The organism is Gemmobacter nanjingensis (assembly GCF_014652195.1).
GTDB classification, from domain to species: domain Bacteria; phylum Pseudomonadota; class Alphaproteobacteria; order Rhodobacterales; family Rhodobacteraceae; genus Gemmobacter; species Gemmobacter caeni.
Genome location: NZ_BMYI01000006.1, coordinates 114,822 through 171,706, shown reverse-complemented (window position 1 = coordinate 171,706; position 56,885 = coordinate 114,822). Strand labels below are relative to the sequence as shown.

At 65.0% G+C, this 56,885-nt stretch carries 51 protein-coding genes and 1 riboswitch (1 of these 52 only partly in view); of the genes, 24 read left to right on the top strand and 27 right to left on the bottom strand.

Annotation, left to right across the window (positions count from 1 at the left end):
• Positions 1-39: 39 nt before the first annotated feature.
• A complete protein-coding gene (locus IE126_RS12180; protein WP_229825440.1) occupies positions 40-1,116 on the bottom strand; it encodes a GlxA family transcriptional regulator in 1,077 nt (358 codons plus the stop codon).
• On the opposite strand from IE126_RS12180, the gene IE126_RS12175 reads away from it, so the two are divergent.
• The 6 genes from IE126_RS12175 to IE126_RS12150 all read left to right on the top strand — a co-directional run bounded on the left by IE126_RS12175 (position 1,085) and on the right by IE126_RS12150 (position 8,076).
• Positions 1,085-1,999: a BKACE family enzyme gene (locus IE126_RS12175; RefSeq protein WP_189381131.1), complete on the top strand. Its 915-nt coding sequence runs from the start codon at positions 1,085-1,087 to the stop codon at positions 1,997-1,999. The genes IE126_RS12180 and IE126_RS12175 overlap by 32 nt on opposite strands.
• Before the next feature lie 8 nt (positions 2,000-2,007).
• Complete coding sequence (locus IE126_RS12170) at positions 2,008-2,316, top strand: hypothetical protein (RefSeq protein WP_189381130.1); 309 nt, start codon at positions 2,008-2,010, stop codon at positions 2,314-2,316.
• Between the two features lie 27 nt (positions 2,317-2,343).
• Entirely contained in the window at positions 2,344-3,801 is a 1,458-nt protein-coding gene (locus tag IE126_RS12165; protein WP_189381129.1) for a carnitine 3-dehydrogenase, read from the top strand.
• A 38-nt stretch (positions 3,802-3,839) separates the two neighbouring features.
• Positions 3,840-5,003 (top strand): acyl-CoA dehydrogenase family protein, encoded by a 1,164-nt coding sequence (locus tag IE126_RS12160; RefSeq protein ID WP_189381128.1) that lies wholly within the window; start codon positions 3,840-3,842, stop codon positions 5,001-5,003.
• 284 nt (positions 5,004-5,287) lie between these two features.
• The gene (locus tag IE126_RS12155) at positions 5,288-7,276 is read left to right on the top strand and encodes an acetate--CoA ligase family protein (protein ID WP_189381127.1); all 1,989 of its coding nucleotides are present in this window, start codon (positions 5,288-5,290) and stop codon (positions 7,274-7,276) included.
• On the top strand, positions 7,273-8,076 hold the full coding sequence (locus IE126_RS12150) for a carnitinyl-CoA dehydratase (protein ID WP_054301107.1): 804 nt from the start codon (positions 7,273-7,275) through the stop codon (positions 8,074-8,076). Before IE126_RS12155 ends, IE126_RS12150 begins: the two co-directional genes overlap by 4 nt.
• A gap of 76 nt (positions 8,077-8,152) precedes the next feature.
• Here IE126_RS12150 and IE126_RS12145 read toward each other — a convergent pair whose 3' ends face one another.
• Entirely contained in the window at positions 8,153-9,139 is a 987-nt protein-coding gene (locus IE126_RS12145) for a 2-hydroxyacid dehydrogenase (protein ID WP_054301108.1), read from the bottom strand.
• A 198-nt stretch (positions 9,140-9,337) separates the two neighbouring features.
• Here IE126_RS12145 and IE126_RS12140 point away from each other — a divergent pair, with 198 nt between their 5' ends.
• Positions 9,338-9,973 (top strand): SH3 domain-containing protein, encoded by a 636-nt coding sequence (locus tag IE126_RS12140; protein ID WP_054301135.1) that lies wholly within the window; start codon positions 9,338-9,340, stop codon positions 9,971-9,973.
• A 24-nt stretch (positions 9,974-9,997) separates the two neighbouring features.
• Here the strand turns inward: IE126_RS12140 and IE126_RS12135 are convergent, their stop codons facing one another.
• Positions 9,998-10,630, bottom strand: coding sequence for a GntR family transcriptional regulator (locus tag IE126_RS12135; RefSeq protein WP_189381126.1), 633 nt, complete (start codon positions 10,628-10,630; stop codon positions 9,998-10,000).
• 127 nt (positions 10,631-10,757) lie between these two features.
• On the opposite strand from IE126_RS12135, the gene IE126_RS12130 reads away from it, so the two are divergent.
• The 4 genes from IE126_RS12130 to IE126_RS12115 all read left to right on the top strand — a co-directional run bounded on the left by IE126_RS12130 (position 10,758) and on the right by IE126_RS12115 (position 14,415).
• On the top strand, positions 10,758-11,873 hold the full coding sequence (locus IE126_RS12130; protein ID WP_108130141.1) for a cupin domain-containing protein: 1,116 nt from the start codon (positions 10,758-10,760) through the stop codon (positions 11,871-11,873).
• Positions 11,874-11,880: 7 nt separating this feature from the next.
• On the top strand, positions 11,881-12,771 hold the full coding sequence (locus IE126_RS12125) for a fumarylacetoacetate hydrolase family protein (protein ID WP_189381125.1): 891 nt from the start codon (positions 11,881-11,883) through the stop codon (positions 12,769-12,771).
• Between the two features lie 87 nt (positions 12,772-12,858).
• A complete protein-coding gene (locus tag IE126_RS12120; RefSeq protein WP_189381124.1) occupies positions 12,859-13,785 on the top strand; it encodes a carbon-nitrogen hydrolase family protein in 927 nt (308 codons plus the stop codon).
• Positions 13,786-14,415 (top strand): flavin reductase family protein, encoded by a 630-nt coding sequence (locus IE126_RS12115; RefSeq protein ID WP_189381123.1) that lies wholly within the window; start codon positions 13,786-13,788, stop codon positions 14,413-14,415. It abuts the gene before it with no gap.
• On the opposite strand, the gene IE126_RS12110 is transcribed toward IE126_RS12115, so the two are convergent.
• A complete protein-coding gene (locus IE126_RS12110) occupies positions 14,399-16,009 on the bottom strand; it encodes a GMC family oxidoreductase (protein ID WP_189381122.1) in 1,611 nt (536 codons plus the stop codon). The genes IE126_RS12115 and IE126_RS12110 overlap by 17 nt on opposite strands.
• An 88-nt stretch (positions 16,010-16,097) precedes the next feature.
• A complete protein-coding gene (locus IE126_RS12105) occupies positions 16,098-16,565 on the bottom strand; it encodes an OsmC family protein (RefSeq protein WP_054301114.1) in 468 nt (155 codons plus the stop codon).
• A gap of 58 nt (positions 16,566-16,623) precedes the next feature.
• On the opposite strand from IE126_RS12105, the gene IE126_RS12100 reads away from it, so the two are divergent.
• On the top strand, positions 16,624-17,244 hold the full coding sequence (locus IE126_RS12100) for a GntR family transcriptional regulator (protein WP_189381121.1): 621 nt from the start codon (positions 16,624-16,626) through the stop codon (positions 17,242-17,244).
• Here the strand turns inward: IE126_RS12100 and IE126_RS12095 are convergent.
• The 9 genes from IE126_RS12095 to IE126_RS12055 all read right to left on the bottom strand — a co-directional run bounded on the left by IE126_RS12095 (position 17,232) and on the right by IE126_RS12055 (position 27,527).
• The gene (locus IE126_RS12095; RefSeq protein ID WP_189381120.1) at positions 17,232-18,236 is read right to left on the bottom strand and encodes an NAD-dependent epimerase/dehydratase family protein; all 1,005 of its coding nucleotides are present in this window, start codon (positions 18,234-18,236) and stop codon (positions 17,232-17,234) included. The two genes, IE126_RS12100 and IE126_RS12095, sit on opposite strands and share 13 nt — an antisense overlap.
• Positions 18,237-18,300: 64 nt before the next feature.
• Positions 18,301-19,545, bottom strand: a complete 1,245-nt coding sequence (locus IE126_RS12090) for an NAD(P)/FAD-dependent oxidoreductase (protein WP_189381168.1) — start codon at positions 19,543-19,545, stop codon at positions 18,301-18,303.
• A 48-nt stretch (positions 19,546-19,593) separates the two neighbouring features.
• Entirely contained in the window at positions 19,594-20,754 is a 1,161-nt protein-coding gene (locus IE126_RS12085) for an iron-containing alcohol dehydrogenase (RefSeq protein WP_189381119.1), read from the bottom strand.
• Positions 20,751-22,136 (bottom strand): aldehyde dehydrogenase family protein, encoded by a 1,386-nt coding sequence (locus IE126_RS12080; protein ID WP_108130150.1) that lies wholly within the window; start codon positions 22,134-22,136, stop codon positions 20,751-20,753. The genes IE126_RS12085 and IE126_RS12080 overlap by 4 nt, the downstream gene beginning before the upstream one ends.
• A gap of 42 nt (positions 22,137-22,178) precedes the next feature.
• The gene (locus IE126_RS12075; protein ID WP_189381118.1) at positions 22,179-23,543 is read right to left on the bottom strand and encodes a glutamine synthetase family protein; all 1,365 of its coding nucleotides are present in this window, start codon (positions 23,541-23,543) and stop codon (positions 22,179-22,181) included.
• 201 nt (positions 23,544-23,744) lie between these two features.
• On the bottom strand, positions 23,745-24,779 hold the full coding sequence (locus IE126_RS12070) for a TRAP transporter substrate-binding protein (RefSeq protein ID WP_054301121.1): 1,035 nt from the start codon (positions 24,777-24,779) through the stop codon (positions 23,745-23,747).
• A 61-nt stretch (positions 24,780-24,840) separates the two neighbouring features.
• Positions 24,841-26,184: a TRAP transporter large permease gene (locus tag IE126_RS12065; RefSeq protein WP_108130153.1), complete on the bottom strand. Its 1,344-nt coding sequence runs from the start codon at positions 26,182-26,184 to the stop codon at positions 24,841-24,843.
• A complete protein-coding gene (locus IE126_RS12060) occupies positions 26,184-26,729 on the bottom strand; it encodes a TRAP transporter small permease subunit (RefSeq protein ID WP_054301123.1) in 546 nt (181 codons plus the stop codon). The genes IE126_RS12065 and IE126_RS12060 overlap by 1 nt, the downstream gene beginning before the upstream one ends.
• Before the next feature lie 3 nt (positions 26,730-26,732).
• Positions 26,733-27,527, bottom strand: coding sequence for an N-formylglutamate amidohydrolase (locus IE126_RS12055; protein ID WP_229825435.1), 795 nt, complete (start codon positions 27,525-27,527; stop codon positions 26,733-26,735).
• 141 nt (positions 27,528-27,668) lie between these two features.
• On the opposite strand from IE126_RS12055, the gene IE126_RS12050 reads away from it, so the two are divergent.
• Positions 27,669-28,538: a MurR/RpiR family transcriptional regulator gene (locus IE126_RS12050; RefSeq protein WP_189381117.1), complete on the top strand. Its 870-nt coding sequence runs from the start codon at positions 27,669-27,671 to the stop codon at positions 28,536-28,538.
• 48 nt (positions 28,539-28,586) lie between these two features.
• Here IE126_RS12050 and IE126_RS12045 read toward each other — a convergent pair whose 3' ends face one another.
• The 8 genes from IE126_RS12045 to gltX all read right to left on the bottom strand — a co-directional run bounded on the left by IE126_RS12045 (position 28,587) and on the right by gltX (position 37,180).
• Positions 28,587-28,844 carry a YjhX family toxin gene (locus IE126_RS12045; protein WP_189381116.1) on the bottom strand — a complete coding sequence of 86 codons (258 nt, stop codon included), beginning with the start codon at positions 28,842-28,844 and terminating at the stop codon, positions 28,587-28,589.
• Positions 28,845-29,009: 165 nt separating this feature from the next.
• The gene (locus IE126_RS12040; RefSeq protein WP_189381115.1) at positions 29,010-29,939 is read right to left on the bottom strand and encodes a 2-hydroxyacid dehydrogenase; all 930 of its coding nucleotides are present in this window, start codon (positions 29,937-29,939) and stop codon (positions 29,010-29,012) included.
• A 29-nt stretch (positions 29,940-29,968) separates the two neighbouring features.
• Positions 29,969-31,108 (bottom strand): rod shape-determining protein RodA, encoded by a 1,140-nt coding sequence (rodA, locus tag IE126_RS12035; RefSeq protein ID WP_054301128.1) that lies wholly within the window; start codon positions 31,106-31,108, stop codon positions 29,969-29,971.
• Between the two features lie 15 nt (positions 31,109-31,123).
• Positions 31,124-33,067: a penicillin-binding protein 2 gene (gene mrdA, locus IE126_RS12030; RefSeq protein ID WP_189381114.1), complete on the bottom strand. Its 1,944-nt coding sequence runs from the start codon at positions 33,065-33,067 to the stop codon at positions 31,124-31,126.
• A complete protein-coding gene (locus IE126_RS12025; RefSeq protein WP_054301130.1) occupies positions 33,064-33,603 on the bottom strand; it encodes a hypothetical protein in 540 nt (179 codons plus the stop codon). Before IE126_RS12025 ends, mrdA begins: the two co-directional genes overlap by 4 nt.
• Positions 33,596-34,513 carry a rod shape-determining protein MreC gene (mreC, locus tag IE126_RS12020; RefSeq protein WP_054301131.1) on the bottom strand — a complete coding sequence of 306 codons (918 nt, stop codon included), beginning with the start codon at positions 34,511-34,513 and terminating at the stop codon, positions 33,596-33,598. Before mreC ends, IE126_RS12025 begins: the two co-directional genes overlap by 8 nt.
• 35 nt (positions 34,514-34,548) lie before the next feature.
• Positions 34,549-35,583: a rod shape-determining protein gene (locus IE126_RS12015; protein WP_054301132.1), complete on the bottom strand. Its 1,035-nt coding sequence runs from the start codon at positions 35,581-35,583 to the stop codon at positions 34,549-34,551.
• A gap of 268 nt (positions 35,584-35,851) precedes the next feature.
• Positions 35,852-37,180, bottom strand: coding sequence for a glutamate--tRNA ligase (gltX, locus tag IE126_RS12010; protein WP_189381113.1), 1,329 nt, complete (start codon positions 37,178-37,180; stop codon positions 35,852-35,854).
• An 89-nt stretch (positions 37,181-37,269) separates the two neighbouring features.
• Between gltX and IE126_RS12005 the strand changes: the two genes are divergently transcribed.
• Both IE126_RS12005 and IE126_RS12000 read left to right on the top strand, forming a co-directional pair.
• Entirely contained in the window at positions 37,270-37,680 is a 411-nt protein-coding gene (locus IE126_RS12005) for a metallopeptidase family protein (protein ID WP_054301134.1), read from the top strand.
• Positions 37,681-37,749: 69 nt separating this feature from the next.
• Positions 37,750-38,682, top strand: coding sequence for an MBL fold metallo-hydrolase (locus IE126_RS12000; RefSeq protein ID WP_189381112.1), 933 nt, complete (start codon positions 37,750-37,752; stop codon positions 38,680-38,682).
• Positions 38,683-38,758: 76 nt separating this feature from the next.
• Here IE126_RS12000 and wrbA read toward each other — a convergent pair whose 3' ends face one another.
• Both wrbA and IE126_RS11990 read right to left on the bottom strand, forming a co-directional pair.
• Positions 38,759-39,352, bottom strand: coding sequence for an NAD(P)H:quinone oxidoreductase type IV (wrbA, locus tag IE126_RS11995; protein ID WP_054303161.1), 594 nt, complete (start codon positions 39,350-39,352; stop codon positions 38,759-38,761).
• Positions 39,353-39,460: 108 nt separating this feature from the next.
• Positions 39,461-41,122, bottom strand: a complete 1,662-nt coding sequence (locus IE126_RS11990) for an NAD+ synthase (RefSeq protein ID WP_189381111.1) — start codon at positions 41,120-41,122, stop codon at positions 39,461-39,463.
• Positions 41,123-41,234: 112 nt separating this feature from the next.
• Here IE126_RS11990 and IE126_RS11985 point away from each other — a divergent pair, with 112 nt between their 5' ends.
• On the top strand, positions 41,235-42,707 hold the full coding sequence (locus IE126_RS11985; RefSeq protein WP_407646030.1) for an MORN repeat-containing protein: 1,473 nt from the start codon (positions 41,235-41,237) through the stop codon (positions 42,705-42,707).
• A 37-nt stretch (positions 42,708-42,744) separates the two neighbouring features.
• Here IE126_RS11985 and IE126_RS11980 read toward each other — a convergent pair whose 3' ends face one another.
• Positions 42,745-44,085: an ATP-binding protein gene (locus tag IE126_RS11980; protein ID WP_189381110.1), complete on the bottom strand. Its 1,341-nt coding sequence runs from the start codon at positions 44,083-44,085 to the stop codon at positions 42,745-42,747.
• Positions 44,082-44,630: a heme NO-binding domain-containing protein gene (locus IE126_RS11975; RefSeq protein ID WP_189381109.1), complete on the bottom strand. Its 549-nt coding sequence runs from the start codon at positions 44,628-44,630 to the stop codon at positions 44,082-44,084. The genes IE126_RS11980 and IE126_RS11975 overlap by 4 nt, the downstream gene beginning before the upstream one ends.
• Before the next feature lie 97 nt (positions 44,631-44,727).
• Here IE126_RS11975 and IE126_RS11970 point away from each other — a divergent pair, with 97 nt between their 5' ends.
• From IE126_RS11970 to IE126_RS11955, 4 genes are all read left to right on the top strand, one after another.
• Positions 44,728-45,756 carry a lysine-2,3-aminomutase-like protein gene (locus IE126_RS11970; RefSeq protein ID WP_189381165.1) on the top strand — a complete coding sequence of 343 codons (1,029 nt, stop codon included), beginning with the start codon at positions 44,728-44,730 and terminating at the stop codon, positions 45,754-45,756.
• 59 nt (positions 45,757-45,815) lie between these two features.
• Positions 45,816-47,003 carry a hypothetical protein gene (locus IE126_RS11965; protein ID WP_189381108.1) on the top strand — a complete coding sequence of 396 codons (1,188 nt, stop codon included), beginning with the start codon at positions 45,816-45,818 and terminating at the stop codon, positions 47,001-47,003.
• On the top strand, positions 46,940-47,545 hold the full coding sequence (locus IE126_RS11960; RefSeq protein ID WP_189381107.1) for a hypothetical protein: 606 nt from the start codon (positions 46,940-46,942) through the stop codon (positions 47,543-47,545). The genes IE126_RS11965 and IE126_RS11960 overlap by 64 nt, the downstream gene beginning before the upstream one ends.
• A gap of 208 nt (positions 47,546-47,753) precedes the next feature.
• Positions 47,754-49,331, top strand: coding sequence for a 2-isopropylmalate synthase (locus IE126_RS11955; RefSeq protein ID WP_108130166.1), 1,578 nt, complete (start codon positions 47,754-47,756; stop codon positions 49,329-49,331).
• Positions 49,332-49,385: 54 nt separating this feature from the next.
• Here IE126_RS11955 and IE126_RS11950 read toward each other — a convergent pair whose 3' ends face one another.
• Positions 49,386-53,138, bottom strand: a complete 3,753-nt coding sequence (locus IE126_RS11950) for a calcium-binding protein (RefSeq protein WP_189381106.1) — start codon at positions 53,136-53,138, stop codon at positions 49,386-49,388.
• Between the two features lie 165 nt (positions 53,139-53,303).
• On the opposite strand from IE126_RS11950, the gene IE126_RS11945 reads away from it, so the two are divergent.
• From IE126_RS11945 to gcvP, 4 genes are all read left to right on the top strand, one after another.
• Entirely contained in the window at positions 53,304-54,695 is a 1,392-nt protein-coding gene (locus IE126_RS11945) for an MATE family efflux transporter (protein ID WP_189381105.1), read from the top strand.
• Between the two features lie 8 nt (positions 54,696-54,703).
• Positions 54,704-54,807, top strand: a riboswitch (glycine riboswitch).
• 164 nt (positions 54,808-54,971) lie between these two features.
• Entirely contained in the window at positions 54,972-56,090 is a 1,119-nt protein-coding gene (gene gcvT, locus IE126_RS11940) for a glycine cleavage system aminomethyltransferase GcvT (protein ID WP_189381104.1), read from the top strand.
• A 16-nt stretch (positions 56,091-56,106) separates the two neighbouring features.
• Entirely contained in the window at positions 56,107-56,466 is a 360-nt protein-coding gene (gene gcvH, locus IE126_RS11935) for a glycine cleavage system protein GcvH (RefSeq protein ID WP_189381103.1), read from the top strand.
• Positions 56,467-56,573: 107 nt separating this feature from the next.
• Positions 56,574-56,885, top strand: the start of a protein-coding gene (gene gcvP / locus IE126_RS11930; RefSeq protein WP_189381102.1) for an aminomethyl-transferring glycine dehydrogenase. Its footprint extends 2,526 nt past the window's final position; the window shows 312 of its 2,838 coding nt (coding positions 1-312); the start codon lies at positions 56,574-56,576; its stop codon lies off the right edge, out of view.

The following is a 56,885-nucleotide window of genomic DNA, read 5'->3' as shown; positions in this document are numbered from 1 at the left end:
TATTTTTTGCAAGAAGCAAGACCCGTTGGCGCGTGCGCGTCAGCGGGTTTTGCGAAACTGGCTGGGCGGGGCACCGAATTTTCGGGTGAAGGCGCGCGTCAGCGTGGCGGCGCTGGAAAAGCCGGTGCGCAGCGCGATTTCGGTCAGCGGGTGGCGGGTGTCGGTCAGCAGCCGCCGCGCTGCCTGCAAGCGCAGGCCAAGCGCATGAGCGGCGGGCGAGAGGCCAATGTTTTCGCGGAACAGTTGTTCCAGCCGGCGGGGAGAGAGGCCAAGCGCGGCGGCGGTCTCGGCTGCCGTTTCGGGGCTGTCGAGCCGCGCCTCCATCCGCGCGATGGCGCGGGCGACGCGGGCGTCGAGCCTCGGGTCCGGTCGGGTCGCGGTGATCTGCGGCTCGGTTCCCGGGCGGGGGGTGGTGACGAAGCTGGCCGCGACCTGGAGCGCGGTGGCCGGGCCATGGCGGGCGCGGATCAGATGGAGCATCAGGTCGGCGGCGGGGGCGGCGCCCCCTGCGGTGAAATAGCGCCCGGAAAGCGTGAAGCGGTCAGGGGTGACCTCGATTTCGGGAAAGGTGGCGGCGAAATCCTCCAGATCCTCCCAATGCACGGTGGCGCGCTGGCCGTCCAGCAACCCGGCGCGCGCCAGCACCCAGCCTCCGGCGTCGATGCCGCCAAGCGCGCGAAAGCGCGGGGCGATCCGGCGCAGGTCGCGCAGAAGCGGCTTGGTGGTGACTTCGGATTGCCGGTAGCCCGCAATGACGATCAGCACATCCGCGCCCTCGGCCGTGGCCAGCGCGCCCGATGAGGGCAACTCGATCCCGCATGTCAGCGGCACCGGCCCGCCATCGGGGGAAACCACACGCCAGCGGTAGGCCTCGGTTCCCAGATGCCGGTTGGCCGAGCGCAGCGGATCGAGCGTCGAGGCGACTTCCAGAATGGAACAATGCGGCAGCACCAGAAGCGCCAGCGAAAGCGGCTGCTGCGATGCGGCGAAGATCGTTGCGGATTTTGCCATGCGGATTTCGTAAACTGCAAAGCGCGACCCGACAAGCCCGCTAATCTCGCCGGGAACGAACAGGAGGAATGCCATGCCCTTGGCCATGAACCGCGAAGTCTTCATCACCTGCGCCGTGACCGGCTCGGGCGGCACCCAGGACCGTTCGCCGCATGTGCCGCGCAGCCCGGTGCAGATCGCCGAAAGCGCCATTGCGGCGGCAAAGGCAGGGGCGGCGGTGGTGCATTGTCATGTGCGCGACCCCGAAACCGGCAAGCCTGCCCGCGACCCGGCACTGTATCGCGAAGTGACCGAGCGGATCCGCGACAGCGCAACCGATGTGGTGTTGAACCTGACTGCCGGGATGGGCGGCGACCTGCTGTTCGACGGCACGGAAAACATGAACCGCATGTCGGCACGCAGCGATATGGCGGGTGCGGCGGAGCGCGTGGCGCATGTGGTGGAGTGTCGGCCCGAGATCTGCACACTCGACTGCGGCACGATGAACTTCGCCGAAGCCGATTATGTGATGGTCAACACCCCCGGCATGCTGCGCGACATGGCAGCGCGCATGGTGGCGAGCGGCGTGCGGATCGAGATCGAGGCCTTCGACACTGGCCATCTCTGGTTCGCCAGGCAACTTGCGGAAGAGGGCATCATTCCCGATCCTGTGCTGGTGCAACTGTGCATGGGCGTGCCGTGGGGCGCGCCGGATGACCTGAACACTTTCATGGCGATGGTGAACAATGTGCCGAAGCATTGGCACTGGTCGGCCTTCGCGCTGGGGCGGCATCAGATGCCCTATGTGGCGGCCTCGGTTCTGGCGGGCGGGAATGTGCGCGTGGGGCTGGAGGATAACCTCTGGCTCGACAAGGGTGTGCTGGCGACCAACGCGCAACTGGTGGAACGCGCGGTGACCGTGATTTCCAACATGGGGGCGCGGGTGCTGACGCCCGCCGAGGTGCGCGCGAAGCTGAAGCTGGAGAAGCGCGCGCCGGTGGCGAAATGAGGCGACGGGTGGCGCTGGTCCTTCTGGTGCTGGCGGCTTGCCAGCCCGAGGCCGAAGCGCCACCGCGTCCCAGCATGTCGGCGGCCGACAAGGCCGATTGCATCGCGAAGGGCGGGCAGGTCGGTGTCGCGGGCCTTCTGGGCGGCGAGTTCTGCGTCAAGCGCGCGCCGGATGCAGGTAAGTCCTGCACAAGGGCCAGCGACTGTGCGGGAGATTGCCTGTCGGCCAGCCGGACCTGTGCCCCCACGCTCAACCCCTTCGGCTGCCGGGATTATCTGGACGAGACCGGCCAGCCGCAAAGCATCTGCGTCGATTGACGCGAACCCATCAGGACGAGGACGAACATGGCGCGCAAGGCGGCAATCATTGGCGGCGGGGTGATCGGGGGCGGCTGGGCCGCGCGCTTCCTGCTGAACGGCTGGGATGTGGCGGTCTTCGACCCCGATCCGCAGGCGGAACGCAAGATCGGCGAGGTTCTGGCCAATGCCCGCGCCGCGCTGCCGGCGCTGTCGGATGTGCCGATGCCTGCCGAGGGAAAGCTGAGCTTTGCGGGCACCATCACCGAAGCGGTGGAAGGGGCAGAATATATTCAGGAATCGGTGTCCGAACGGCTTGAACTGAAGCACCGCGTCTTTGCGCAAATCCAGCAATCGGCGCCCGAAACGCTGATCGGATCGTCCACCTCGGGCTTCAAACCCTCGGAATTGCAGGAACATGCGGCCAATCCCGGCACAATCTTCGTGGCGCATCCGTTCAACCCGGTCTATCTGCTGCCGCTGGCCGAAGTGGTGCCCAGCCCGAAGAACGCAGCCCGGGACATTGAACGCGCCAAGGAAATCCTGCGTGAGATCGGCATGTTCCCGCTGCATGTCCGCAAGGAAATCGACGCCCATATCGCCGACCGCTTTCTTGAAGCCGTCTGGCGCGAGGCATTGTGGCTGGTGAAGGACGGCGTAGCCACCACCGAGGAGATCGACGAGGCCATCCGCATGGGCTTTGGCCTGCGCTGGGGCCAGATGGGGCTTTTCGAAACCTATCGCGTTGCGGGCGGTGAAGCCGGGATGAAGCATTTCATGGCGCAGTTCGGGCCCTGCCTGCAATGGCCCTGGACCAAGCTGACGGATGTGCCGGAATTCAATGACGAGCTTGTGGACCTGATCGCGGGCCAGTCCGATGCGCAATCCGGCCACCATTCGATCCGCGAGCTGGAGCGCATCCGCGACAGCAACCTGATCGGCTTCCTGCGGGCGCTGAAGGATCGCAACTGGGGCGCGGGCAAGGTGCTGCGCGAGCATGACGCCCGCCGCGCCGTGGCCTTCCACGATGCGGCGCCGACGGGTGCACCGCTGGTCATGGCACAGATGCAGGTGCTGCCCGGCTGGATCGACTATAACGGCCACATGACCGAAAGCCGCTATCTGTTCGCGGCCTCCGAAACTTCGGATGCCTTCCTGCGGCTGATCGGGGCCGGGATGGATTACGTTGCCGCCGGACACAGCTATTACACTGCCGAAACGCACATCATGCATCTGGGCGAATGCAAGCTGGGCGACCGGCTGACCGGCACGCTTCAGGTGCTGGGCGCCGATGAAAAGCGGCTGCATGTGTTCATCCGTATCCAGCGTGGCGACGAGGTGGTGGCGAGCCTTGAACAGATGCTGCTGCATGTGGACATGAAGGCCAACAAAACCTGCGCCGCCGCGCCCGGGGTGCTTGCGAAGCTTGATCCTATCACTCAGGCCCACAAGGCGCTGCCCCGGCCCGAGGCCGCCGGGCGCTTTGTCGGCCAGCGCAGGGCCTGACGGGCCGCTTCTTTCCTCAAGACCCGAAGGGCAAACAGATGGATTTCGGACTGACCGAAGAACAGCGCATGATCGTGGAAACGACCCGCGCCTTCGTCGAGAACGAGCTTTACCCGCATGAGGCCGAGGTGGAACGCACCGGCCATCTGCGGATGGACCTGATCCGCGAGCTTCAGGCCAAGGCGATCGAGGCCGGGCTTTATGCTGCCAATATGCCCGAGGAGGTCGGCGGCGCCGGTCTCGATACGCTGTCATGGCTGCTATACGAGCGTGAACTGGGCCGGGCGAACTATGCCCTGCACTGGACCTGCGTGGCGCGGCCCTCGAACATCCTGCTGGCGGGAAGCGCCGAACAGCGCGAGAAATACCTCTTTCCCTGTATCCGGGGGGAGAAGTGGGATTGCCTTGCCATGACCGAACCCGGTGCCGGGTCGGACCTGCGCGGCATGACCGCCAGTGCAAAGCGCGAGGGCGGCGACTGGATACTGAACGGCACCAAACATTTCATCAGCCACGCCGATCTGGCCGATTTCGTCATCGTCTTCATGGCTTCGGGCGAGGAAGACACCCCGCGCGGCAAGAAGAAGCTGATCACCGCCTTCTTCGTCGATAAGGGCACACCGGGCTTCACCGTCCGCGATGGCTATCGCAATGTCAGCCACCGCGGTTACACCAATTCGGTGCTGGAATTCGACAATTGCCGTTTGCCGGATGCGGCGGTTCTGGGCGAGGTGCACAAGGGCTTCGAGGTGGCGAACACCTGGCTCGGCGCGACGCGGCTGCAAGTCGCCTCCACTTGCCTCGGTCGCGCCGACCGGGCGTTGCAGCACGCCATCAGCTATGCCGCCGAACGCAAGCAATTCGGCCAGCAGATCGGCAAGTTTCAAGGGATCAGCTTCAAGCTCGCCGATATGGCGATGGAGCTGAAGGCGGCGGAGCTCCTGACCCGCGAGGCAGCCTGGAAGTTTGACCAGGGCTCGGTGACCGAGGCCGACATGTCCATGGCCAAGCTGAAGGCGACCGAGGTGCTGGCGATGATCGCCGATGAGGCGATCCAGATTCACGGCGGCATGGGGCTGATGGATGAACTGCCACTGGAACGGATCTGGCGTGACGCCCGCGTCGAACGGATCTGGGAGGGCACCTCCGAGATTCAGCGGCATATCATTTCGCGCGAACTTCTGCGTGCGGTTGGCGGCTGAGACCACGGCAGGGGGGCTGTCTGCCCCCCTCGGCGCATGCGCGCCTCACCCCCCGAGGATATTTTCCGACAGAAAATGAGCCTGATCTTGCGCGTTAACCACTTCTTCATTGGATTCGGCCAGTGTGGCCTTGCGGAACAGGCGGGGACGCCGATGGCCGTGACAGGAAATGGCACCTCGTTTGCCAAGGGCGAGCGGGGTGCTTACATTTTCTGTCGAAAAATATCCTCGGGGGTCCGGGGGCAGACAGCCCCCGGCCTCGGGCACGGGGTGGAGGGGCGGATATGATGCGCCTCCATCGCCTGTTGCGCCCACGCTCCATTGCTGTTCTCGGTGCCGGATGGGCCGAGAATGTCATCGAGCAATGCCGCAAGATGGGGTTTGATGGCCCGGTCTGGCCGGTACACCCCAAACGCGAGACGATCGGCGGATTGAAAGCCTATCCCTCGCTCGCTGACCTGCCTGAACCGCCCGATGCCACTTTCATTGGCGTCAACCGCTTCGCCACGGTAGAGGTGGTGCGCGAACTGGCCGCCATGGGGGCCGGCGGTGCCATCTGCTTCGCCAGCGGCTGGGAAGAGGCGGGAGAGGCCGGTTTGCAGGCCGATCTGGTGACGGCCGCGGGGGACATGCCGATCCTCGGGCCGAACTGCTATGGCGTCATCAACTACCTTGACGGCGCGCTGCTGTGGCCCGACCAGCACGGCGGGCAGCGGGTGGAGCGGGGCGTCGCACTGCTTTCCCAATCGTCGAATATCGTCATCAACCTGACGATGCAGGCGCGCGCCCTTCCGGTGGCCTATGTTGCCTGTCTGGGCAATGCCGCGCAGGTGGGGCTCGCAGAACTGGCCGGGGCGCTGCTGGCCGATGAGCGGGTCACGGCGCTGGGCCTTTACATCGAGGGCATAGACGACGCCCCGGCTTTCGCTGCACTGGCAGAAGCGGCGCGGGTGGCGGGCAAGGGGATCGTTGCGGTGAAATCCGGCAAGACCGAAGCATCGCGCGCCGCTGCGGCCTCGCATACTGCCTCGCTGGCAGGGGGCGGGGCTGCCTCCAGCGCCTTCCTGCGGCAATGCGGCGTCGCCGAAGTGGCCAGCCTTCCCGCGCTGCTGGAGGTGTTGAAAGTATTCCACACCCACTGCCCCGGACTGGGTGAACGGCTCTGCTCGCTCTCCTGCTCGGGCGGTGAGGCAGGGCTGGTCGCCGATCTGGCCGATCCCGCCGGGATCACCTTTCCGCCGGTGCCCGAAACGACCCGCACCCGGCTGGCCGATATTCTCGGCCCGATTGTCACAATATCCAACCCGTTGGATTATCATACCTTCATTTGGGGGGACGGGCCGCGCACCACCGATGTGTTCAGCACGATGCTGTCCGCTTATGACGCTGGTATCTTCATCATCGACCCGCCACGCCCCGACCGCTGTGACCCATCCAGTTTCCGGCCCGCGCTTGAGGCCGTGGCGGCCGCGCAGGCGGCGACCGGCCGCCCGGCCTTCCCCGTCGCTTCGCTGCCCGAGAATTTCGACGAGGCACTGGCGACGGATTTCATGGCGCGCGGCGTCGTGCCAATGATGGGCCTTGATACCGCGCTGGAGGCGCTGAAAGCGGCACAGGTTGCGCCGGGTCAGCCTGGCTGGCGCCCGGTCCCGGCGCTTGCCATAAGGGAGACCCGCATGCTTGACGAGGCGGCGGCCAAGGCCCTGCTGGCGCAGGCGGGCGTTCCTGTGCCGCGCGCGGTCAGCGCATCCCGGCTCGCCGATCTCGATACCAGCACGCTTACCGCGCCTTTCGCGCTGAAAGGTCTTGGCTTTGCCCACAAGACCGAGGCGGGGGCCGTGCGCCTTGGCCTCGCCACGCTGGAGGGCCAGGCCGAAATGCCCGGCGCCACCGGCTATCTGGCCGAGGAAATGGTGACTGGGGTGCTGGCTGAAATGCTGCTGGGTCTGCGGCGCGATCCGGTCTACGGGCTGACGCTGACGCTGGGCATGGGCGGCGTCACCGCCGAGGTGCTGGCTGATACCGCCACGCTGGTCTGGCCAGTCACCGGCGCACAGATCGACAGCGCACTGCGGGGCCTGCGGCTCTGGCCGCTGCTCGATGGCTATCGCGGCCGCCCGCGCCCCGACATCGGGGCCTTCGCTGACATCGCGCTGCGCCTTGGCGCACTGATGGCGGGCGACGATACGCTTGAGGAAATCGAAATCAACCCGGTGCTGCTGCGCGAAAGCGGGGCGGTGGCGGTGGACGCATTGATACGGAGGGCCGAATGACCGAAATGACCATGCTGACCGAGGGGCCGATCCGCACCCGGCGCGAGGGTGCGATCCTCGAAGTGACGCTCGACCGGCCGAAGGCCAATGCCATCGACCTTGCGACCAGCCGCATCATGGGCCTCGCCTTCCGCGCCTTCCGCGATGATGACAGCCTGCGCGTGGCGATTTTGCGTGCCGAAGGCGAGAAGTTCTTCTGCCCCGGCTGGGACTTGAAGGCCGCCGCCGATGGCGATGCGGTGGATGGCGATTATGGCGTCGGCGGCTTCGGCGGGCTTCAGGAACTGCCGAACCTCAACAAGCCGGTGATTGCTGCGGTCAATGGTATCTGCTGCGGCGGCGGGCTGGAACTCGCGCTCTCCTGCGATCTGATCCTCGCCTCCGCCAACGCAACCTTCGCGCTGCCGGAAATCCGGTCGGGCACCGTGGCCGATGCCGCCTCGATCAAGCTGCCGAAACGTATTCCTTATCACGTCGCCATGGACCTCTTGCTGACCGGCCGCTGGTTCGACGCCGACGAGGCGCTGCGCTGGGGCCTGCTGCGCGAAATCACCACCTCGGAAGACCTGCTGCCGAAAGCCTGGGATCTGGCGCGGCTGCTCGAATCCGGCCCGCCGCTGGTCTATGCCGCCATCAAGGAGGTGGTCCGCGAGGCCGAGGCGCTGCGCTTTCAGGATGCGCTGAACCGCATCACCAAACGGCAATTCGTCACGGTGGACCGGCTTTATTCCTCGGAGGATCAACTGGAAGGCGCGCGCGCCTTTGCTGAAAAACGCGATCCGGTCTGGAAGGGGCGCTGACCGCCCCCTTTTGCTTCTTGCAAAAATACTCAAAATTCCCCGGCGGCCGCCAGGCGCGCACCGCCGGGGGAGCGTCTTACAGCATCCCCGGCACCACCTGATCCGGCGGGCGGTGACCATCGGCGAAGGTTTTGATATTGATCAGAACCTTCTCGCCCATCTCGATCCGCCCCTCGACGGTGGCAGACCCCATATGCGGCAGCAGCACCACATTGTTCATCTCGCGCAGGCGCGGGTTCACCTCGTGGCCATGCTCGAACACGTCAAGCCCGGCACCGGCGATCTCGCCCGCCCGCAACCCGCGCGTCAGGGCATTTTCGTCGATCACCTCGCCGCGCGAGGTATTCACCACCACCGCCGTGGGTTTCAGCAGTTTCAGCCGCCGCGCGTTCAGCAGATGGAAGGTCGAGGGCGTATGCGGGCAGTTGACCGAGATGATGTCCATGCGGGCGATCATCTGGTCGAGGCTTTCCCAATAGGTTGCCTCCAGTTCCTGCTCGACCGAAGGGTGGACCTTGCGGCGGTTGTGATAGTGGATCTGCATGCCGAACACCCGGGCCCGCCGCGCCACGGCCTGTCCGATTCGCCCCATCCCGAGGATGCCAAGGCGACGCCCGCCGATCCGGCCCCCCAGATGCGCCATCGGTGACCAGCCGCTCCAGCGTCCGGCCTGCATTTCGGCCATGCCTTCGGGAATGCGGCGCACCACGCCCAGAATCAGCCCCATCACCATGTCGGCGGTATCTTCAGCCCCGACGCCGGGAGTGTTCGACACCAGAATCCCGCGCGAGCGGGCGGTGGCCACGTCAATGTGATCGACCCCGGCGCCGTAGTTCGCGATCAGTTTCAGCCGCTCGCCCGCCTGTCCCAGCAGGCCCGCGTCGATCTGGTCGGTCACGCAGGGCACCAGCACATCGCAGCGTTTCATCGCATCGGCCAGTTCATCGCGCGACATCCGAATGTCCGGGTCGCGCAATTCGACGTCGAACAGTTCCTTCATCCGGGTTTCGACGACCTCGGGCAGTCGTCGCGTCACGATGACGCTCAGGCGTTTGGCGGGCATGGATCCTCCCTCGACTTTCGAGACCGGCACTTCCAAATCGGTCTTCTTGCTGGCAAAGTGCCGACTTACGGGGCGGGCTACAAGCCCCGAGTAACAATGTTGCGTCGATATGCGCGAAACATGGGCAGATTATTCTGCCGGGGGCGGCCCGTCCGGTCCCGGTGGCACGAATGGCGGGCGGAACTGGACGATATGGATATGCGATCAGGTGGCGGCATGCGGCTGGCAGCGGCAGTATTGGTAACGGGATGGATGGTGCTGGGGCAGGCGGCCTGGGCGCAAAGTTCGACCGAGGGCGGGCTTGAGCCGGTTGAAGGCAGCGACACTGTTGCGGAACCGGCGCCGCCCGAGCCACAGCCCGATGCGGTGCCTGCCGATGCCACGGTGCCGCAGGTCGCACTGCCGGGCCGGGGGCAGGTCACTAATCTGCCGTTGCCGCGCTATGTCACGCTCAAGACCGGCGAGGGCAATGCCCGGCGCGGGCCGGGGCTCAGCCATCGGATCGACTGGGTTTTCAAGCGGGCGGGCATGCCGCTGAAAGTCACCGCAGAATACGAGAACTGGCGTCGCGTCGAGGATCAGGAAGGCTTTGGTGGCTGGGTGCACTACTCCCTGCTGTCCGGGGTGCGGTCCGTGGTCATCGTGGCGGAGCTGGCCGATTTCCGCGCAGCGCCCGATCCGCAGGCCGAAGTGGTGGCGCGGGCCGAACGGGGCGTCGTGGCGCGGGTCCAGCAATGCGCGCCCGACTGGTGCAGGATCAGTGCCGAAGGCGAAAAGGGCTGGGTGATCAAGGCCGCGCTCTGGGGTGTGGACCCCGGCGAAATCATCGACTGACCGGACGCGCGGACCGCCTAAGGCTCAGGCGGCCATGCGCGCGGCGATCCGCTCTCCCGTGCGGCGGTAATGCGCGGCCAGCAGGGCCGGGGCCTCTTCCGCCCGCCGGGCCAGCGCCGCCTCGGCCAGTGCCGCATGTTCGCCCTGCACGTCGCGGGGCGCGGTATCGCCTGCCAGAACAGGCGCCCGGTATCGTTCTGTCGCGGCCGAAAGCTTGCGCGCGAAATCCAGTAACCAGCCTGATCCGCAGGCCGCAATCAGCGACAGATGAAACTCCGCATGGCGGGCCTCCAGCGTTTCGGGTTCGCCCCGTGCCGCAGCCAGACCCAGCGCATGCAGTGCGGCAACAACGCCCGCCTCCCAGGCGTCATCCCCGCGCAGGATCGACAGGCGCAGCGCCTCGGTTTCCACCAGAACCCGCGCCTCGATGGCCTCCCACATTTCGGGTAGTGACAGCGGCGCCACGATGAAGCCCTTCATTGAGGCCGATACCACCAGCCGTTCGGACTGCAACCTGTTCAGCGCCTCGCGCAGGGGCGAGAACCCCATGTCATAGCGCGCGCGCAGCGCCTCCAGCCGCAGGGGCTGACCCGGCGGCAGATGGCCGCGCATGATGTCGCGGCGCAGGCTGTCATAGGCGGTATCGGCGAGTGTCATGGCATCCTCCTGTCTGACATTGCTACGCTGCCGCAGTCTCCGCCACAACAAAATTTTCGAAAATTTATGTTTACATCGCAAATCTCATGCCGCAGTCTGTCGGCAGCCTTGAAGGAGGGGCTCCGCGATGAAGCACGAGAACCACCGCGAAGACGTGGCCGGTCGCGCCAATGTCGAAGACACGCCGGAACTGCTGGCCTATTACGACGATCTGAACCGTTTCAGCGCGGGCGCGCTTTGGACGGTGGCCAACAAGATCGAACCGTGGGAGCCGAAAAGCCAGTCGGTTCCGGTGGTCTGGCGCTACAATGATCTGCGGGACAAGGTTCTGCGCTCGGTCGATCTGGTGACGCCGGAAAAGGCGGGGCGCCGGGTGATCTATCTGCGCAATCCGGGGCGCGAAGATGTGGCTGCGGCGGTCGGCTGGCTTTACGCCGGGCTTCAGGTCATGCATCCGGGCGAACAGGCCAGCGCGCATCGCCATTCCGCCAGCGCGATCCGCTTCATCATGGAAGGGGCAGGGGCCTACACGGTGGTCGATGGCCACAAGATGACGCTGGGCGCCAATGATTTCGTGCTGACGCCCAATGGAACCTGGCACGAACATGGCGTCGCGGCCGAGGGCAGCCCCTGCATCTGGCAGGACGGGTTGGATATTCCCTTCGTCAATGCGATGGAGGCGAATTTCTACGAGGTCCACCCCGATCTTTCGCAGGCCGTGGGCTATGCGGTTGACGACATGACGAAAACCTGGGGTAATCCGGGCCTCACGCCCTATGGCGAGAGCTGGACCAAAAGCTACAGCCCCATGTTCAAATACGAATGGGCGCCGACCTACGAGGCGCTTCTGAAACGCGCGCAATGCACCGATGGCTCTCCCTTTGACGGGGTGATGATGGAATATGTGAACCCGGTCACCAATGGCCCGGTGATGCAGACCATGGGCGCCAGCATGCAGATGCTGCGTCCCGGCGAACACACGAAGGCGCATCGCCATACCGGCAGCTATCTTTACCACGTCGCCAAGGGGCGCGGGCATTCCATCATCAACGGCAAACGCTTCGACTGGCAGGAGCGCGACATCTTCTGCGTGCCCTCCTGGGCCTGGCACGAGCATGTCAATGCCTCGGCCTCTGACGATGCCTGCCTGTTCTGCCTGTCCGACATTCCGGTGATGCGGGCGCTCGGTCTCTACCGCGAACAGGCCTTCGGCGAAAACGGCGGCCATCAGCCGATACTGTGAGGAAAGAATGAAACTTGTGACCTACCGCGCCTCGGTCGAGGCGGCAGCCCGGCTGGGCGTGATCGACGGCGGCTTCGTGGTGGATGCGGGCCGGCTTGGCCTGCCCGACAGCATGCTGGGCCTGATCGAGGCCGGCCCCGCCGCCACCGCAGCACTGCGCGACGCGCTGCCCGCTGCGCCCTGGCAGGCAAAGCTGCCGGTTGAGAATGTGACCCTGCTGGCGCCGATCCCGCGACCGAAAAAGAACATCTTCGGCATCGGCCTCAACTATGTCGAACATGTCGCCGAAAGCGCCAAGTCGCTGGACACGTCGAAGGATCTGCCGAAACAGCCGGTGATCTTCTCGAAACCGCCGACCACGGTCATCGCGCCGGGCGAGCCGATCCGCCACAATGGCAAGCTGACCCAGCAGCTTGACTGGGAGGTGGAGCTTGCCTGCATCATCGGCACCCGCGCCACCCGTGTGGCGCGCGCCGATGCCCTGGCGCATGTCTTTGGCTATTCGGTGATGATCGACGTTTCCGCCCGCGACAACCGTCGCGCCGGGCAATGGATCGTCTCAAAAGGCATGGACAGCTTCGCCCCCTTCGGCCCCTGCATCGTCACCGCCGACGAAATCCCCGACCCGCAGACATTGGACCTCTGGCTGACGGTGAACGGGGTTGAAAAGCAGCGCTCCAACACCCGGCACATGCTGTTCAAGGTTGATGAGCTGATCGCCGACATCAGTGCGGGCATCACGCTGGAGCCGGGTGACATCATCGCGACCGGCACGCCGGAAGGTGTGGGCGCAGGTCGCACGCCACAGGAATGGATGAAGCCCGGTGATACCATCGTGGCCACGGTGGAAGGCATCGGCACCCTGCGCCACCCGGTGATCGACGCAATCAACCTCTGATCCTTGCCCTTCTCATCTGTTCAAAAATATCCTCGGGGGGGGCTCGGGGGCGGACAGCCCCCTGGCCGTTTTAACGGGAAGCACCACATGACCCTGAAAGTCGCCGTCGCACAACTTGCCTCCGATCCGCTGTCGGCGCTGAACGCCGCGGAAAAGGCCGCTGCCGCTGTCCGTGAGGCCGCAGGGCAGGGGGCCCGCCTGATCGTCTTTCCCGAAGCCTATCTGGGCGGCTACCCCAAGGGCGCCAGCTTCGGCGCCCCGATCGGGATGCGCAAACCCGAGGGGCGCGCGGCCTTCGCCCGTTATCACGCGGCGGCCATTGATCTCGACGGGCTGGAACTGGCGCTGCTGGCCGAAGCCTGCGCCGATACCGGCGCCTTCGTCGTGGTCGGCGTGATCGAACGCGATGGCGCCACGCTTTACTGCACCGCCGTCTATCTGGACGGCGCGAAAGGCGTGGTCGGCAAGCATCGCAAGCTGATGCCCACCGCCGCCGAGCGGCTGGTCTGGGGCTTCGGCGACGGCTCCACCATGCCTGCTTTCAAGACCGATTTCGGCACCATCGGCGCGGTGATCTGCTGGGAAAACTATATGCCCGCCCTGCGGATGCATATGTATGACCAGGGCGTCACGCTTTACTGCGCCCCCACCGCCGACGACCGCGACACCTGGCTGCCGACCATGCGCCACATCGCGATGGAAGGCCGCTGCTTTGTGCTGACCGCCTGCCAGCACATCACCCGCGCCGCCTTCGGGCCGGACCATGAAAGCGCGCTGGGTGACGACCCCGATACGGTGATGATGCGCGGCGGATCGGCCATTGTCGGGCCGCTGGGGCAGGTGCTGGCCGGGCCGGATTTCAACGGCGAGACCATCCTTTACGCCGATCTCGACACCGCCGAAGTGATGCGCGCCAAGTTTGACTTCGACGTCACCGGCCATTACGCCCGTCCCGATGTGTTCCGGCTGGAGGTGGATACCCGCCCGAAACGCGCCGTGACAAAGGTGGAATGAATGCGCTTTGACCTCGACAAGATCGACACCGCCGTTGCCTATAAGCTGATGGCGGCGACGGTGGTGCCCCGGCCGATCGGCTGGGTTACGACATTGGACCGCGAAGGCCGGATCAACGCCGCGCCTTACAGCTTTTTCAACGTCATGGGGACCGAGCCGCCGGTGGTGGCGCTGGGTATCCTTGGCGACGCGCAGCGTGGCTTCAAGGACAGTGCGCGCAATATCCTCGACACCGGGGAGTTTGTGGTGAACCTCGTGCCCGAGGCGCTGGCGCCGCAGATGAATGTGACCGCCGTCGATGCCCCGCCGGGGGTGGACGAGCTTGAACTCGCGGGCCTCACCCCGGCGCTGTCCGCTCATGTGAAGCCGCCGCGCATTGCCGAAAGCCCGGTCAGCTTTGAATGCGTCAACCATTCAACCGTGGTGACCGGCCCGCATCAGGCGCTTGTGGTGGGTCGGGTGCTCGCCATCCATATCGCCGATGCCTTTGTAAAGGACGCCGCGCGCGGCCATGTCGACACGCCCGGCCTGAACCTCGTCGGCCGTGGCTTCGGCGCGACCTATATCCGCAGCCAGGATACGTTTGAAATGCCGCGCCCGACCTGGGCAACCTTCAAACGCTCGTCATGACCTTTTGCGCGCCCAGCCAGCCCATGAGGATGGCGGGCGCATTGGTATTGCCTGCGATCAGATTGGGGAAGCTGGAGGCGTCGATGACCCGCAGCGCCTCTACCCCCCGCGCGCGAAGCAGCGGGTCCAGAACGCTGGTCGCCGCATCGCTGCCCATCCGACAGGTGCAGGAGGGGTGATAGACCGTGCCCGAACGTTTGCGGAAATCCTCGATCAGTGCCGCATCGGTGCGGACCTCCGGCCCGGGGCGCAGTTCCTCGGCGATCACCGCCGCCATGGCGGGCTGTGCCGCCAGATGCCGCAGGTATTTCACTGCCAGCAGCATCTCCGCCACATCGTGATCGGTGCTGAAGGCATTGGCGACGATTTCAGGATGGGCAAGCGGATCGGGCGATTTCAGCCGGATATGCCCGCGCGAGGTCGGACGGCAGTTCGACAGACCCAGTGACAGGCCGGGGAAGGGATCGGGCGTCAGGATCGGGCGCTCACCGTCCCTTGGCAGCAGCGTGGAAAACGCCTGCATGTAAAGCTGCATGTTCGGGCGCGGCTCGGCGGCGCTGGTGCGAAAGAAACCGCCCGCATGGTTGATGGATTTCGCCAGCGGCCCGCCGCCTCCAAGGAAATACTGCATTCCTGCCCGCAGCTTGCCCCACCATGGGCGCAGCTCGTCATTATAGGTCGGCACCTTCATGCGGAAGGTGTAGTTGATGCCCTGATGGTCGCTCAGATGCGCGCCGACATTCGGGTTGTCATGCAGGACCGGGATGCCCAGCCCCTGCAACAATGCGCCCGGCCCGATGCCCGACAGTTGCAGAAGCTGAGGTGAGTTCACGGCACCGCCTGACAGGATGACCTCGCCTTTCGTCCGCAGGCTGCGGGTCACACTACCCTGCCGGTATTCCACCCCTACCGCGCGGCGGCCCTCGAACAGCACCCGTGTCACCTGCGCCTTTGTGATGACTCGCAGGTTTGGCCGCTTCATGGCCGGGCGCAGAAAGGCCCGCGCCGCCGAATTGCGCCGCGCGCCCTTGATCGTCATCTGATAGACGCCGGCACCTTCCTGTGACAGGCCATTGAAATCGGGGGTGGTGGGCAGCCCCGCCTCGGCGCAGGCTTCCAGATAATTATGGACCAGCGGGTGCAGGCCCTTCCGGTTGGCCGAGATGAACAAGGGCCCGCCCCGGCCACGAAACACATCCGCCCCGGCCTCGTTATCCTCGATGGCGCGATAGGCGGGCAGGGCATCGGACCAGCCCCAACCTGGTGCTGCTTCCCCCCATTCCTCGTAATCGGCGTGATGCCCCCGGATCCAGACCATCGCATTGATCGAGGATGAGCCCCCCAGCAGCCGCCCCCGCGGCCAGTGATCGCGCTGGCCCGCCAAACCTGGGTCAGGTTCGGTCTTGTAAAGCCAGTTCACGGCTGGATCATAGAAGAGCTTGCCATAACCCAATGGAAGCTGAACATAAAAACGCTGATCTGTTCCACCCGCTTCGATCAGTGTGACACGGTACTTGCCGGATTCTGTCAAGCGGTAAGCCAGCGCACAGCCCGCCGAGCCTGCCCCTACGATAATGAAATCGCTGTCGTCCATGGCGCCGTCACCCTGCCGTTTCAGGCAAGACTAACGGTTTGCCTGACGCCGGCCTTCCTTGTCTGCGACGTAAAATGTCGCAGACGGGTCAGGGTTCCACCGCGAATTCCGGTGCATGATGAACTGGGAAATTCACCGATCGCGCGATGAAACACACCTCCGGGATACGATGATGCAGGGCTTCGGCGCGGGCCAGATCGGTGCCCGCCGCGACGCGGATGCGGGGGCGCAGCGTTGCGGCGATAAACCGGCCGGCGCCGCCCGGCCCGACCTCGCCCTGGCCGACCGGATCATCCTCGTAGCCGGTCACAATAACCCCGGCCTCTGCCGCATAATGCAGATACCATAGCATATGGCACGCGCTCAGTGCGGACAGAAGCAGATCCTCCGGGTTCATTTTGCCCCGGTCACCGCCCAGAAGCGGATCGTTGGAACAATGCACCACCGGCTTGCCTGGCACCGCGATATCCCAGGTCCGGTCATAGCCGCGATAGGTGGCCGTCCCGGCACCGCGATTGCCGGTCCAGCGGATATGGCTGGTGTAGTCATGCGTCATGGTCGCTTCCCTCCCCGGTCGAATCGTGTATACATGTATACATAACGAAAGAACAGCCATGGCCCTGATCGAAACCCTGCGCCGCGATATTCTCGCCGGAACGATCCCACCCGGCAGCCTGCTGATGCAGACCGAACTGGCCGCCCGCTTTGGCGTCAGCCGCATTCCGGTGCGCGATGCCTTGCAGGCGCTGGCGGCGGAGCGTCTGGTGACTGTGGTGCCGGGCAAGGGTGCGCGGGTGATCCGCCTCGGGCCACAGGAACTGGCCGAGGTTTATGATCTGCGCATCCTGATGGAATGTGATCTGATCCACCGCGCGGCGCGTCGCACCACAGAGGCGCAGCGCGATGAGGCTGCGTATGTGCTGGCCCGGTCAGACCTTGAAGCCGGGCGCCCGGGGTGGGAGGCGGGAGATCGCGCCTTCCACATGTCGCTTTATGCGCCCGCGGAACGCCCGCGCCAGATCGCGCTCGTCCACGAACTGCGTGACACCGCAGCGCTTCATCTAGCACAATATCAAGTACTTGCAGAAAATACCTCGCGCTGGCTGGACGACCATCACCAGATATTCAACGCATGGCAGGCCGGGCAGGCCGCCAGCGCCGCGGCCTTGCTTGCAGCGCATCTGACTGCCGCACGCGATCACCTGCTGCAGCTGGTTACCGCTCAGACGCGGTAGTAATCGCGATACCAGTCGACGAAGCGCCGCACCCCCTCGCGGATGTCGGTCCGTGGCAAGGGCCCGGTCAGCGCCTCGATCAGCGTCGCATCGGCCCAGGTTGCAGGGACGTCGCCGGGTTGCATCGGCATCAGGTTCTTCCGTGCTTCGGCTCCCGTCGCGGCCTCGATGGCTGCCACGAACTCCATCAACTGTACCGGCGCGCCGTTGCCGATATTCACCACGCGCCACGGAGCCACCGGCGACAGGCTGTCGAACGCGCCTGCGGCCTTAGTTCCCGGCACTGCTGCGATCAGCCGCTCGATCCCGATCGCCAGATCGTCGATATAGGTGAAATCGCGCCGCATATCGCCATGGTTATAAACGTCAATGGCCTCGCCCGCGAGGATCGCCTTCACAAACTTGAACAGCGCCATATCGGGCCGCCCCCAGGGCCCGTAAACCGTGAAGAAGCGGAACATTGTGGTCGGCAGCCCGTACAGATGGGCATAGCTGTGCGCCATTGCCTCGGTCGCCTTCTTGGTCGCGGCATAGAAGCTCATCTGATGGTCGGCCTTATGCGTTTCGGCATAGGGCATCTCGGTATTCGCGCCGAAAACCGAAGAGGTCGATGCCAGCAGCAGATGCTGTGGCGGGAAAGCCCGCGCGGCCTCCAGAACCTCGAAAGTTCCGATGAGATTGGCATCAACATAGGATCGCGGTGCCTCGATGGAATAACGCACCCCGGCCTGCGCCGCGAGATGCACGATCACATCGGGGCGGAACTCCTCGACCAGGCCGCGCACCAGCCCAGGTGCCTCCAGCAGCCCTTCGACCGCCCGAAAGCCCTGATTCTGCCGCAACATCGCGTGGCGGCGCTCTTTCAGCGCCACATCATAATAATCGCTCATCCCGTCGAGGCCCAACACCTGCCAGCCCGCGTCGAGCAACCTCTGACTCAGGTGATAGCCGATGAATCCGGCCGATCCGGTGATGAAAATCTTGCCCGCCATGCCTTGCCCCTGCTTCTTGTCACAAATACTCTGGGGTCCGGGGCAGCGCCCCGGGGCCTCCGTCTCAGAACCGCGTCACCGCATAGGGCGCCACGTCCAGATCCGTCTGCCGCCCCGCTGCAATATCCGCCACGATCCGCGCCGTGATCGGGGCCAAAGTCAAGCCGATATGGCCATGACCATAGGCATGGATCACGTCATTGCCTGCGCGCGAGGGCGAAATCACCGGCAGGCTGTCCGGCATCGAAGGGCGGAAACCCATCCAGTCCCGGCTGGGCGTGCCCAGATCGGGGAAAATCGCGCGAGCGCCTTCCACCAGCCGGGCGATGCGATGGGGCGAAGGTGGTGCGGTCAGCCCTCCCAGTTCCACCGTGCCCGCCACCCGCAACCGCCCCGACATCGGACACAGGTAGAAGCCCCGCGTGGTGGGGCAGGTGGGGCGGGTCAGGCGCGGGCGCTCCATGTCCCATTCCACATGATAGCCACGTTCAGTATCCAGCGGCACCCGGTCGCCGGCCTGCGCGGCCAGTGCGCGGCTATGGGCTCCGGCGGCGATGACCACCTGTCGCGCATGCAGCCGCAGGCCCGGTCCCTGCACCAGAATCCCGTCGAACTGCCGTGAAAGGTTTTCGGCCCGGTGGTGCAGATGCGGCACCCCCAGCGCGGTCAGCCGTGCCGCCAGCCGCCGCATCATTTCGCCGGGGTCCGACAGGAAGGTGGCCTGCGGGAAATAGGCCGCGCCCCCCTCTACCACCGGCAGACCCGGCTCCATGGCGCTGAACGCCTCGGGGCGCAGCAGTTCCACCTCGATCCCCAGCGTGCGGCGGGCGGTCATGTCGCGCCCGGCAGCGCGGAAGGCGGCGGCAGTTTCGTAAAGGTAAAGGCAACCACGATGCTGCAACAGCGCGCTGCCGCCGATCTCGGCCGCGAAATCGCGCCAGCGCGCATTGGCGGACCCCACCAGCGCCGCAATTGCCTGCGCATTGCGCGCGGCTGCACCTGGCAGGCTCTGCCGGGCAAAACGCAAAAGCCACGGTGCCAGAGTCGGCAGTGCGGCATGGCGGATCGCCAGCGGCGAATTGCGGTCAAACAGCAGCGCGGGCAGGTTTTTCAGCACATCGGGCGTGCCGACTGGCTGCACGGCGTAATCGGCGATGGTGCCCGCATTGCCGTAAGACGCGCCCATTCCCGGCGCACCGGGATCGACGATGACGACCTCGCGCCCCTCCTGCACCAGTTGCAGCGCCACGGCCATGCCGATGGAGCCCGCACCCAGGACGGCGATGTCGGTCGTGTGATGTTCGGTCATCTTCGCCCCGGAATGGCCGGGTGACGTAGGCGTCACCCGGCGCTTTCCTTACATGCAGGCGGCGTAAAGCGCACGGGTATTCTCGCGCGTCATCTCAATCGGATTGCCGCCGCAGGACGGGTCTTCCAGCGCCATTTCGGTCAGCTCGTCCAGTCGCGCGGCCTCGACGCCCATTGCGGTCAGGTTGGCCGGGATGTTGAGCTTGGTGCGCAGGTCCATCACGGCGGCGCGGAAGCCATCGAACCCGCCTGCGATGCCCAGATAGGCGGCGGCTTTCCCGATCCGGTCCTCAATGGCGCTGCGATTGAAATCCAGCACCATCGGCATGACGACGGCATTGGTGGTGCCGTGATGGGTGTTGTAGACCGCGCCCACCGGATGCGACAGCGAATGGATGGCGCCAAGCCCTTTCTGGAAGGCCACCGCGCCCATGGCGGCCGCGCTCATCATATGGGCACGGGCGTCCAGGTTGCCGGGATTTTCATAGACTTCCACAAGGTTTTCGAACACCAGCCTCATGCCTTCCAGCGCGATGCCCTGCGACATCGGGTGGTAGAACGGGCTGCAATAGGCCTCAAGGCAATGCGCCAGCGCATCCATGCCTGTGCCTGCGGTGATGAACTTCGGCATCCCCACGGTCAGCGCCGGGTCGCAGATCGTGACCGCCGGCATCAGCTTCGGATGGAAGATGATCTTCTTCTTGTGGGTCTGCGAATTGGTCAGCACGCCCGCGCGCCCGACCTCGGAGCCGGTGCCGGCGGTGGTGGGCACCGCGATGATCGGGGCGATCTTGTCGGCATCGGCGCGGGTATACCAGTCGTCGATGTCTTCCAGATCCCAGACGCTCAGACCCGCGTCCTGATGCGCCATCAGGGCGATCATCTTGCCCAGATCCAGCGCCGAGCCGCCGCCAAAGCAGATCACGCCGTCATGGTTGCCCGCAAGATAGGTCTTGATCCCTGCGGCCATGTTGATTTCGTTCGGGTTCGGGTCCACGTCCGAAAACAGCGCCTCGCCCAGACCGGCGGCCTTGAGAATGCCAAGCGCCTCGGCGGTGATCGGCAGGCTGGCCAGTGCGCGGTCGGTCACCAGCAGGGGCCGGGTGATGCCCGCTGCCTTGCAATGATCGGCCAGTTCTGAAATCCGGCCCACGCCGAATTTCATGGCCGTCGGGTAAGACCAGTTCCGGTTCGGAACGTTATGGGTCATTTCGTCACCTTTTTCAGATGGTAGGATTTCGGCCGCGTGACCGAATAGAAGCCAAGGAAAGACAGAGAGCCACCGCGCCCGGTATCCTTGCAGCCGGTCCAGCACAGGGCCGGGTCAAGGAAGTCGCAGCGGTTCATGAAGATGGTGCCGGTTTCGATCTGCGCGCCGATCTCGGCGGCGGCTTCCGCATCTGCGGTCCAGATCGAGGCGGTCAGGCCATAGGGGGAATCGTTCATCAATTTGATGGCCTCGGCATCGTCCTTCACCGGCATGATGCCGACAACCGGGCCGAAGCTTTCCTCCATCATTACCCGCATGGAATGATCGACGTTCACGAGGATCTGCGGCGCGAGATAGGCGCCGCCGTCATCGGCGGGGAAGGCGGCCGGGTCGATCAGGGGCTTGGCCCCTGCTGCGATGGCCTCGGCCACCTGCGCGCGCACCGTGGCGGCGAAGCGCTTGTTCGCCATCGGCCCGAGCGTGCTGGCGGCATCGAACGGATTGCCAAGCTTCAGCCCGTCGACCCATTTCACCGCCTTTTCCACGAAGGCATCGTAAAGGCTTTCGTGGACATAGATGCGCTCGATCCCGCAGCAGCATTGCCCGGCGTTATACATTGCGCCGTCCATCAGGCTGTCCACTGCCGCATCCAGATCGGCGTCGGCGCGGACATAGCCGGGGTCTTTGCCGCCCAGTTCCAGCCCCGTCGCGGTAAAGGTGCCCGCCGCTGCCTTCTCGATGGCAGCACCCCCACCGACCGAGCCGGTGAAGTTGATGAAGTTGAACGCCCGCGCGCCGATCAGCGCCTCGGTGGTGGCGTGGTCCAGCACGACATTCTGGAACACATCTTCCGGTACGCCTGCGGCATGGAAGGCCTCGGCCAGACGCTCGCCGACCTTCAGGGTCTGGCTGGCATGTTTCAGCACCACACTGTTGCCGGCGATCAGCGCCGGGGCCAGCGTGTTGATGGTGGTGAGGTAGGGGTAGTTCCACGGCGCGATGATGAAGACCACGCCCACTGCCTCGCGCGCGAGGTAGCGGGTGAAGCGCTCACTGTCCTCGACCACCACGGGCGCAAGGGTCTTGGCCGCAATCTCGGCCATGTAGTTGGTGCGGTCGATCACGCCGCCCCATTCGCCACCGAACCGGGTCGGGCGGCCCATTTGCCAGGCCAGTTCCTCGACCAGAACGTCTTTCTTTTCCATCAGCTTGTCGACACCGGCCTTGACCAGCGCGATGCGATCCTCCAGCGGGCGCGCGGCCCAGGCCTTTTGCGCGGCCTTCGCCCGCGCGGTGGCGGCAAAGGCATCGTCCCGCGACAGTGGCTGGCGTTCCAGCCAGACCGAGCCGTCCACGGGCGAGATCAGTTGAATCGGTTTCATCCTCGTCGTCCTTCAAGCGCGCCCGCAGGCGCCGGTTGTCTCTTACGCCCGGTCAAAGCCGCGCTGGCGTTCCCAGTCGGTCACCACGCGGTTCTGTTCGTGCAATTCCCATTCGGCGGCGTGGACATAGTGGTCGACCACCTCGTCGCCAAAGGCCGCGCGCAGCATGGCCGACCCACGCAGCGCCGCCGCAGCCGCGCCCAGCGTGTTCGGGATCTCGCGCACATTGTCGGCGGCATACATGTCGCCCGTCATTTCGGGTTCCAGTTCCATCTTGCCCTCGATCCCCGCAAGGCCCGCCGCCAGCAGGGCGGCACAGGCAAGATAGGGGTTCAGATCGGCGCCGCCGATGCGACATTCCACCCGCACGGCCTTTGTATTCTCGCCGCAGACGCGGAATCCGGCGGTGCGGTTGTCGCGGCTCCAGACCGCCTTGGTCGGGGCGAACATGCCGACGACAAAGCGTTTGTAGCTGTTGACATAGGGGGCGAGGAAATAGGTCAGCTCCGCCGCATGGGCCAGTTGCCCGGCCATATACTGCTTCATCAGCGCGCTCATGCCATGCGCATCGGCCTCGTCGCGGAAGGCGGGCTTGCCGTCTTGCCACAGCGACTGGTGGACATGGCTGCTTGAACCCGCCTTGCGGTGGTCATATTTGGCCATGAAGGTGACGCTGGCGCCATGCCGAAGCGCAATCTGCTTCACCCCCAGCTTGATGATGGCGTGCATGTCCGAGGTATCGAGCGCGTCGGAATATTTCGCGTTGACCTCCTCCTGCCCGGCATCGGCCTCACCCTTGGAGCATTCGATCGGGATGCCCGCGTTCCACAGTCCGTTGCGGATGTCGCGCATGATCGGCTCATCCGCCGAGGTGCCCCAGATCGAATAATCGACATTGTGACGCGCTTTCGGTGTGGGAAGCGGAAAGCCGCGGTCGTGCAGATCGGCGAAGGTTTCGTCGAAAAGGAAGAACTCCAGTTCGGTCGCCATCATGGCGTCAAAGCCCATGGCCCTGGCGCGCTCCACCTGACGTTTCAGGATGGCGCGGGGCGAATGCGGCACCGGCTTGTGGGTGTGGTGGTCCAGCACGTCGCACATCACCATGGCCGTGCCCGGCGCCCAGGGCAGGCGGCGCAGCGTGGCCAGATCGGGCTTCATCACATAATCGCCATAGCCCGCCTCCCAGGAGGTGCTGCGATAGCCCGGCACGGTATACATCTCCATGTCCGTGGCGAGCAGATAGTTGCAGCAATGTGTCTCGTCATGGGCGCCGTCGATGAAATGTTGCGCGACGAAACGCTTGCCCATCAGGCGCCCCTGCATATCCACGATGCAGGTGGCAACGGTGTCGATTTCTCCGGCCGCGACGGCGGCTTTCAGGGCGTCGAAGGTGAGGTTGGCGGGCATGTCTGGCCTCGTATCTCAGAAAAGGGGGAGGGGGTTCAGGCGGGTGCGGAAGGCGCCACCGCCGAACTCGGGCTTTCTGGGCCAGCAACAGGGGCGCAGCAGGGCCAAGGCCATCTCTCTCCTCCACCGGGTCACAAGGGACCGGAATTTGATCATATATAGTGCGGGGCGGGGGCGCGCAATGGCGCCCCCGGCCCGGTGTCAGTAGCGATAGGGCGGGCCTGCCTGCACCATGGTCTCGTTGTATTTCTTGATGATCTCGACGACCTTGGCCTTGGTTTCGCTTTCGGTCGCGACCTCGTCCCAGAACTTCACGGCGGCATCCTGAACGGTCTGCCATTCCGCATCGGGGATGGTGGTCAGCTTCAGCTTGCCCCCATTGATCCGCAGATCGGCCTCGCCCGCCCAATACCAGTGCTGGCGATAATAGTGCGACTGCTCGAAACAGGTTTCCAGCAGCTTTTGCAGATGCGGCGGCACGGCATTCCAGCGGTCCATATTGGCGAAGAAATGCCCGATCCACGCGCCCGAGATGTTGTTGGTCAGGAAGTAGTCGGTCACATTGGCCCAGCCCACCGTGTAAACTTCGGTGATGCCAGACCATGCCAGACCGTCCAGTTCGCCGGTTTGCAGCGCGACTTCCACGTCTTCCCACGGCAGGGTGACCGGCACGACGCCGAATTGCGCAAGGAAGCGCCCGGCGGTCGGGAAGGTGAAGATGCGCAGGCCCTTGAGATCCTCAAGGCTGTTGATCGGTTTCTTGGTCGAGAAGTTGCAGGGGTCCCACGACCCGGCAGAAATATGCTTTACCCCGACGGCGGCATATTCCTCTTCCCAGATCTGCTTCAGACCGTATTTGTTGAACAGCGCCGGTACGTCGAGGCTGTAACGCAGCGCCATCGGGAAATAGCCACCGAATACGGTGACTTCGGTGGGCGAGGCCATGGAGTCGTCATCCGACTGCACACAGTCGATGGTGCCCGACTGCATGGCCTGAAACAGCTCTGCCGTGGGGACAAGCTGGTCTGAATAGTAAAGCTCGATCTCCATCTGGCCTTGCGCGATTTCGTTGAACGCGTCGACCGCCGGTTTCACCACATGCTCGCCCAGGGCAGCACCGGCATAGGTCTGCATGCGCCATTTGATCGGCGCCTGCGCGCGCCCCACCGAGGGGGCGGCAAGGGCCGCCGCGCCGCCAAGCGCGCCGGTGGTCAGGAACTTCCGTCTCGTCGTCATCGTGAACCTCCGTTGGGATTGTCAGGATGCGGGGGCGGTGCGGCCGCCCCTCGCCGGGTTGTTATTGGCCGTAGATCGTCTGTGGCAGCCACAGCGCGATCTGCGGAAAGATCATCACCAGCGCCAGCGCAATGGCCATCATCACCACGAAGGGCGTCACCGAACGGTAGATGTCCAGCATGGTAATCTCGCGCGGGGCGAAGGCCCGCATCAGGAACAGGTTGTAGCCGAAGGGGGGCGTCAGATAGGCGATCTGACAGGTGATGGTGTAAAGCACGCCATACCAGATCAGCACCTGATCGGGCGGCAGGCCCAGATCCAGCTGCGCCACCAGCGGCACATAAAGCGGCGCCACGATCACCAGCATGGCGGTATCGTCAAGGAACATCCCCATCAGCAGGAACGAAAGCTGCATCAGGATCAGGATGGTCCACGGGCCCATGTGCAGGCGGTCGACGAACAGGCCCTCAATGGCCTTCACCGCCCCCAGCCCGTCAAACACCGCGCCGAAGGACAGGGCCGCGAGGATGATCCACATGAACATGCAGGAAATGCCCAGCGTGTTGCGGGTGGCGACCTCGAACACCTGACGGGTGAAGCGGCGCTTGATCACGGCGGCCAGCGTGGTCGTGGCGACCCCGATGACCGAGCTTTCCACCAGCGAGGTATAGCCCTTCACGAAAGGCACCATCATGGCGGCGAAGATGAACAGCGGCAGCAGGCCGGCCCCGAGGAGGCGCATCTTCTCGGCGCTGGTGATGGCCGCGCGTTCCTCGGCATCGAGGGCCGGGCCAAGGCGCGGCGACAGGCGGCAGCGCAGTGCGATGTAAAGGATGAACAGCGCCGCCATCAGCAGCCCCGGCACGATCCCGGCAAGCCAGAGCTGGCTGACCGGCGCGCGGGCGATCATCGCGTAAAGCACCAGCACGACCGAGGGCGGGATCAGGATGCCAAGGCTCGACCCGGCCTGAATGACGCCGGTCACCATGCGCTTGTCATAGCCGCGCCGCAACAGTTCGGGCAGGGCAATGGTCGAGCCGATGGCCATGCCCGCCACCGAAAGCCCGTTCATCGCGGAAATCAGCACCATCAGCAGGATCGTCCCGATGGCAAGCCCGCCGGGCACCGGCCCGAACCAGACGTGGAACATCCGGTACAGGTCTTCTGCGAGCCGCGTTTCGCTCATGACATAGCCCATGAAGACGAACATCGGCAGCGTCAGCATCGGATACCATTTCATCAGCTTCATGGCGGCCGAAAAGCCCATTTGCTGCCCGCCGGTGCCCCAAAGCGCCAGCGAGGCTACCACGGCGACGAAGCCGATGATGCCGAAGACCCGCTGCCCGGTCATCATCAGGAGCAGCATGGTCGAGAACATCAGAAGGGCAATCATCTCCTGCGGCATCAGATCTCCTCCCCGCGCAGGGTGGCAATGTCGCGGATGAGATAAACGAGCGATTGCAGGAACATCAGGATGAAGCCCAGAAACATGGTGATCTTGATTGGCCAGAGATAGGGGCGCCAGGCGGTCGGCGACCGCTCCAGCCGGCCGATCTGCGGCAGAAGCGCGCCTTCAGGCCATTTCAGGGTCAGCGAATAGGCCAAGCTTTCCCAGGCCCCCCAGACCATGACGGCCAGATAGAACATCAGCGCCAGCACGGTGAAGGCATCAAAGGCGGCGCGGGTGCGGTCGTTCCAGCGCGAATAGGCAAGATCCATCCGCACATGGCTGCCCATCTGCATCGAATAGGGGCCACCCAGGATGTAATAGGCGACCATGATGAACTGAGCCATTTCCAGCGTCCACATCGAGGGCGTGAACGCGGCCTTGGAAATGGCCGACCATGCCAGAACAGCCATCAGCGCGAACAGCAGATACATGGCGAAGCGGCCGATGCCGTGGTTCAGCTTCTCGACCCCGTGCACGAAAGCGACGATCCAGCGCGGCAAGGCTCAGCCCTCCTTCTTCAGGTCGGTCAGGGCGGCGGCGATCACCGGCGCCAGCCGGTCGGCCATCGCCTGTTCCGCCTCGGGCGAGGCGATCAGGTCGTTGCGGATTTCCAGCATGGCATTCGCCAGGCCATAGGGCGTGGCATGCAGGCGCAGCGTATGGGTCACGTCATCGGCCGCCGAATAGGGCGCGTTCAGCCCGCAGGCCAGACCCGATGTCGCCTCGGCCCCGGCGAGGATGGCGCGGGCCAGCCGGTCGTCGGCATCATGGATCACACCGAATTCCACCGCGCGCTTCTGTCCGAAGTAAACCGGGGTGAAGCTGTGGATGGTGACAAGGACGGGGCGGCGCCCCAGCGCGATCCGTTCGGCAATCAGCCCGTGCAGCGCGTCGTGAAACGGCACATAGATCGCCGCAGCCCGCGCTGCGCGTTCCGCGGGCGTAATCGCCGCATTGCCCGGAACCTCGTACACCTCGGATTTCGCAGGCATTGCGCCCGGCATGTCAGGCGCGCGGTTGCAATCATAGATCAGGCGGCTGACCGTGGCGGCAACCGTGGTCGCCCCCAGTCGCACCGCCAGCCCCTGCATCAGCCCCAGCGCGCCGGGGTCCCAGGCGATGTGCGCCTGCCGCTGTTCTGCCGTCAGCCCCAGATCGCCCCAGAGCGCCGGAAAGGTATTGGCGGCATGTTCACAGACGAGGATCAGGTCACTGCCTGCCTCGGCCCGCCCGGTGATCACGGGGGTAAAAATCGCCGGAGCCACGGCCCCGGCCTGCATGTCTGGCTGTGCAGTCATTGCTGCGAGTCATCCCTGTTGTTGCCTTCAGGGTTCACCGCCGACCCGGTTCTGTCAAGAATTTTTCTTCTGCGTAATTTCTGTTACAAATTTTTCCAAACGGGTGCAGAATGATCCCGAACCGGCAGCCGGAGGGCCGCGATGGACGAACAGATCACCATTGAGGACCGGATGCGCGCGGCGCTGCCCGATCTGACCCGCGCGGAACGCCAGCTTGCCACCCATGTGCTGAAGAACTACCCGGTCGCCGCGCTGGGCTCGATCACCACGCTGGCCAAGGCGGCAGAGGTCTCCACGCCCACGGTAGTGCGGCTCTGCCAGAAGCTGGGCTACAAGGGCTATCCCGATTACCAGTCTGCCCTGCGCGGCGAGGTGGAGGCGATGTTGATGTCACCCATCGCCAAGCATGACCGCTGGGCGGGCGGGGTGCCGGATACTCATATCCTCAACCGTTTCGCCGATACGGTGGTGGGCAATCTGCAAGCCACGCTGGGCCAGATCGACCATGCAGAATTCGATGCGGCGGCCAGCCTGCTGGCCGATGGCGACCGTGCGATCTTCGCCATGGGCGGGCGGATCACCCATGCGCTTGCAGATTACTTTGTCACGCTGATGAAGGTGGTGCGTCCCGATGTGACGCTGCTTTCCGGTCTGTCGAACACCTGGCCGCCCGCGTTGCTGGATATGAAGCGCGGTGATGTGCTGCTGGTCTTCGACATCCGGCGTTATGAAAACAGTGTGCTGCAGCTCGTGGAGTTGGCGGTGGAACAGGGGGCCGAGGTCGTTCTGATCACCGACCGCTGGGTCAGCCCCGCCGCCGCCCATGCCCGCCACACGCTTGCCGCCCACATCGAGGCGCCAAGCGCATGGGACAGCATGGTGTCCATTACAGTTCTGGTCGAAACCCTGCTCGCCTCGGTGCAGACCCTGCGCTGGGACGCAACGGAGGCACGGCTGAAGCGGCTGGAAGGGCTTTACGATCGTTCCCGCTTCTTCCGCCGCCCGAGGTGAGCGGCAAAAATCTTCAGCAAGATTTTTACCGCCCCGTTCCCTGCGTCGCTACTGGTTGTCAGGCTGCGCGCGGACCGAGATCCGCCCCAGCCGGGTGATCCGGTAGGGCGCGCCGTTTTCCGAGCCGATCAGCCGCTTGCGGCGCAGGCTCTGGAACACCTGCAAGGTGCAATCGGCAAGGATCATGCCCTCGCGGGTCACGCAGAGCACGGTGTCGATCTTGCGGCCTGTGGCGCGGTCGTGTTCGATCCGGCCACCCTTGGCCAGCACATGCAGAACCCGTTGTTCGGGTCTGGAGATATTCATGGGGTTGTCCGTCAGATAAGGCAAACCATCCGCGCGAGGCTTGGCCCGGCGGATCAGCTTCCCCTTGTCAGGCCAAGGGGTCAGCCCTTGCGCACAGTCTCTGACATAAACTCTCCATCATGCGCATGGCGCGCGCGGCCAATATGGCTGCCTGAAGGGCGATCTTCAATAACCGCGGGTGAGATCCACCTGATGCAGCAGGGGCTCGCCCGCTTCACCGCGCCGGATATTTTCCGCGACCACGCGCGCGGCGGAAGAGGCGCGGGTATCGGCGGCGATATGCGGCGTGACGGTAACGCCGGGGTGGTGGCGGAACGGGTGATCCTCGGGCAGCGGCTCGATGCGGAAGACATCCAGCGTTGCATGCCCCAGCGCGCCGCTATCCAGCGCGGCCAGCAGCGCGTCATCGTCGATCAGCGCGCCGCGACCGGGGTTCACGATCACCGCCCCCTGCGGCAGCCAGGCCAGACGCCGGGCATCCAGCAGGTTTTCGGTCTCAGCGGTGCGGGGCAGCAGCGTCACCACGATTTCGGCCTTGCGGAGCAGCGCCTCCAGCCCCGCCTCGCCGTGATGCGCGGGAATGTCGAGCCCGGTCTTGGCCGAGCGGCTCCAGCCCTCCACAGCGAAGTTCAGGGCTTTCAGCGCGCGGGCGCAGGCGAGGCCCAGCTCGCCCAGCCCCAGCATTGCCACGACACGTTCCCGCGCCAGCGGCGGCACGATCTGTTGCCAGCCCGGGGCGCCCTTGATGTAGCGGTCCATCCCCAGATGGTGCCGCAGCACATGGCCGGTGACATATTCCACCATACCCTCGGTCAGACCCGGATCGACCATGCGGCACAGGGGCTGCGTCAGTGTCGGGTTGCCGACGATCCGTTCGACCCCGGCCCAGAGATTCAGGACCGCGCGGCAGCGGGTGTAAGGGGTGAAATCCTGCAAGGCGCTGCCGGGGGCGTAGACGATATAATCGACCTCTCCGGGCGTGGCCTCAGTCACCAGTGCCGCATCAAGCCCGGCCCCGGCGAAAGCCACCCGCAAATGCGGGCCATATTCCGGCCAGAGCGCCTCACCCGCCGCAAACAGCACCGTCACAGTCATCCGCTTTCCTTCCTCGCCTTGATCCGCCGTCAGCGCGGGCGGTGGACATGGGCGCTTTGCACCAGCCCGAAGCCCACCAGCAGCACCAGCATGGCCGACCCGCCGTAGGACAGCAAGGGCAGCGGCACCCCCACCACCGGCGCCATGCCCATCACCATCGACAGGTTCACCGCGATGTAGAAGAACAGGTTCGCCGCGCAGCCAAGGATCAGAAGCTGCGAGAAACGGTCGCGGTTTTGCAGGGCCGAGACGATGCAGAAGCCGATGATACCCGCGTAAAGCAGCAGCAACGAAAAGGCGCCGACAAAGCCGAACTCTTCGGCCAGCGTGGTAAAGATGAAGTCGGTATGCTTTTCCGGCAGGAAGTTCAGCCGCGATTGCGTGCCCTGCATGAAGCCCTTGCCGGCCCAGCCGCCGGAGCCGAGGGCAATCTTGGCCTGAATGATGTTATAGCCCGCGCCCAGCGGATCGGCGGTCGGGTCGAGGAAGGTGTCGATCCTTGCATACTGGTAATCGTGCAGGAACTGCCATGGGGTTCCGCGCAGGGCAAAGACGCCGTAGATCGCGCCGCCCACCAGCCCCGCAACCGCGCCGAAATACCACCAGCTGACGCCCGCACAGAACATCACCGCCGCGCCGACCGCCAGCAGCATGACCGAGGTGCCGAGGTTCGGCTGCATCAGCACCAGGATCGTCGGCATCACGATCAGCAGCACGGGCAGCAGCACCCACAGCGGGCGCGAGACCTTCTTGGGGTCGAGCCAGTCGTAATAGGCGGCCAGCGCCATCACGAGGGTGAATTTCATCATCTCGGACGGCTGCAACACCAGTGGTCCGAGGTTGATCCAGCGCTGCGCGCCCATGCCCACATGGCCGAAAAATTCCACCACCAGCAGCAGCCCTACAGAGACCAGATAGGCCAGCGCCGACATGTTGCGCCAGAACCAGACCGGGATGAAGGCGACGAAGAACATCAGCGCCATGCCCAGACCGAAGCGCTTCATCTGCGGCTCGGCCCACAGTTCCATTCTTCCGCCAGAGACGGAATAGAGCATCAGGAACCCGACTGCCGCCACCGCGGTCATCATCAGGATGACGGGCCAGTTCAGATGCAGCACCTTGCGCAGCCCGGTCGGGGCGGTCTTGATGCGGTATTCCAGAAAGCTCATGCCGGTCTCTCCGCCTCAGGCCCGCGACCGCGTGGTGCTGTCGGCGCCGAAATCGCGCAGCTTCAAGTCGTTGAAGCGCGACTCGATCGTGCCGCGCTGCGAGGCGGGATAGGCGCTCAGCGGCGGGATGCCGCCGGTCAGGCAGAAAAGCAGGAGATCGCGGGCAATGGGCGCGGCCACAGCCGACCCGCCACCGCCATGTTCAACCACCACCGAAACCGCGACACGCGGGTTTTCGAAGGGGGCGTAGCAGACGAACAGCGCATGGTCGCGCCGGTTCCATGGCAGCTGATCGTTGCGCACCACGCCCGAGGCACGTTCCTGCGTCGAGATGTTGCGCACCTGCGCCGTGCCGGTCTTGCCCGCCATCAGCAGGGTTTCATCCGCAATGCGCGAGCCCTTGGCCGTGCCATGGGCGCCGTTCATCACCTCATACATCCCGCGCCGGACTGAAGCGAGGTGCTGGCTGCTCAGATCGAGTGGCGGCGCTTCGGGCAGGGGCACTTCCTGCGTGCCGATCATCCGCACCAGCCGTGGCTGGATGGCCCGGCCGCTGGCGATGCGCGCCGTCATCACCGCAAGTTGCAGCGGCGAGGTCAGCACATAGCCCTGACCGATAGAGGCGTTGATCGTGTCACCGATGCGCCAGTCCTGCTTGTAGCGTTCCTGCTTCCAGGCCTTGTCGGGCATCACCCCTTCGGTGATGGCGGACATGGGCAGATCGTGTCGTATGCCAAGACCCAGCTTGCGGCCCATCTCGGCGATCTTGTCGATGCCGACCTTCTGCGCGATGTCATAGAAGTAGACGTCACAGCTTTCAGCAAGGGCAGAATGCAGTGAAACGGTGCCGTGGCCCGAGCGTTTCCAGCAGTGGAACCGGCGGCTGCCGACCTCGTAATGGCCGGGGCAGTAGACACCCGTCTGGGGTGTGATCACACCCGCTTCCAGCGCCGCCAGCGCGGTGACCATCTTGAAGGTCGATCCGGGCGGATAGGCGCCCTGCACGGTCTTGTCGGCCAGCGGGCGATGGTCGTTTTCCAGCAGGACCGAATAATCCTTCTGGCTGATCCCGCGTACGAAAAGGTTTGGGTCGAAGGACGGCGCCGAGACACAGGCCAGAAGATCGCCGGTCTGCACGTCGATGGCCACCATGGCGGCGCTTTCATCGCCCAGCCGTGCCTGCGCAAAATTCTGCGCCTCGGCGTCAATGGTCAGACGCAGGTCATCGCCGGGGTCGCCCTCCAGCCGCTCCAGCTCGCGCATCACCCGGCCGACGGAATTCACCTCGATCCGTTTCTGCCCGGCCCGCCCGCGCAACTCCGCCTCGGTCCAGCGTTCCACCCCGACCTTGCCGATCTGGAATTTCGGCAGCTGAAGCACGGGGTCCGGGTTCTCGATCCGCTCCAGATCCCGCTCGGACACCGGGCCGACATAACCCACCACATGCGCGAAATCCTGATCCAGCGGATAGACACGGCTGAGGCCGACTTCGGGCGTGACGCCGGGCAGCGAGGGCGAGTTGATGGCGATTTTCGAGAAATCTTCCCAGCTCAGCCGGTCAGCCACGATGATCGGCACGAAGGGAGACCGGCGCTCCACCTCCTTCAGGGTCTTTTCGATGTCGGCGGGCGGCAGGGCCACGATGGAGGCAAGCCGCTTCAGCACCATTTCCACATCGCCTGCATCTTCGCGGGTGATGACGACGCGGTAATTCTGTTCGTTTCCGGCGATCAGGCGGCCGTTGCGGTCGAAGATCTGACCGCGCGCGGGCGGGATCAGCCGGATGTTGACCCGGTTCTCCTCGGCCAGCAGGCGAAATTCCTCGGCCTGATCGACCTGAAGATACCGCATCCGTGCGCCCAGAACGGCGACGAAGGCGGTCATGGCGCCGCCCATCAGGAAGGCGCGCCGACGCACGCCCCGCACGGAATCTTCGGTATCGCGTTGCGTCCGTTTCATAGCCGCCGTCCCATCGAATCGACCTCGCCCATCCCCGGCTTGTGAACCCGCAGTGTGACATGCGACAGCCAGACGACCACGGGATAGGCAAGCACCGTCGCCACCGCCTGCGTCATGGCATAGCCAAAGCCCGCCTGCGGCAGCAGGGTTACCGCAAAGACCAGATGATAGCCCAGAAACATGCCGAACATCAGCAGGCCGATGAAAATCCATTCCGTCGCAAAACTCAATTCACGGGTCAGTGCGATGCGGGACCGCAGGATTTCCGACCCGACCAGCACCAGGGCGGTCCACAGCCCCGGCGGCCGCAGCAGCAGCATGTCCTCGGTCAGCACGACCGCTACGATCAGCAGGGCGGGCATGTAATCGGGGCGGCGCTGCACCCAGGCGAGGATCAGGCACAGCAGAAGATCGGGGCCGGGCAGGCGGCCCGCCTCGGACCCAAGGGGCAGCAGGCGCAGGAAGATCAGGAACAGCGCCACCGCCACGAAGATCCCGCGATGCATCAGCACATCGCGGCGCAGCGGATCAGCCATTGCTGTCCTCCCCCTCGGCAGGGGGCGGGGGGCCGATCTCGCCGGGCGTCACCGGCTCGGCCACCAGACCACCGGGATCGGTGATCGCCTCAAGGTCGTGGCTGCGCAGCACGCGCAGGAAATCCAGCCGCTCGTAATCGGCGGCCAGCAGGGCGCGCAGCCGCCGGTCCGGCCCCTGCGCGACCGACCCGACCAGCAGACCCGCCGGGAAAACCCCGCCATCGCCCGAGGTCACCACCCGGTCACCGGGGCGCACCAGATCGGCCTTTTCCACAAATTCGAGCGGCGGGGCAGAAGAGTTGTCGCCGGACAGAAGCGCCTTCTGTCCCGACGGCTCCACCACCACCGGAATGCGCGAACTGGAATCGGTCAGCAGGATCACCCGTGCGCTGCGCCTGCCCACGCCCGATATGCGCCCGACAAGCCCGATGCCGTCCATCGCGGCCCAGCCGTCCCGCACGCCGTCCCGCTCGCCCACGTTGATCAGCACGGATTGCCGGAACGGGCTGCCGCTGTCGGCCAGCACCACGCCGGTGATATGCGTCAGCTTCGGGTCCAGCCGCACCTGATTGAGGTCCAGAAGCTTCGCATTCTGCTGTTCCAGCCGCAGCGCGGCCTCTTTCCAGCCGCGCATCTGCTTCAGTTCCTGCCGAAGTTCCTGATTTTGCTCGTAAAGCTTGGTGTAGGACTGGAAACCCTGCACCATCTGCACCGCTTTGGTCACGGGCAGCATCACCCAGTCGAAACTGGGCACCGTGCGATCCACCAAGGCGGTGCGGAAGCGTTCCACGCGCGGGCTGTCGATGCGCCACAGCAGGAACAGCGCCAGCAAAAGCACCACCAGCGCGCCGATCAGGATGCGCCTGATCGGGCGGGCAAAATCCTCCGGGTTGGTCCGGTTCTTTGCCACGCGCGGCCCCTTTGCGATGCGCTGTGTCCTGCGGCTCAGCTATCGTAGTCGATGACGTGCCGCAGTTGTTTTTCGTACTCCAGCGCCTTGCCGGTGCCAAGCGCTACACAGTTGAGCGATTCATTGGCGACGGAAATCGACAGGCCGGTCTGTTCGCGCAGCGCCAGATCCAGATCGCCCAGCAGCGCACCACCGCCGGTCAGCATCACGCCGCGATCCACGATATCGGCCGCCAGATCGGGCGGGGTGGTTTCCAGCGCCTGCATCACCGCGTCGCAGATCTGCTGCACGGGTTCGGCCAACGCCTCGGCCACCTGGGCCTGGTTGATCTCGGTTTCTTTCGGCACGCCATTCAGCAGGTCGCGGCCGCGGATCTGCATCGAGGCGCCGCGCCCGTCATCGGGCATCCGCGCCGTGCCGATCGAGGTCTTGATGCGCTCCGCCGTGCTTTCGCCGATCAGCAGGTTCTGATGACGGCGCAGGTAGCTGATGATCGCCTCGTCCATCCGGTCGCCGCCCACACGGACGGAACGCGCATAAACGATGTCACCCAGCGACAGAACGGCCACTTCGGTCGTGCCGCCGCCGATGTCGACCACCATGCTGCCGGTCGGTTCGGTGATCGGCATCCCCGCGCCGATCGCCGCCGCGATGGGCTCGGCGATCAGGCCCGCGCGGCGCGCACCGGCTTGCAGCACCGAATTGCGGATCGCGCGCTTTTCCACCGGGGTCGCGCCATGCGGCACGCAGACGATGATCTTCGGTTTGGCGAAGGTCGTGCGCTTGTGAACCTTGCGGATGAAATGCTTGATCATTTCCTCCGCGCTGTCGAAATCGGCGATCACGCCGTCGCGCATCGGGCGGATGGCCTCGATGCTGCCCGGCGTCCGGCCCAGCATCAGCTTGGCATCCTCGCCCACGGCGAGAACCTGCTTCTTGCCGTCCTTCACATGGTACGCCACCACCGAGGGTTCGTTCAGCACGATGCCCTTGCCCCGGATATAGACAAGCGTATTCGCGGTGCCGAGGTCGATCGCCATATCCGACGAAAAGAGGCCGGTGAGTGACATGCTGGACTGCGTCCTTCGATGAGCAAAAACGGATCAGCCCGCGACTCAGGCCGTTTCCGGCGCGGGCGCCTTCATATAAAGACAGCACCCGACCGGCGAAAGCCCGGAGTCTGCGTGGACGGCACAATTCCGCGTGTTCTGTAAGGGCTTGCACTTATCGAACATTTCGCGCGGGTGGTGGCGGGTGGACTTTGGCTATCGTTGCAGACTTGCAATATTTGGTGCACCGGAATGAAAAAGGCCGCCCGGTGGGCGGCCCTTTCGCGGCTCAAAGTGCGCGTGGCGCCTTCTGCAACAGCGGCATCACATCCGCCATTTCCGGCCCGTTGGCCCGCCCGGTCAGCGCCTTGCGCAGCGGCATGAACAGCCCCTTGCCCTTGCGGCCCGTCGCCTCTTTCACCGCCGTGGTCCATTCCGACCAGGTGGTTTCGGTCCAGGGCTGGACGGGCAGCAGGGTCAGCGCCTGCGCGACGAAATCGCGGTCCTCGTCCTCGACCAGCGGCTCGGCGCCGTCGCGGAACAATTCCCACCAGCCGGCCAGATCGTCCAGCACGGTGATGTTGTCCTTGGCCACGCGCCAGAAGGCCGCCAGCTTGTCCTCCGGCACCCCCAGCGCGCGGATGCGATCCGCCACCGCATCCAGCGGCAGCGCCTGCACATGGGCGCGGGTCAGCGGGAACAGGTCTTCCGCGTCGAATTTGGTCGGGGCGGAGCCGAAGCTTTCGACATCGAAGCCTTCTGCGATCTCGTCCAGCGAGCCTGCCAGAACCACGGGCTTCGACGATCCCAGCCGCGCCATCAGCGACAGCAGCGCCAGCGGCTCCACCCCCCGTGCGCGCAGGTCGCGCAGGGACAGCGTGCCAAGGCGCTTCGACAGTTCCTCGCCCTTGGCGCCGGTCAGCAGCGAATGGTGGGCGAAGGCCGGGGGCGTGCCGCCCATGGCCTGCATGATCTGGATCTGCGTCGCGGTATTGGTCACATGGTCGGCGCCGCGTACGATATTGGTGACGCCCATGTCGATGTCATCGACCGACGAAGCGAAGGTATAAAGCACCTGTCCATCGGCACGGATCAGCACCGGGTCCGACACGCTGGCTGCGTCGATCGAGATCGGGCCAAGGATACCGTCGGTCCATTCGATCCGCTCCTGATCCAGCAGGAAGCGCCAGTAACCATCGCGCCCTTCGGCGCGGAACTTCGCCTTCTCGTCGTCCGACAGCCGGTAGGACGCGCGGTCATAGACCGGCGGCTTGCCCATGTTCAGCAGCTTCTTGCGCTTCAGGTCCAGCTCGGTCGGGCTTTCGAAACATTCATAGAACCGGCCCTTCGCCTTCAGCGTTTCCGCCTCGGCGCGGTAACGCTCCAGCCGCAGCGACTGACGTTCCACCCGGTCCCAATGCAGGCCCAGCCATTCCAGATCGGCCATGATCGCATCAGCGTATTCCTGCTTCGAGCGTTCCTGGTCGGTGTCATCCAGCCGGAGGATGAACTGGCCGCCGGTCTTGCGGGCGATCAGATAGTTCATCAGCGCGGTGCGCAGATTGCCGACATGGATATAGCCGGTGGGCGAGGGCGCGAAGCGGGTAACGGTGGTCATTTTGTGCCTCCTGCAACCCGCGCCCTTTCGCATGCGGGCACGCATTTGTCCATATCGCGCAGGCGGGGGGGCGGCTATGCTGCCACGCCATGACCCATGCCAGCGCCAACACCATCGCCCCCGACCTCGCCCTGATCGAACAACTGGCCCATGAGGCCGTGATGAGCCTGCCCGAACCCTTTCGCAAGGCCGCGACTATGGTCCTGCTGCGGGTCGAGGATTTTCCGCCCGACGACATCCTTGATGCCATGAACATCGCCGATCCGTTCGAACTGACCGGGCTTTACGAGGGTATTCCCCTGACCGAGAAATCTGTCAGCGACCAGCCGGCGGGGCCGGATGTGATCTGGCTGTTCCGCCGCCCCATTCTGGATGAATGGCTGGAACGTGGCGATGTCTCGCTGGGCGAGCTGGTGACGCATGTGACGATCCATGAATTCGCCCATCACTTCGGCTGGTCGGATGATGACATCGCCGTGGTCGATCCGTGGTGGGAATAACGCAGCCGTGAAGCGGTGAATCCTGCGGTCCGGGTTAGGCTGAGGCCTTGCAACACAGGAGAGAGTGACATGACCGCAGAAGCGACCACGCCGACCCTCACCCGCCGCGCGGCACTCATCGCCGCAGCCGCCGTTCCCGCCGTGGCGCTGGCGCCACGCGCGGCCCGCGCCGCCGCACCGATGCAGGGCGCCGCCCAGCCCGGTTTTCATCGTTTTCCCCTTGGCGAGATGGAGGTGACGGCGCTGCTTGTCGGCACCCGTCCAATGGAAAATCCCAACGGCACCTTCGGCCTGAACGCCAGCCCCGAAGATTTCGCCGCCCTCGCGCAGGCGAATTTCCTGCCCGCGGACATGTCGGTGAACTTCTTCACCCCGACGCTGGTGAATACCGGGGCGGAACTGGTGCTGTTCGACACCGGCCTTGCGCCCGAAGCCATCACGGCCGCGCTGGCGGCGGCGGGCGTCACGCCCGATCAGGTGGACGTCGTGGTGCTGACCCATATGCATGGCGATCACATCGGCGGGCTTGCGGGCGAGGCGCCGACCTTCACCAATGCCCGCTACGTCACCGGCGCGGTGGAGCACAACCATTGGTCCGGCGCGGGTAACGAGGGATTTGACACCAAGGTCAAACCGCTGAGCGACAAGATGACCATGCTCGATGACGGCGGCAGCGTCGCTGCGGGCATCAGCGCCATCGCGGCCTTCGGCCATTCACCGGGGCATATGGCCTATCGGCTGGAAAGCGGGGGCAAATCGCTGGTCATCACGGCGGATACGGTGAACCACTACGTCTTTTCCATGCAGCGCCCGGATTGGGAGGTGCGGTTCGACATGGACAAAGCAGCAGGCGCGGCGACCCGGCGCAAGCTTTTGGGAATGCTGGCCGCTGACCGCACGCCCTTTATCGGCTATCACATGCCGTTCCCGGCTGTGGGCTATGTCGAGGCACAGGGCGAGGGCTTTCGCTTCGTTCCTGCAAGTTACCAGCAGTTGCTGTAACGCAAAGGGGCGGCAGCGCCGCCCCCAATTTTCTTAATCAAGGAATTGCAAGAGTTTTCAGGAAAGCTCGTGGCGCTCAGCCCAGCTTTGCGGCCACATCGACCAGACGACGCGCCTGATGGCCGATGGCGGCTTTCGCATTGTCATCGAACTCTTTGCCCTGGGTATGGCTGTAGCCATAGGGGTTGCCGCCCGCCGCGAAGATCGCCTGATCGGTAAAGCCCGGCGGCACGATGATCGACCCCCAATGCGCGAAGGTGGTGTAAAGTCCGAGGATCGTCGCCTCCTGCCCGCCATGCGGGTTCTGCGCCGAGGTCATCGCGGTGACGGGCTTGCCTGCCAGCGCGCCCTTGAACCACAGACCGCCCAGCGTGTCGATGAAGGCGCGCATCTGCGACGGCGCCTGGCCAAAGCGGGTGGGGGCCGAAAACAGATAGGCATTGGCCCATTCCATGTCGTCGGGCGTCGCAACCGGGATGTCCTGCATCTTGTCCAGCGTGGCTTTCCACGCATCCTGCCCGTTCACCACTTCGGCCGGTGCGGTTTCCGCGACACGGCGCAGACGGACCTCGGCGCCCGCAGCCTCAGCTGCTTCGGCGGCGATGCGGGCCATCTGAAGGTTGGTCGAATAGGTCGAGTAAAATACGATTGCGAGCTTGACGGCGGTCATCCTGTCCTCCTGTCGGGTGCAGTTATGCAGCTAACATAGTGCGCAGGCGGCCCTGCGCCCATTCGGTGCGGCCGCAGGGCGGATGTTCGCTGATGCACGGAACCCGGTTCAGCCCGGATCGCGGAAGCGGTTGGCGATGGGGTAGCGGCGGTCCAGCCAGAAGGCGCGGGGGGTCAGCCGCACGCCGGGCGCCGACTGGAAGCGCTTGTATTCGCTGATATACAGCAGATGCTCCACCCGTTTCACAGTGGCGTGGTCATAACCCTGTGCCACAATCTCGGCCACCGAAAGTTCCTGATCGACCAGCCCCTCCAGGATCGCATCCAGCACCTCATAAGGGGGCAGACTGTCCTGATCCTTCTGGTCAGGGCGCAATTCGGCGCTGGGTGGTTTGGTGATGACCCGTTCGGGGATCACCGCGCCCGCCGGACCCTTCATCCATGGGCGATGATGGTCATTGCGCCAGCGGCAGGTTTCGAACACGCGGGTCTTGTACATATCCTTGATCGGATTGTAGCCGCCGTTCATGTCGCCATAGATGGTGCAGTAGCCCACCGCCACTTCGGATTTGTTGCCGGTGGTCAGCAGCATCTCGCCAAACTTGTTCGACAGCGCCATCAGCATCAGCCCGCGCAGCCGGCTTTGCACGTTTTCCTCGGTGATGCCCGGTTCGGTGTCTGCAAACAGGTCGGCCAGCGCCTCGCCCACCGCCGCCTGCGCCCCGCCGATCGGCACGGTATCCAGCCGACAGCCCAGATTGCGCGCGACCTCACCCGCATCTTCCAGCGAATGCTCCGACGTATAGGCCGAGGGCAGCATGACGCAGCGCACATTCTCGGGCCCCAGCGCATCGGCGGCGATGGTGGCAACGATGGCGCTGTCAATCCCCCCCGACAGGCCCAACAACACCTTTCGGAAGCCGGTTTTCGCCATGTAATCCTGCAAACCCATGACGCAGGCGCGATAATCCGCCTCCCAGATCCGGGGGATTTCGGCGATCATGCCGGGCTCCGCGCGCCAGCCTTCCGGCCCGCGCGTGAAATCCACATGGGTCAGGCAGGTGTCGAATTGCGGCATCTGCACCGCGAGCGCACCGCCGGGATTCAGCACCATGCTCGACCCGTCGAAAACCTGATCGTCCTGGCCGCCCACCATATTGAGGTAGACCAGCGGCAGCCCGGTCTCGACCACGCGCGCCACCATCAGGTTCAGCCGCAGGTTCGGCTTGCCCCGGTGATAGGGCGAGCCATTGGGCACCAGCAGGATCTCTGCCCCGGTCTCGGCCAGCGTTTCGGCCACATCGGGGTGCCAGGCATCCTCGCAGATCGGCGTGCCGATGCGGATCGGCCCGATGCGGTAGGGACCGGAGACATCGGCGGGTGAAAAGATGCGTTTTTCGTCGAAGACATCGCTGTTCGGCAGATGGTGCTTCAACACCTTCGCCACCACCTTGCCGCCCTGCAAAACCCACCAGGCATTGTGAAGCCTGTCGCCTACCCGCGCCGGGCCACCGATGCCGATGGCCGGGCCTTCGGCACAATCGGCGGCCAGCGCCAGGATCGCCGCCTCTGCCGCATCGGCAAAAACCCGCTTCAGGATCAGATCCTGAGTCTGATAGCCGGTGATGAACATTTCGGTCAGTGCCAGCATGTCGGCGCCTGCGGCCTTCGCCTCGGCCCAGGCGCTGCGGGCCTTGGCGGCATTGCCCGCGATATCGCCCACAACCGGGTTCAGTTGGGCAAGTGTCAGGCGAAAGCGGTCTGCGGCCATGGGCGGCTCTCCGTCTGGCAGCGGGAGCGGCGTCCCGAGGATTTGTCTTGCTTTCTAGCAGACTGACGGCCAAGGAAAAGGAGGAAGCGGCACAAGGATCCGGGGGGCGAGGATGCGGAAGCGGTTCGGGATGGGCATGGGCGCGGCGGGGCTGGCGATGGCACTGGCCTTGCCGGTCGCGGCGCAGAACACCTCCGATGTGCTGGTCAAGCAATATGATGACGGTTCGGTCTACGAGGGGCAGTTCCTCAACGGGCGGCAGCACGGGCAGGGCACCTACCGGCTGACCAATGGATTCGAATACAGCGGCGAATGGGTCGAAGGTGAGATCCGTGGCCGCGGCACTGCCCGCTATCCCAATGGCTCGGTCTACGAGGGGGATTTTCTCGGGGGCAAGCCCTTTGGCAAGGGCAAGATCACCTATGCCGACAACAGCACCTATGAAGGCGACTGGTCGGACGGCAAGATCACCGGCAAGGGTGTCGCACGCTATGCCGATGGCTCGGTCTACGAGGGCGATTTCGTTGATGCGGTGCATGAGGGGCAGGGCAAGCTGACCTCGGCCGAAGGGGCGGTTTACGAAGGCGGCTGGCTCGGGGGCATGAAGGACGGGCAGGGCAGGCTGACCTACCCGGACGGCACCGTCTATGACGGGGGGATGAAGGCGGGCAACCGCGACGGCAAGGGCAAGCTGACCATGCCCGACGGCCTGACTTATGACGGAGATTGGGCCAAGGGACAGATCAATGGTCTGGGCAAGCTGACCCAGCCCAATGGCTCGGTTTACGAAGGCGCCTTCGTGGAGGGCGAGCGTCAGGGTCGTGGCAAGATGACCTACAAGGACGGCTCGGTCTACGAAGGTGGTTTCAGGGGCGATCAGCGTGATGGCAAGGGCGTGTTTCGCACCGCTGATGGCTACAGCTATGATGGTGACTGGGTCGCGGGCCGGATGGAAGGTGCGGGGCGCATGACCTATGCCGATGGATCGGTCTATGAGGGTGCGTTCAAGGCCGACAAGCCCGAAGGACGCGGTCGCATCACCTATGCGGATGGTTCGGGCTATGAGGGCGACTGGGTCGCGGGCGAGATTGCGGGGCAGGGCCGGGCGACCTATGCCGATGGCGCAATCTATGAAGGCGCCTATGCTGATGGGCAGGCGCAGGGCGAGGGTGTGCTGACCCGGCCTGACGGCTATCGCTACGAAGGTGACTGGGTGGCGGGCAAGCGCACCGGCGAGGGCATTGCGACCTATGCGGATGGCGCGACCTATACTGGCGGTTTTGTCGATGGTGCCCGGCAGGGCAAAGGCAAGATGACCATGGCCGATGGTTTCAGCTATGAGGGCGACTGGGTGGCGGGCGAGATGACCGGGCAGGGCATCGCGCGTTATGCCAATGGCGACGTCTATGAAGGCGCTTTCGTCAAAGGGCGGCGCGAGGGGCAAGGAATGTTGCGCTATGCCAATGGCCGTGAAAGCTCGGGCCAGTGGCTGAACGGGATTTTGGTGGCAGCACCGGAGCCCGCCCCGGCCGACGCCTCGACTGAGCCTGCGCCGGGTGACGCTGCCGCGCCAGCGGGCAACTGAGCCGCGCGCTTTCGGACTGGCGTGGGTGAGTGCAGCGTCAGCCATCTCTCGCCGCAATCTGACAAAGAGCAGCCAGAAGCCTTTGCCGTGAAAAGGGTTTTGCCACATGGCCGGCAAAGCCTTGCGCTGCATAAGCCTCGACCTGATGGCGCATGGCATTGGCGGTGATCGCCAGCGCAGGCACGGCGGGCCAGCCCGAGGCGCGCTCCGCCTCGCGGATCGCTCGCAAGGCGGTCACGCCATCTACGACCGGCATCGAAATATCCAGCAGAATCAGATCGAACCGCTTTTCCGATGCGCGGGCGATGGCCTGACGTCCGTCACAGACCAGCTCAACCGATATCCCGCAGGGGGCCAGCATTGCCGCAAGGATCTTGCGGTTGGTGGCATTATCATCCGCGGCAAGCACCTTCAAACCGGGCAGCAGGTCAAGCGGCAGATCTGGTGGTGCAGGCTCCGGCGGCACCATCGGCATATCCTCTGCCTCTGGCAGGGGGAGCGTCACGCGGATTCGGGTGCCGAAGCCGGGTTGCGACTGCGCGCTCACCTCGCCTCCCATCATCCCGACCAGTTTTTTGACGATGGCCATACCCAGCCCGGTGCCCCCGAAGCGACGGGTGATGGTCGGATCGGCCTGCTGGAAATCCTCGAACATGCGGGCAAGCTGGTCTGCAGTCATACCGATGCCGGTATCAGTGACATCCAGCGTGACGGGTCGCCCCGGCGGGCAGGTCATCAGCACCCGGATCTCGCCGGTTTCGGTAAACTTGATCGCATTCGCCAGCAGGTTGTGCAGGATCTGCGCCATACGATGCGGGTCGCCCAGTCGCAGCCGCGCGGCATCGGCGCTGGCAAGGATGGCGAAGGACAGCCCCTTTTCCTGCGCGCGCAGGGAATAGAGCGCCTCGACCCGCGCCACCACATCCGCCGGACGAAAGGCCGAGGTTTCCAGTTCCATATGGCCCGCGTCGATCTTCGACAGGTCCAGAATGTCGTTCAGCACCCGCAGCAGCGTTTCACCGGATTCGCGGATCGTGGCCACCATGGCGCGCTGTTCGGGCGGGTCGATGAGTGGCTCCAGCAGTTCGGCCATGCCCAGAACCCCGTTCAGCGGTGTGCGGATCTCATGGCTCATGTTGGCCAGAAACAGGCTTTTCGCCGCATTCGCGGCCTCGGCCTGCTGGCGGGCGCGGTCCAGATCGGCGGTGCGCAACCGCACTTCGGCTTCCAGATTGCGGGCCTGGCCTTCCAGCGCACAATTCGCCTCGTAAAGCTCGCGGCTTTTCTGTTCCAGCAGGGCCTCGGCCTCTTCTCGCGCGCGTCGTTCCCGGTCATAGCGGCGGCGTGACACCTGATCGGGCGGTGGAAGCACGGTCATGGCGTGTCGTGGCGGATGGTGAATTCGGCCCGCGCCTGACCGGGGGTGGAAAGGTCGCGTGTGGTGATGGTGGCGGGCCTGCCAAAATGATCGACACAGCCCTCGATCAGCCCGGCACAGAACGGCACCAGCGGCCGGGTGGAGCTGTAATCCATCCGCAACTCGCCTGGGCCGAGCCTTTCTGTGGCGAATGTCGGCAATTCGGCGCCGGGATAGATCTTGCGCACCTCCACATGCACCTCGCCCTCGATCGCCTCCAGCATGGCCAGCACATCGGGTTTGTCCTCGAAGAAGGCGGGATAATAGGTTTTGAAGGTGTTCATCATCCAGTGGCCGAAGCGGCGTTGCAGTTCCTCGCCCGGCAGGCCGGTCACGCGCGAGAAGGCGCCCACCAGCGCGACCAGATCGGCGCAGGGGTAATCCCCCACGGCGGAAAACGCACCGCCGGTGGACAGCGGCGTGTCGTCCAGAACCTGATCCACCACGGCCTCGCCCAGCAGGTTTTCGGCCATTTTCAGCAGTTCGACAAAAACGATTCCCTTCATCGCCGTCACCCTTTCGTGCGTTCCGCCCCAGTCCTGCATGGCAGAGGTTGACAAACCGCTAAGCCGCGCGCATTTCGCCGGGCTTTCCGAAGGGGCGATGGCGATGAAGGCTCTGACCACTGTGAGCGACCTGGCGGCGGCGGGGCTGGTGGAGCCCTCGGCGGCGCTGGATGCCGTGGCGGAGCGGTTTCGCATCCGGCTCAGCCCCGCAATGCGCGCGCAGGCCGGGTCGGCGGGTGTCGCGCGCCAATTCGTGCCGGATGTGGCGGAACTGCTGATCCGTCCGGAGGAGCGCGCCGACCCCATCGGTGACCGTGCCTTCAGCCCGGCGCCGGGCCTGACGCATCGCTACCCCGACCGGGTAATCCTTGCCGTCACCCAGACCTGCGAGGTCTATTGCCGCTTCTGTTTCCGGCGCGAGACGGTGGGCGCGGCGGGCGCATTGCCCGAGGCCGGTCTGAACGCGGCGCTGGCCTATATCGCCGCCACGCCCGCAATCCGCGAGGTCATCCTGACCGGCGGCGATCCGCTGTCCCTGTCAGCGCGGCGGCTGGGGGCCGTGCTCGACCGGCTGGAGGCGGTGCCGCATGTGGAAACCCTGCGCATTCACAGCCGGGTGCCGGTGGTCGCGCCGGAGCGGATGGGTGCGGCCATGCTCGCGGTGCTGGACCGCGAGAAGCCCGTGCATCTGGTGATCCATACCAACCACCCCGATGAGTTGGGTGAGCCCGCGCGGGCCGTGCTGCGGCGGCTGAACCGCGCCGGGGTGGCGATGTTCTCGCAATCGGTGCTGCTGCGCGGCGTGAATGATGATACCGACACGCTGGAGGCGCTGTTCCGCGCCCTGATCCGCAACCGGGTAAAGCCTTACTACCTGCATCACTGCGATCTGGCCGAGGGCACCAGCCATTTCCGCACCACCATCGCCGAGGGCCGTGCGCTGATGGCCGAGCTGAAACGCCGCCTCTCGGGCCTCGCGCTGCCGTCCTATGTGCTGGATATTCCGGGTGGCGCGGGCAAGATCGCCCTGACGCCGGGCATGGCGGAGGAGGTGGCGCCGGGCGAATGGCGGGTGAGGGACCGGCTGGACGAGGTGCATCGCTATACCGACCCGGCGCGCGACTGACACCGCTTGCAGGCTGACCCGCGCCGCGCCACAACTATGGGGTGCAAGTGAGATCCACCATGCCCCGTATCCCCTCTGTCACCGCGTTTCTGAAGCCTGACAACGGCTATGAGCCGACCGAGGCGGAACAGCGCCTGATCACGGCCTGTCAGAAGGGGGAGCATTGCATCCTTTCCAATGAGCGTCCGACCGGGCCGACCGAAGCCAATACCATCCGCGCCGAGCTGATCCGCCTGCTGATCCTCGGCGGCACCAAGGATTGCGGGTTGGATGACAGCGGGGTCGGGCTGAAAGGCGGATGGATTAGGGGGATACTGGACCTGCGCTTTGCGAAGGGGCAGGGCGGTGTGACTCTTGCTGAATGTTATTTTCAGAACGCGCCCTATTTGGAACATGCCCGGCTGGATCAGTTGAACTTAGATGGGAGCAAACTGCCGGGCCTACGGGCCTCGCATCTTGAGCTGTCGGGCGCGCTGTTTCTGGAAGGGACTGAAATGACTGGTCCCCTATCTCTGGTTGGGGCGCGGATCGGCGGGCAGTTGAATTGTGTGGGGGCAAAGCTGGACGACAATGGGGGCGTGGCGCTGAACGGGCAGGGGATGACACTCGGCGATAGCCTTTTTCTGCGTGCGGCCAAGGTGAGGGGCTGCATCACCCTCGCGGGATCGCAGATCGGCGGGCAGGTCGTTTGCGTCGAGGCCGAGCTGGACGGTAACGGCGGCAAGGCGCTGAACGGGCAGGGGATGACGCTCGGTCAGAGCCTTTTTCTGCGCGGGGTTACGGCGACGGGCTGCATCGGCCTCAATGGATCGCGGATCGGTGGGCAGTTGGCTTGCGAGGGTGCCAAGCTGGACGGCAACGGGAGCATGGCGCTGAACGGGCAGAGTATGAGCGTGACTGGGGGCCTTCTCTTTCGCGAAGTTGAAGTAATAATGGGCGATCTCATTCTAACCGCGGCGCAGGTTGGGGATCTGGTCGATGATTTCGCAAGCTGGAATAAGATAAACGGATACCTGAACTTGGATGGGTTCACCTATGATCGGCTGTTCGGCTCATTGGATATTCCTGGCCGCCTGCGCTGGCTGAAGCAAGGCGCGTGGTTCGACGGCACCTTCTCCCCCCAGCCCTACACCCGCTTGCCAAGACCCTCGCTGCAATGGGCCATAACCGGGCGGCGCGGCGGGTGCTTTATGAGCGGGAGGAAATTCTGGGGCAGGAGCAGTTGCGGGAGGATCGCAAAAGGCTGAGCGAACTCTGGCGCGACAGCCGGGGCGAAGGTGCGGCCGCGCAGGAGGTGCGGGCGGATATTGGCGTGCATTGGTGCCGCATGCGGTTTTCGCAGGTGAAGCATTGGCTGGCACGGCGCATCGTCGGGCATGGCTACCTGCCGGAGCGGGCGCTGATCGTCTCGCTCAAGGTGCTGACCATGGCGACGCTGGGCTATTTCATCGTCTGGCGGGCCGGGGGCATGGTGCCCAATTCGGATGTGGTGATGACCTCGGCGCAATGGGCGCAGGCCATGGCCGAGAACCCCGCCGCCCCCGCCCATGCCTGGGAGCATCTGGGGGCGGGGCAGCATTATGAGACCTTCAACGCCTTCGCCTATGCGGCCGATGTTTTCGTGCCGCTGTTCGATCTGGGGCAGGAAAGTGCATGGGCGGCGACCACCGCCAACTTCCTTGGCACGATGGCATGGGGGGCGAAATTGCTCCTGCAAGGCATGGGCTGGCTGGTCTCGGCGCTGGGGGTGGCGGCGATTACCGGGATCATGCAGAAGGACCGGGACTAGCGCATTTCCTCTTTTCTTTCCCGTCCCGGCCGTTATAGTCCCGCCCCATGAACACGGGCTTCCATATCATTTCCTGCGCGCCGCTGTGCGCCCCGGCCGCCCGTGGCCTGCTTCTCCTTAGCTGCCTCTGAGCGTGCCTTCGGGTGCGACCGCTCGGAGGTGACCAGCACCCAGGGATCGAAGCACCAGAATTTTCAAGGACAAGCACATGACCGACAGCAGCGCACAACCCCGCGTCGTGATTTTTGATACCACCCTGCGCGATGGCGAGCAGTCGCCCGGCGCCACCATGACCCATGAGGAAAAGCTGGAGATTGCCGGCCTCCTGGACGAGATGGGCGTCGATGTGATCGAGGCGGGTTTTCCCATCGCTTCGGAAGGCGATTTCAACGCGGTGACGGAAATCGCGAAACGCGCGAAAAACAGCACGATCTGCGGGCTGAGCCGGGCGAATTTCAAGGACATTGACCGCTGCTGGGAGGCGGTGAAACACGCCGCCTCGCCGCGTATCCATACCTTCATCGGCACCTCGCCGCTGCACCGCGCCATCCCGAACCTGACCATGGATGAAATGGCCGAGCGCATCCATGAAACCGTCACCCATGCCCGTAACCTGTGCGACAATGTGCAATGGTCGGCGATGGATGCGACGCGGACGGAACATGATTACCTGTGCCGGGTGGTGGAGATCGCGATCCGCGCCGGCGCGACCACCATCAACATTCCCGACACCGTGGGCTATACCGCCCCGCGCGAAAGTGCCGACCTGATCCGCATGCTGCTGGAGCGTGTGCCGGGCGCCGACGAGGTGATCTTTTCGACCCACTGCCACAATGATCTGGGCATGGCGACGGCGAACAGTCTGGCCGCTGTGGAAGCGGGTGCGCGGCAGATTGAATGCACGATCAACGGTCTGGGTGAACGCGCCGGCAATGCCGCGCTGGAAGAAGTGGTGATGGCGCTGAAGGTCAGGAATGACATCATGCCCTATGCCACCGGCATCGATACGACCAAGATCATGCATATCTCGCGCCGTGTCTCGACCGTTTCGGGTTTCCCGGTGCAGTTCAACAAGGCGATCGTCGGCAAGAACGCCTTCCTGCACGAAAGCGGCATCCATCAGGATGGCGTGCTGAAGAATGTCGAGACCTTCGAGATCATGCGCCCCGAAAGCATCGGCCTGACCGCGAAGAACATCGCAATGGGCAAGCATTCGGGCCGTGCGGCGCTGCGCGCCAAGATGAAGGAACTGGGCGTCGATCTGGGTGACAACCAGCTGAATGACCTCTTCGTGCGCTTCAAGGCTTTGGCCGACCGCAAGAAAGAGGTCTATGACGACGACCTGCTGGCGTTGGTGAAAGACGCCGATACGCATGAGGCGCATGACACCATTCAGGTGAAACGTCTGCGCGTTGTCTGCGGCACCGACGGCCCGCAGGAGGCGGAGCTGACGCTGGTGATTGACGGGGCGGAGCACAGCATTGACGCCACCGGCGACGGGCCGGTCGATGCGGCGTTCAACGCGGTCAAGATGCTCTACCCTCACAAGGCGCGGTTGCAGCTGTACCAGGTGCATGCGGTGACCGAAGGCACCGATGCGCAGGCCACGGTCAGCGTGCGGATCGAAGAGGAAGGCCGGATCGCCACCGGTCAGTCCGCCGACACCGATACGGTGGTGGCCAGCGTCAAGGCCTATGTCAACGCGATCAACCGCCTGATCGAGCGCCGGAAGAAATCCAACCCCGGCGATGATGTGAAAACGGTGGATTACCGCGACGCCGGCTGATCGTCAGGGCAGAGCAAGAAGGGGCGCCGGTGCAGAACCGGCGCCCTTTTTGCATCAGCCCAGAAGGTCGAAATGCCCGGCGGTCAGGTCCAGCCCTGCGCCGATCATCGCGATCAGTTTGCGTCCGCCCGCGCCGCTGCCGTTGGTATCGAAGAACAATCCACCCGTGCCGCTGTCATAGATCAGCCGGTCGTCGGCATCGACCTTCGCGCCGGGCACGCCGATGATCCTGAAGGCGTTTTCTTGCAGTTGACCGTGGAGAGACCGGAACGCGCTGCCCGCGAGCGCGATACTGTCGGCCCCGGTGTCGAAATCGGTGATGCGGTCGACATTTCCGGGTTTCAGCGCCGTATCGAAGACAAAGACATCCGCCCCGGAGGCGCCGGTCAGCACATCCTTGCCGGTGCCACCTGTCAGCCGGTCATTCCCCGCCCCGCCCGTGAGCGTATCCGCCCCGGCCAGTCCGGACAGATGGTCGCCACGGCCGCCGCCCTCCAGCCGGTTGGCGGCAGCATTGCCGGTAATCCGGTCGGTCCCGCGGCCCCCTGTGACATGTTCGATCCCGCGCAGGATGTCGGTGCCGATGCCCTTGCCGCTGGCCTGCCCGTCCGCAGTGCCCGCGCCGAGGGTGACTGTCACCCCCGCCTTTACCCTGCCATAGGTCACCAGATCAGCCCCGGCGCCGCCGTCGAAAATGTCATTCCCGGTGGAAGAGCGGAAGGTATCCGCGCCGCCCAGACCCATCAGCCGGTCATCGCCCTTGCTGCCCGCCATCACATTGGCACTGCTGTCGCCGCGCGTGACCTTCATGCCGACCAGCGTCGCCATGCCGCCACTGACCTCGACCGCCAGTTCTGTCTTCGACAGGCCCGAAAGGGTGAAACTGCGCAGCCCCGCGCCGGTATCGTAGCGGAACAGGCCTTTGGCTGAAAAGGTGAAATCCTCGATCCGGCCATCTGTGCCGAAGGTATGGGCAGAGCCCAGTTCAAGCCGGTCGCCCGTGCCGAATCCGTCGATGCGAAAGCTGATGCCGGTGGCCCAGCCATCGCGGGCGCGCACGGTTTCGCTACCGTTCCCGGTGATGGTGACGCGGTCGTTTGCAGTGCCGTTCAGCAGCAGCGTGCCGCCTGCCGAAACGCCAAGACGGCCCGCGCCGGTCAGATCGTCGTGCAGGTCGAGCGTGCCGCCGCGCGCCTCGATCACACCTTCGTTGCGCAACGTGCGGCCTGTGTCGAGCGTCAGGGTCTGGCCGGTGGTGGCACGGATCGTGCCGCCTGCGGCATTGGCCAGCTTCAACTCGGCGGCGCCTTCCAGCGACCCGATGAAGCCGCCCCCCGTGATGGTATTGCCGTTGGTCAGCAGGGCCGCGCTGGCGCCGCTGCCGGTCAGGCTGTCCTGTCCGGTCAGACCGTCCATCACAATGAGACCCTTGCCGGTCAGCGCGGCGCCCTTCGCGTGGATAGCCAGACGGGTGCCGCCCGCCTCGTCAAAGCGGATCTGGCCGCTGCTGCCGATTTCACCGCGCAGGGTGGTGGTGCCCATGACGCGGAACAGGCCCTGTAGCTTCAGCGCCCCGGTGCTGCCGTCCAGCCCCGCGCCGCTGTAACCAAGGATTTCGCCGCCATTAACCGTTGCCAGTGTGCCGCCCTGCACCGTCAGGCTGGCGGTGCCGCCCGCGAGTTCGACCCGCGCACCCGCACCCGCCGCACGCAGCGTGCCGCCCTGATTGGCGATCACGGCGGCCATGTCGCGCCCGGCGTCATTCACCCCCACCGCAAGCTGCAAAAGGCCGCCTTTCAGCGCCTCTGCCAGCCCGTCATTGCGGAAGGCGGTCAGCCCTTCCAGCCGCAGCGTCTGACCTTTCAGATCGGCGCTGATCCGGCCTGCGTCCGCATTGGTCAGCGACAGTCCATAGCGGAAATAGCCGGTCGCACCCGATCCGGCCCAGAGGCTGCCGATGGTGCCCGCGCCGTGCAGCCAGTTGTTGATATTCTCCAGCGTCGCCTCACCGCCCTGCGTCGCCCCCCTGATCTCGCCGCCGGGTGTGCCGGTTTCGGCCAGCCGTACCTCGCCCTTGCCTGCCAGCCGCGCCGTGTCCTCGATCAGCAGGCGCTGGGTGCGGGCGGTGTCGAAATGCAGATCGCCCTTGTTGTCGATCTGGCCGGTGAGTGTGCCGCCGCCCTGCACGCGGATATCGCCCAGCAGGGTCACGGCCCCGCGCGCCGTGCTGCCATCCAGCACTGAACTGGCGTTCATCAGATGGATTTCGCCGCCCGCGCGCCCCTCCAGCGTGCCGCCCTCGACCGTCATGGTCTGGCCGTTGCCCTGAAGCTCTGCCCGCGCTGCGGTGCCGGTGGCGAGAATGCGGCCCCCCTTGTTGTCCAGCACCTGCGCTTCATCGGCATAATCCGTCGCCACATCGCCTGATCCGGCGGCGATGCGCAGGGTCGCCCCGGTCTCGGCTCGCAGCAGCCCGGCGTTGCGGAAAGTCTCCAGCCCTTGCAGGGTCAGGGGTGCGCCTGCCACATCCGCCGCGATGATGCCATTGGTGCCGTTTTCCAGCGACAGGCGGATTGCCACAGACTGACCCATGCCGATGGCGGCCTGCTGCCGGCCGATCTGGCCCGCGCCGTGGATCAGATTGTCCTCGTTCACCAGAAGGCCCGTTGTCGTGCTGTCTGCCCCCTGAACCAGCGCATTGCGATACTGGGTGCCGGACGCCACGTCGAAGGCCAGTTCCACCGCGCCCCCGCCGCGCAGCGTCAGGTCTGTCGCTGCCAGCTGGCCTGAGTAGCCGTCCACCTGGATCGTGCCCCGGTTCACGATCTCGCCCGCGAGTTCCAGCATCTGCGTGGCGCGAACCTGCCCGCCCGCGTCGATGGTCAGCGCGCCCGCGACCGAGCCGCCGTCCAGCGTGGTATGGAAATTCGCGGTCTCGATCCGCCCGCCGCCGGTCGTTGCCAGATGACCCCCGGCGATGCGTCCGTCATGCAGTCGCAGCACAGAGCCTGCGCCCTCGGCCCGCAGTTCTGCCCCGGTGGTCTGTTCCAGCAGCGGCACTTGCAGATACAGTGTGCCGCCCCCGCTGGCCCGCATGATACCGGCATTCGTGGTCGGGTTCGCCCCGGTCACATCGGCGCTGTAAAGATGCAGCCGCACCCCTGCGACATTGGCATCGACCAGGCCGCCGGTGGCATTATGCAGAACCAGATTGCCGCCCGGATCGCCAAGGTTCTTGTTGTAGCCGATGGTGCCCGCGCCTTCGATGGTGCTGAAATTCTCCAGCACCGCGAGACCGTCATCCCCATCCATCCCGGTCAGTTGCGTGGACAGGCTGTTCGAGGTGCCGCCTTCCAGCCGCGACCCCAGCACCAGCCGCCCTGCGCCGGTCAGCGTGGTGGTGCCATCGCCCAGCCTCAGGGCCGAGGAATTGTTGTTCTGCGCGTCATCTGAAAGAATGCGGATGGTGCCCGCATTGTCGATGCTGCCGCCCAGCACCGTCATGTAGTCAGTCAGCAGGGACCAGCTTCCGGCATTGCTGACATCGCCGTGGATGGTCAGGTTCGAACTGTAGCCTTCCAGCGCGGCGCCCGTGAGGATGTCGAGATTGCGGATGTTCAGCGACTCGCCCGCCAGTGTGGTCTCGACAATCTGCGCAAGGCTGCCTGCGCCCGCGCCGCCCAGGCGCACATCTGTTTCGTCATCCGGAACTGTCGCTACATCGAAATTGGTTCCGACGATTTCCTGTTCCTCGTCCAGCAGAACGGCTGTCCAGGACAGTCCGCGCACGCCCGTGAATACAGCCATCCCACCCTCCCGCCGAATGCTGATCATCCGGTAAATTCCGCCGATGCTGACATAGGGCGGGGATTCCGGCAATCGCCGTTTCGGAGGGGCGGGCCGGCCCGTCCGGGCTGGACATTTCCGCTCGGTCGGCGCTGACTGGCGGCGCGAACGGACAGGGACGGGACGATGGCGCAGGCGCGGTTTGTGGAGGGCAATCTGTTTGCCCATGTGGCGGTGATGTCGCTGACCTCGTCGGTCGGGCTGATGGCCATTTTCGTCGTCGATCTGATCAACATGGTCTACATCTCCTGGCTGCGCGATCCCGAGGCGACGGCGGCTGTGGGCTATGGCGGGGCGGTGCTGTTTTTCACCACGGCCTTCGGCATCGGCCTGTCGATCGGTGTCTCGGCGCTGACCGCGCAGGCAGTGGGCGCGCGCGACCCGGTGCTGGCGCGGGACAGGGCGACGCAGGGCCTGGTGCTGGGGGCGCTGTTCGGCATCGTCTTTTCGGCCGTTGTCTGGTTCTTGCTGCCGCAGATCGTGGACCTTCTGGGGGCGACGGGTCGCACGGCGGAACTGGCGCTGTGGTTCCTGCAACTGGTGACACCCGGGCAGCCGCTGCTGATGATCGGCATGATCGGCGCGGCGATCCTGCGCGCGCATGGCGAGGCGCGGGCGTCGATGATGGTCACGGTCTGGGGTGCGGTCGTGCTGGCGGCGCTGGACCCGGTGCTGATCCTGTGGGCTGATCTGGGGCTGACCGGCGCCGCCATTGCGGGCTGGGGATCGCGCATCGCGATGGTGGTCATGGCGCTTTGGCCGATCTGGCGGCGGCATGGTGGCTTCAGCCCGGTTTCGGCGCGCAGCCTGCGCGGGGCGGTCGCGCCGCTGTCGGCCATCTCCGGCCCCGCGATCCTGACCCAGCTTGCCACCCCTGTGGGGCAGGCGCTGGTGACGCGGATGGTCGCGGGCTATGGCGAGGCCGCCGTGGCGGGCATGGCCATCGCGGGGCGGCTGACGCCGGTCGCCTTCGGCATGATCTTTGCTCTTGCGGGGGCCATCGGCCCGATCATCGGCCAGAATCTTGGTGCGCGCCGGATGGACCGCGTGCGTCGTGCCTTCTTTGACGCCATCCGGTTCACTGGCCTTGTGATCCTTGGCATGTCGGCACTGCTGTTTCTGCTGCGCGCGCCCATCGCCGCGTTGTTCCATGCTGAGGGGCTGACCCGCGAACTGGTCTTCCTGTTCTGCGGTCCGCTGAGCCTGCTGTTCTTCTTCAATGGCCTGATCTTCGTGGCGAATGCCGCCTGCAACAATCTGGGCGCTGCGTTTCAGGCGACGCTCATCAACTGGGGGCGGCATACCTTGGGCACGGTGCCTTTTGCCTGGTGGCTGGGGCAGAGCTATGGCCCGCAAGGGGTGCTGATCGGGCAGGCGGTCGGCGGCATCGTTTTCGGGGTGCTGGCTGTCTGGCTTGCATTGCGCGTGATTGACCGGCGTATGCTGGCTATGTCGGAAATGGTTGGCATACCGTCGGATACGAAATTTCCCTTGCCTCCGACGGGGCGGCTGGGCTAGCAGTGAACTTGTCAGGATCGGGAGAATCCGGCGGGGGTCACTCACCTCGGAGCCGGTGCCGAAGGAGCAACCGCCCCGGTAAACTCTCAGGCGACAGGACCGTTCTGGCAGAAGACTCTGGAGAGTGGCGCGCGACGCGCCCGCCGAAGGGATAACGATCTCAGGCGTCCTAAGCCGGCATGGCAAGGGCAGGGACAGAGGGGGCACCGCACGACAGGGGTTGGCCTGTCGACAGGTGCCGGACCTATGCGATGACCGGCGGAAGAGGAGGCGCGCGTGAGCGACCTTTTGCGGCTGGGTCTCAATGACCTGCATGAGGAACTGGGCGGCAAGATGGTGCCCTTCGCGGGCTATTCCATGCCCGTGCAATACCCGATGGGGGTGCTGAAGGAACATCTTCACACCCGCGCGGCTGCGGGGCTGTTCGATGTCAGCCACATGGGGCAGGTGATCCTGCGGCCCAAAGGCAGCTACGAGGCCACCGCGCTGGATTTCGAGCGGCTGATGCCGGTCGATGTGGCCGGGCTGGCCGAGGGGCGGCAGCGCTATGGCCTGTTCACCAATGACGCGGGCGGCATTCTGGACGACCTGATGTTCGCCAATCGCGGCGATCATCTGTTCGTCGTGGTGAACGCCGCCTGCAAGGCCGCCGACATTGCCCATATGCAGGCGCATCTCTCCGCCACGACCGAAGTTCTGCCGGTAACCGACCGCGCGTTGCTGGCGCTGCAAGGCCCGGCGGCCGAGGCCGCGCTGGCGCGACTGGTGCCGCAGGTGGCTGCGATGCGCTTCATGGATGTGGCGCAGGTGCCGACGGTGTTCGGCGAGCTGTGGATCAGCCGCTCGGGCTATACCGGCGAGGATGGCTATGAAATCTCGGTGCCGGATGGCGGTGCCGAGGGGCTGGCCCGCGCGCTGCTGGCGTTGGCGGAGGTTGCGCCCATCGGGCTTGGCGCGCGCGACAGCCTGCGGCTTGAGGCCGGACTTTGCCTTTATGGGCATGACATTGACGAGACGACTTCGCCCGTCGAGGCCGGTCTGACTTGGGCGATCCAGAAGGCCCGTCGCACGGGCGGCGCCCGCGAAGGCGGCTTCCCCGGTGCCGCGCGCATCCTGCGTGAACTGGCCGAAGGTCCGGCCCGCCGCCGCGTCGGCCTGCGCCCCGAGGGCCGCGCGCCGATGCGCGAGGGGGTCGAGCTTTACGCAGGCGAGACCGCCGTGGGCCGCATCACCTCGGGCGGGTTCGGCCCGTCGGTCGAGGCTCCGATTGCCATGGGCTATGTCACGGTGGACCACGCCGCCACCGGAACCGCCCTCGCGGGCGAATTGCGCGGCAAGCGCCAGCCGGTGACGGTGGCCTACATGCCGTTCCAACCTACCACCTACAAACGCTGAAACAGGGCTTAAAGCGATGAAATATACCAAGGAACACGAGTGGCTGCGCGTCGAGGGCGATGTTGTGGTGGTCGGCATCACTGAACACGCGGCCGAGGCGCTGGGTGATGTGGTTTTTGTCGAACTGCCCGAGCCGGAAACCCAGGTTGGGGCCGGGGATGAGGTTTGTGTGATCGAAAGCGTCAAGGCAGCCTCGGACATCCTCGCCCCGGTCGAAGGCGAGATTGTCGAAGTGAACGAGAAACTCGCCGACAACCCCGGTCTGGTGAACGAAGACCCGCTGGGGGAAGCGTGGTTCTTCAAGATGAAGCTCGATGACCTGAGCGTGCTCGACGATTTCATGGACGAGGACGAATACAAGGAACTGATCGGCTGAGGCCGGTTGGCTGAAGACGGCAAGGGCGGGGGCGCCGCCCCTGCACCACCACGTTATTTCGGACCGAAAATGGGAGCGCGGCGGCATGGTCCGTCGCGGGATGTGACATGACCTTCACACCGACCGACTACAACCCTTACGATTTCGCCAACCGCCGTCATATCGGCCCGTCTCCGGCCGAGATGACGGATATGCTGAAGGCCGTGGGCGTGCCCACGCTGGAGGCGCTGATCGACGAAACCATCCCCGCCTCAATCCGGCAGGAAACGCCCCTGGGCTGGGCGCCCTTGTCCGAGCATGAGCTTCTGGCGAAGCTCCGCGGGGTGGCGGCCAAGAACCGGGTGATGACCAGCCTTATCGGGCAGGGCTATTACGGCACCGTGACCCCGCCCGCGATCCAGCGCAACATTCTGGAAAAC

Coding starts and splice junctions, on each gene's coding strand:
- IE126_RS12175 (WP_189381131.1), top strand. CDS start 1,085: ATGCCCTTGGCCATGAACCGCGAAGTCTTCATCACCTGCGCCGTGACC.
- IE126_RS12180 (WP_229825440.1), bottom strand. CDS start 1,116: ATGAAGACTTCGCGGTTCATGGCCAAGGGCATGGCATTCCTCCTGTTC.
- IE126_RS12165 (WP_189381129.1), top strand. CDS start 2,344: ATGGCGCGCAAGGCGGCAATCATTGGCGGCGGGGTGATCGGGGGCGGC.
- IE126_RS12160 (WP_189381128.1), top strand. CDS start 3,840: ATGGATTTCGGACTGACCGAAGAACAGCGCATGATCGTGGAAACGACC.
- IE126_RS12155 (WP_189381127.1), top strand. CDS start 5,288: ATGATGCGCCTCCATCGCCTGTTGCGCCCACGCTCCATTGCTGTTCTC.
- IE126_RS12150 (WP_054301107.1), top strand. CDS start 7,273: ATGACCGAAATGACCATGCTGACCGAGGGGCCGATCCGCACCCGGCGC.
- IE126_RS12145 (WP_054301108.1), bottom strand. CDS start 9,139: ATGCCCGCCAAACGCCTGAGCGTCATCGTGACGCGACGACTGCCCGAG.
- IE126_RS12140 (WP_054301135.1), top strand. CDS start 9,338: ATGCGATCAGGTGGCGGCATGCGGCTGGCAGCGGCAGTATTGGTAACG.
- IE126_RS12135 (WP_189381126.1), bottom strand. CDS start 10,630: ATGACACTCGCCGATACCGCCTATGACAGCCTGCGCCGCGACATCATG.
- IE126_RS12130 (WP_108130141.1), top strand. CDS start 10,758: ATGAAGCACGAGAACCACCGCGAAGACGTGGCCGGTCGCGCCAATGTC.
- IE126_RS12125 (WP_189381125.1), top strand. CDS start 11,881: ATGAAACTTGTGACCTACCGCGCCTCGGTCGAGGCGGCAGCCCGGCTG.
- IE126_RS12120 (WP_189381124.1), top strand. CDS start 12,859: ATGACCCTGAAAGTCGCCGTCGCACAACTTGCCTCCGATCCGCTGTCG.
- IE126_RS12115 (WP_189381123.1), top strand. CDS start 13,786: ATGCGCTTTGACCTCGACAAGATCGACACCGCCGTTGCCTATAAGCTG.
- IE126_RS12110 (WP_189381122.1), bottom strand. CDS start 16,009: ATGGACGACAGCGATTTCATTATCGTAGGGGCAGGCTCGGCGGGCTGT.
- IE126_RS12105 (WP_054301114.1), bottom strand. CDS start 16,565: ATGACGCATGACTACACCAGCCATATCCGCTGGACCGGCAATCGCGGT.
- IE126_RS12100 (WP_189381121.1), top strand. CDS start 16,624: ATGGCCCTGATCGAAACCCTGCGCCGCGATATTCTCGCCGGAACGATC.
- IE126_RS12095 (WP_189381120.1), bottom strand. CDS start 18,236: ATGGCGGGCAAGATTTTCATCACCGGATCGGCCGGATTCATCGGCTAT.
- IE126_RS12090 (WP_189381168.1), bottom strand. CDS start 19,545: ATGACCGAACATCACACGACCGACATCGCCGTCCTGGGTGCGGGCTCC.
- IE126_RS12085 (WP_189381119.1), bottom strand. CDS start 20,754: ATGACCCATAACGTTCCGAACCGGAACTGGTCTTACCCGACGGCCATG.
- IE126_RS12080 (WP_108130150.1), bottom strand. CDS start 22,136: ATGAAACCGATTCAACTGATCTCGCCCGTGGACGGCTCGGTCTGGCTG.
- IE126_RS12075 (WP_189381118.1), bottom strand. CDS start 23,543: ATGCCCGCCAACCTCACCTTCGACGCCCTGAAAGCCGCCGTCGCGGCC.
- IE126_RS12070 (WP_054301121.1), bottom strand. CDS start 24,779: ATGACGACGAGACGGAAGTTCCTGACCACCGGCGCGCTTGGCGGCGCG.
- IE126_RS12065 (WP_108130153.1), bottom strand. CDS start 26,184: ATGCCGCAGGAGATGATTGCCCTTCTGATGTTCTCGACCATGCTGCTC.
- IE126_RS12055 (WP_229825435.1), bottom strand. CDS start 27,527: ATGACTGCACAGCCAGACATGCAGGCCGGGGCCGTGGCTCCGGCGATT.
- IE126_RS12050 (WP_189381117.1), top strand. CDS start 27,669: ATGGACGAACAGATCACCATTGAGGACCGGATGCGCGCGGCGCTGCCC.
- IE126_RS12045 (WP_189381116.1), bottom strand. CDS start 28,844: ATGAATATCTCCAGACCCGAACAACGGGTTCTGCATGTGCTGGCCAAG.
- IE126_RS12040 (WP_189381115.1), bottom strand. CDS start 29,939: ATGACTGTGACGGTGCTGTTTGCGGCGGGTGAGGCGCTCTGGCCGGAA.
- rodA (WP_054301128.1), bottom strand. CDS start 31,108: ATGAGCTTTCTGGAATACCGCATCAAGACCGCCCCGACCGGGCTGCGC.
- mrdA (WP_189381114.1), bottom strand. CDS start 33,067: ATGAAACGGACGCAACGCGATACCGAAGATTCCGTGCGGGGCGTGCGT.
- IE126_RS12025 (WP_054301130.1), bottom strand. CDS start 33,603: ATGGCTGATCCGCTGCGCCGCGATGTGCTGATGCATCGCGGGATCTTC.
- IE126_RS12015 (WP_054301132.1), bottom strand. CDS start 35,583: ATGTCACTCACCGGCCTCTTTTCGTCGGATATGGCGATCGACCTCGGC.
- gltX (WP_189381113.1), bottom strand. CDS start 37,180: ATGACCACCGTTACCCGCTTCGCGCCCTCGCCCACCGGCTATATCCAT.
- IE126_RS12005 (WP_054301134.1), top strand. CDS start 37,270: ATGACCCATGCCAGCGCCAACACCATCGCCCCCGACCTCGCCCTGATC.
- IE126_RS12000 (WP_189381112.1), top strand. CDS start 37,750: ATGACCGCAGAAGCGACCACGCCGACCCTCACCCGCCGCGCGGCACTC.
- wrbA (WP_054303161.1), bottom strand. CDS start 39,352: ATGACCGCCGTCAAGCTCGCAATCGTATTTTACTCGACCTATTCGACC.
- IE126_RS11990 (WP_189381111.1), bottom strand. CDS start 41,122: ATGGCCGCAGACCGCTTTCGCCTGACACTTGCCCAACTGAACCCGGTT.
- IE126_RS11985 (WP_407646030.1), top strand. CDS start 41,235: ATGCGGAAGCGGTTCGGGATGGGCATGGGCGCGGCGGGGCTGGCGATG.
- IE126_RS11980 (WP_189381110.1), bottom strand. CDS start 44,085: ATGACCGTGCTTCCACCGCCCGATCAGGTGTCACGCCGCCGCTATGAC.
- IE126_RS11975 (WP_189381109.1), bottom strand. CDS start 44,630: ATGAAGGGAATCGTTTTTGTCGAACTGCTGAAAATGGCCGAAAACCTG.
- IE126_RS11970 (WP_189381165.1), top strand. CDS start 44,728: ATGGCGATGAAGGCTCTGACCACTGTGAGCGACCTGGCGGCGGCGGGG.
- IE126_RS11965 (WP_189381108.1), top strand. CDS start 45,816: ATGCCCCGTATCCCCTCTGTCACCGCGTTTCTGAAGCCTGACAACGGC.
- IE126_RS11955 (WP_108130166.1), top strand. CDS start 47,754: ATGACCGACAGCAGCGCACAACCCCGCGTCGTGATTTTTGATACCACC.
- IE126_RS11950 (WP_189381106.1), bottom strand. CDS start 53,138: ATGGCTGTATTCACGGGCGTGCGCGGACTGTCCTGGACAGCCGTTCTG.
- IE126_RS11945 (WP_189381105.1), top strand. CDS start 53,304: ATGGCGCAGGCGCGGTTTGTGGAGGGCAATCTGTTTGCCCATGTGGCG.
- gcvH (WP_189381103.1), top strand. CDS start 56,107: ATGAAATATACCAAGGAACACGAGTGGCTGCGCGTCGAGGGCGATGTT.